Origin of the sequence: Shewanella colwelliana ATCC 39565, from assembly GCF_000518705.1 — a bacterium.
Classification (GTDB): Bacteria; Pseudomonadota; Gammaproteobacteria; order Enterobacterales; family Shewanellaceae; genus Shewanella; species Shewanella colwelliana.
The window spans coordinates 1-45,180 of the sequence record NZ_JAEC01000034.1 but is presented as its reverse complement, the minus strand read 5'-3'; the positions used below and the strand labels follow the sequence as shown (position 1 = coordinate 45,180).

44 protein-coding genes are annotated in these 45,180 nt (G+C 44.8%); 12 read left to right on the top strand and 32 right to left on the bottom strand.

Annotation, left to right across the window (positions count from 1 at the left end):
- From L876_RS0114235 to L876_RS23065, 7 genes are all read right to left on the bottom strand, one after another.
- The coding region (locus L876_RS0114235; protein WP_028764424.1) for a hypothetical protein at nucleotides 1–265 on the bottom strand (265 nt) is incomplete at its 3' end.
- Between the two features lie 283 nt (nucleotides 266–548).
- Entirely contained in the window at nucleotides 549–1,268 is a 720-nt protein-coding gene (locus L876_RS0114225) for an RHS repeat domain-containing protein (protein ID WP_028764423.1), read from the bottom strand.
- Between the two features lie 54 nt (nucleotides 1,269–1,322).
- Nucleotides 1,323–1,730: a hypothetical protein gene (locus L876_RS0114220; RefSeq protein ID WP_028764422.1), complete on the bottom strand. Its 408-nt coding sequence runs from the start codon at nucleotides 1,728–1,730 to the stop codon at nucleotides 1,323–1,325.
- A gap of 2 nt (nucleotides 1,731–1,732) precedes the next feature.
- Entirely contained in the window at nucleotides 1,733–2,383 is a 651-nt protein-coding gene (locus L876_RS0114215; RefSeq protein WP_028764421.1) for a hypothetical protein, read from the bottom strand.
- 238 nt (nucleotides 2,384–2,621) lie between these two features.
- Nucleotides 2,622–4,025, bottom strand: a complete 1,404-nt coding sequence (gene dbpA, locus L876_RS0114210; RefSeq protein ID WP_028764420.1) for an ATP-dependent RNA helicase DbpA — start codon at nucleotides 4,023–4,025, stop codon at nucleotides 2,622–2,624.
- Between the two features lie 238 nt (nucleotides 4,026–4,263).
- Complete coding sequence (locus L876_RS23070; RefSeq protein ID WP_248674624.1) at nucleotides 4,264–4,806, bottom strand: MFS transporter; 543 nt, start codon at nucleotides 4,804–4,806, stop codon at nucleotides 4,264–4,266.
- Nucleotides 4,779–5,684 (bottom strand): MFS transporter, encoded by a 906-nt coding sequence (locus L876_RS23065; RefSeq protein WP_248674622.1) that lies wholly within the window; start codon nucleotides 5,682–5,684, stop codon nucleotides 4,779–4,781. The genes L876_RS23070 and L876_RS23065 overlap by 28 nt, the downstream gene beginning before the upstream one ends.
- A gap of 275 nt (nucleotides 5,685–5,959) precedes the next feature.
- On the opposite strand from L876_RS23065, the gene L876_RS0114200 reads away from it, so the two are divergent.
- Nucleotides 5,960–7,882 carry a methyl-accepting chemotaxis protein gene (locus tag L876_RS0114200; RefSeq protein ID WP_028764419.1) on the top strand — a complete coding sequence of 641 codons (1,923 nt, stop codon included), beginning with the start codon at nucleotides 5,960–5,962 and terminating at the stop codon, nucleotides 7,880–7,882.
- Nucleotides 7,883–8,267: 385 nt separating this feature from the next.
- On the opposite strand, the gene L876_RS0114195 is transcribed toward L876_RS0114200, so the two are convergent.
- Nucleotides 8,268–11,399 (bottom strand): hypothetical protein, encoded by a 3,132-nt coding sequence (locus L876_RS0114195; protein ID WP_028764418.1) that lies wholly within the window; start codon nucleotides 11,397–11,399, stop codon nucleotides 8,268–8,270.
- Between the two features lie 434 nt (nucleotides 11,400–11,833).
- Between L876_RS0114195 and L876_RS0114190 the strand changes: the two genes are divergently transcribed.
- Nucleotides 11,834–12,256 carry an MFS transporter gene (locus L876_RS0114190; protein ID WP_028764417.1) on the top strand — a complete coding sequence of 141 codons (423 nt, stop codon included), beginning with the start codon at nucleotides 11,834–11,836 and terminating at the stop codon, nucleotides 12,254–12,256.
- Nucleotides 12,257–12,260: 4 nt separating this feature from the next.
- A complete protein-coding gene (locus L876_RS0114185; RefSeq protein WP_028764416.1) occupies nucleotides 12,261–12,572 on the top strand; it encodes a hypothetical protein in 312 nt (103 codons plus the stop codon).
- Nucleotides 12,573–12,634: 62 nt separating this feature from the next.
- Here the strand turns inward: L876_RS0114185 and L876_RS0114180 are convergent, their stop codons facing one another.
- Entirely contained in the window at nucleotides 12,635–12,835 is a 201-nt protein-coding gene (locus L876_RS0114180) for a YheV family putative zinc ribbon protein (RefSeq protein WP_028764415.1), read from the bottom strand.
- A gap of 163 nt (nucleotides 12,836–12,998) precedes the next feature.
- Between L876_RS0114180 and L876_RS0114175 the strand changes: the two genes are divergently transcribed.
- Nucleotides 12,999–14,912: an ABC transporter ATP-binding protein gene (locus L876_RS0114175; RefSeq protein ID WP_028764414.1), complete on the top strand. Its 1,914-nt coding sequence runs from the start codon at nucleotides 12,999–13,001 to the stop codon at nucleotides 14,910–14,912.
- Nucleotides 14,913–14,943: 31 nt separating this feature from the next.
- Nucleotides 14,944–15,396, top strand: a complete 453-nt coding sequence (locus L876_RS0114170) for a TIGR02444 family protein (RefSeq protein ID WP_028764413.1) — start codon at nucleotides 14,944–14,946, stop codon at nucleotides 15,394–15,396.
- Here the strand turns inward: L876_RS0114170 and L876_RS0114165 are convergent.
- A complete protein-coding gene (locus L876_RS0114165) occupies nucleotides 15,383–16,978 on the bottom strand; it encodes a GMC family oxidoreductase (protein ID WP_028764412.1) in 1,596 nt (531 codons plus the stop codon). The genes L876_RS0114170 and L876_RS0114165 overlap by 14 nt on opposite strands.
- A gap of 81 nt (nucleotides 16,979–17,059) precedes the next feature.
- Nucleotides 17,060–17,566 carry a hypothetical protein gene (locus tag L876_RS0114160; RefSeq protein WP_028764411.1) on the bottom strand — a complete coding sequence of 169 codons (507 nt, stop codon included), beginning with the start codon at nucleotides 17,564–17,566 and terminating at the stop codon, nucleotides 17,060–17,062.
- Between the two features lie 146 nt (nucleotides 17,567–17,712).
- On the opposite strand from L876_RS0114160, the gene L876_RS0114155 reads away from it, so the two are divergent.
- From L876_RS0114155 to L876_RS0114145, 3 genes are all read left to right on the top strand, one after another.
- Nucleotides 17,713–18,696 (top strand): hydrolase, encoded by a 984-nt coding sequence (locus L876_RS0114155; protein ID WP_028764410.1) that lies wholly within the window; start codon nucleotides 17,713–17,715, stop codon nucleotides 18,694–18,696.
- Complete coding sequence (locus tag L876_RS0114150) at nucleotides 18,690–18,932, top strand: YheU family protein (protein WP_028764409.1); 243 nt, start codon at nucleotides 18,690–18,692, stop codon at nucleotides 18,930–18,932. The genes L876_RS0114155 and L876_RS0114150 overlap by 7 nt, the downstream gene beginning before the upstream one ends.
- Nucleotides 18,933–19,046: 114 nt before the next feature.
- Nucleotides 19,047–19,934, top strand: a complete 888-nt coding sequence (locus L876_RS0114145; protein WP_028764408.1) for a phosphoribulokinase — start codon at nucleotides 19,047–19,049, stop codon at nucleotides 19,932–19,934.
- Between the two features lie 343 nt (nucleotides 19,935–20,277).
- Here L876_RS0114145 and L876_RS0114135 read toward each other — a convergent pair whose 3' ends face one another.
- Complete coding sequence (locus L876_RS0114135; protein ID WP_428829722.1) at nucleotides 20,278–21,057, bottom strand: tetratricopeptide repeat protein; 780 nt, start codon at nucleotides 21,055–21,057, stop codon at nucleotides 20,278–20,280.
- 455 nt (nucleotides 21,058–21,512) lie between these two features.
- Here L876_RS0114135 and crp point away from each other — a divergent pair, with 455 nt between their 5' ends.
- The 4 genes from crp (at nucleotide 21,513) to L876_RS0114115 (ending at nucleotide 24,744) form a co-directional block, all read left to right on the top strand.
- Complete coding sequence (gene crp / locus L876_RS0114130; RefSeq protein WP_011864391.1) at nucleotides 21,513–22,148, top strand: cAMP-activated global transcriptional regulator CRP; 636 nt, start codon at nucleotides 21,513–21,515, stop codon at nucleotides 22,146–22,148.
- An 81-nt stretch (nucleotides 22,149–22,229) separates the two neighbouring features.
- The gene (locus L876_RS0114125) at nucleotides 22,230–22,571 is read left to right on the top strand and encodes a PepSY domain-containing protein (protein WP_373316119.1); all 342 of its coding nucleotides are present in this window, start codon (nucleotides 22,230–22,232) and stop codon (nucleotides 22,569–22,571) included.
- Between the two features lie 167 nt (nucleotides 22,572–22,738).
- Nucleotides 22,739–23,413, top strand: coding sequence for a response regulator transcription factor (locus L876_RS0114120; protein ID WP_028764405.1), 675 nt, complete (start codon nucleotides 22,739–22,741; stop codon nucleotides 23,411–23,413).
- The gene (locus L876_RS0114115; RefSeq protein WP_028764404.1) at nucleotides 23,410–24,744 is read left to right on the top strand and encodes an ATP-binding protein; all 1,335 of its coding nucleotides are present in this window, start codon (nucleotides 23,410–23,412) and stop codon (nucleotides 24,742–24,744) included. Before L876_RS0114120 ends, L876_RS0114115 begins: the two co-directional genes overlap by 4 nt.
- 139 nt (nucleotides 24,745–24,883) lie before the next feature.
- On the opposite strand, the gene L876_RS0114110 is transcribed toward L876_RS0114115, so the two are convergent.
- The 20 genes from L876_RS0114110 to L876_RS0114015 form a co-directional block, all read right to left on the bottom strand.
- Nucleotides 24,884–25,681, bottom strand: coding sequence for a DUF1338 domain-containing protein (locus L876_RS0114110; RefSeq protein WP_028764403.1), 798 nt, complete (start codon nucleotides 25,679–25,681; stop codon nucleotides 24,884–24,886).
- Nucleotides 25,682–25,839: 158 nt separating this feature from the next.
- On the bottom strand, nucleotides 25,840–27,300 hold the full coding sequence (astD, locus tag L876_RS0114105) for a succinylglutamate-semialdehyde dehydrogenase (RefSeq protein ID WP_028764402.1): 1,461 nt from the start codon (nucleotides 27,298–27,300) through the stop codon (nucleotides 25,840–25,842).
- A 9-nt stretch (nucleotides 27,301–27,309) separates the two neighbouring features.
- Complete coding sequence (gene astA, locus L876_RS0114100; RefSeq protein WP_028764401.1) at nucleotides 27,310–28,329, bottom strand: arginine N-succinyltransferase; 1,020 nt, start codon at nucleotides 28,327–28,329, stop codon at nucleotides 27,310–27,312.
- Between the two features lie 131 nt (nucleotides 28,330–28,460).
- A complete protein-coding gene (locus tag L876_RS0114095; RefSeq protein ID WP_028764400.1) occupies nucleotides 28,461–29,678 on the bottom strand; it encodes an aspartate aminotransferase family protein in 1,218 nt (405 codons plus the stop codon).
- A gap of 403 nt (nucleotides 29,679–30,081) precedes the next feature.
- Entirely contained in the window at nucleotides 30,082–31,227 is a 1,146-nt protein-coding gene (locus tag L876_RS0114090) for an HDOD domain-containing protein (protein WP_028764399.1), read from the bottom strand.
- A gap of 150 nt (nucleotides 31,228–31,377) precedes the next feature.
- Nucleotides 31,378–31,782, bottom strand: coding sequence for a hypothetical protein (locus L876_RS0114085; RefSeq protein WP_028764398.1), 405 nt, complete (start codon nucleotides 31,780–31,782; stop codon nucleotides 31,378–31,380).
- A gap of 53 nt (nucleotides 31,783–31,835) precedes the next feature.
- A complete protein-coding gene (locus L876_RS0114080; RefSeq protein ID WP_028764397.1) occupies nucleotides 31,836–34,310 on the bottom strand; it encodes a S9 family peptidase in 2,475 nt (824 codons plus the stop codon).
- Between the two features lie 251 nt (nucleotides 34,311–34,561).
- Nucleotides 34,562–35,137, bottom strand: a complete 576-nt coding sequence (locus L876_RS0114075) for an anthranilate synthase component II (RefSeq protein WP_028764396.1) — start codon at nucleotides 35,135–35,137, stop codon at nucleotides 34,562–34,564.
- 164 nt (nucleotides 35,138–35,301) lie between these two features.
- A complete protein-coding gene (locus L876_RS0114070) occupies nucleotides 35,302–35,748 on the bottom strand; it encodes a ClpXP protease specificity-enhancing factor (protein WP_028764395.1) in 447 nt (148 codons plus the stop codon).
- A complete protein-coding gene (sspA, locus tag L876_RS0114065) occupies nucleotides 35,748–36,377 on the bottom strand; it encodes a stringent starvation protein SspA (RefSeq protein ID WP_028764394.1) in 630 nt (209 codons plus the stop codon). The genes L876_RS0114070 and sspA overlap by 1 nt, the downstream gene beginning before the upstream one ends.
- Before the next feature lie 110 nt (nucleotides 36,378–36,487).
- Nucleotides 36,488–37,189, bottom strand: a complete 702-nt coding sequence (locus L876_RS0114060) for a cytochrome c1 (protein WP_028764393.1) — start codon at nucleotides 37,187–37,189, stop codon at nucleotides 36,488–36,490.
- Nucleotides 37,189–38,403 carry a cytochrome b gene (locus L876_RS0114055; RefSeq protein ID WP_028764392.1) on the bottom strand — a complete coding sequence of 405 codons (1,215 nt, stop codon included), beginning with the start codon at nucleotides 38,401–38,403 and terminating at the stop codon, nucleotides 37,189–37,191. The genes L876_RS0114060 and L876_RS0114055 overlap by 1 nt, the downstream gene beginning before the upstream one ends.
- Nucleotides 38,403–38,993: a ubiquinol-cytochrome c reductase iron-sulfur subunit gene (petA, locus tag L876_RS0114050; RefSeq protein ID WP_028764391.1), complete on the bottom strand. Its 591-nt coding sequence runs from the start codon at nucleotides 38,991–38,993 to the stop codon at nucleotides 38,403–38,405. Before petA ends, L876_RS0114055 begins: the two co-directional genes overlap by 1 nt.
- Before the next feature lie 326 nt (nucleotides 38,994–39,319).
- Nucleotides 39,320–40,198 (bottom strand): protease modulator HflC, encoded by an 879-nt coding sequence (hflC, locus tag L876_RS0114045; RefSeq protein ID WP_028764390.1) that lies wholly within the window; start codon nucleotides 40,196–40,198, stop codon nucleotides 39,320–39,322.
- A 2-nt stretch (nucleotides 40,199–40,200) separates the two neighbouring features.
- The gene (gene hflK / locus L876_RS0114040) at nucleotides 40,201–41,349 is read right to left on the bottom strand and encodes an FtsH protease activity modulator HflK (RefSeq protein ID WP_028764389.1); all 1,149 of its coding nucleotides are present in this window, start codon (nucleotides 41,347–41,349) and stop codon (nucleotides 40,201–40,203) included.
- A gap of 43 nt (nucleotides 41,350–41,392) precedes the next feature.
- Nucleotides 41,393–42,691 (bottom strand): ribosome rescue GTPase HflX, encoded by a 1,299-nt coding sequence (gene hflX / locus L876_RS0114035; protein WP_028764388.1) that lies wholly within the window; start codon nucleotides 42,689–42,691, stop codon nucleotides 41,393–41,395.
- 20 nt (nucleotides 42,692–42,711) lie between these two features.
- Nucleotides 42,712–42,990, bottom strand: coding sequence for an RNA chaperone Hfq (hfq, locus tag L876_RS0114030; RefSeq protein WP_028764387.1), 279 nt, complete (start codon nucleotides 42,988–42,990; stop codon nucleotides 42,712–42,714).
- Nucleotides 42,991–43,082: 92 nt separating this feature from the next.
- Nucleotides 43,083–44,009, bottom strand: a complete 927-nt coding sequence (miaA, locus tag L876_RS0114025; protein ID WP_028764386.1) for a tRNA (adenosine(37)-N6)-dimethylallyltransferase MiaA — start codon at nucleotides 44,007–44,009, stop codon at nucleotides 43,083–43,085.
- 4 nt (nucleotides 44,010–44,013) lie between these two features.
- The gene (locus tag L876_RS22775) at nucleotides 44,014–44,163 is read right to left on the bottom strand and encodes a hypothetical protein (RefSeq protein ID WP_156029434.1); all 150 of its coding nucleotides are present in this window, start codon (nucleotides 44,161–44,163) and stop codon (nucleotides 44,014–44,016) included.
- A gap of 224 nt (nucleotides 44,164–44,387) precedes the next feature.
- On the bottom strand, nucleotides 44,388–45,180 hold a 793-nt coding region (locus L876_RS0114015), incomplete at its 5' end, for an IS5 family transposase (protein ID WP_028764384.1).

Below are 45,180 nucleotides of genomic sequence, written 5' to 3'. Positions count from 1 at the left end.
GGAAGTGAATATCTTGAAAGCACTGCCCAGTAACCTCAATCAGTGCCCCATTTCTGGCTATGGTCACTTTACTCAAGCCGATACCTTGGTCTGCATATGCAGAATACCTTACCCTGTTAATGTCAACTAGGTGAATCTCGTTAAGCTCTACATATAGGTCTGGTATGCCCGTATATAAAAGGTCTGGCTTCTCTTGTGGTGCTGCGTAAGAAGTGCAACTCGTGACAATGATACAGATTGTCACCCAGAAAATATTAAATCTCATTTTCGATTATTCCTTATTTGTGGGTGGTAGATATTCATAGCCATCTGGAGTTGCCAAATACAGCCCTGTTCCACCTTTAACAAAGTCTTTGTCTGTTTGTGAGAAATTATGCACATCAGCAGTCCCTCTCTTTTGGGTTGAGTTCCAGACATTTGGGTACATTTCTCTTAACTTTTTGTTAATCCTGAAGCGCTTTACGTGTGCATGCATTGCTTTACCCAGAGGTTTTTCATTTGATGATGAACAAGATTTTGTAGCAATACCGCATTGCAGTGGCGTGCCATCAGTAGAAATTTCTGCGGAAAACTGGTCGCCCGAAGTACATATATTCGCACAATGCTCTGCGCTCGTTTGGTAATCCCACATAAATCTCACTACTCAGTCGCGCAAGAAAGTCCTCTTCATTTTCACCGTCAGCACTTCTTAGAGTTTTTACTTTTTTACTTTCTGTTTTTGTAGTGATTTTACTGCTGTCTCCGCCAGTCACCTCTAAATTATCGGTTTCAACTCCACTGGTACCACTACTCGCTGAATCATTATTTCCACTCCCACCAAAAGTGGATGCCCTTGACGCTGAAAAGGTACCAACTTTGTTGGCAGAACGGTTATCTCTGACAGCCCTGTTAACATTTTTCTCGCCATTAGTTGTCTTATTATTTTCAACAACGGCTTCACCTTCATTGACCTTAGTCATTTCTTCCTGGTGATTATCCCCTACAGCGCTATACCCCGTCGGATCTATCCCAGACATAGGGTTATTCAAGATGTACGAATACGGGTTAGCACTTTGACTGTTCTCGGGGAACTGCAAGAAGGGATCGACACTCAGGAAACGACCGACGTTGAAATCGTAGATCCGACCGTTCATATGAATAAGTTGTTGCTCGTTTAAATGTTCATGATCTGTATAACCTTTAGTAACTCCTTGCCAGCTAGCTAATAGGTTATTGCCTGCAGCAATATCCCGCGGCCGACCAAACACATCGTAACCTCGATGCTGCAATACTGCGCCATAGCCAGGAATCTTGGGTGTCTTAATTATTGTAAACCCAAAAGTTCAAATTTTGCTAAAGAAAATAACCATAAAAGTCAAAGCACTAATCGCCATATAAACAATAACATTATAGATTCCAAACCTCTTAACTAAAAGGCTAGCTTCCATTTCTTGTTCAAAAGTCATGAAATCGTCATATTTTGTTCGCCTTAACAGAAACCAAACAAATGGAATCAAGTAACAAGCCACTGTGATTAAAACAAAATGGTTTTCATGATAGATCCAATCATTAACCTTTAAAAAAACGCCTGAAAAAAACACCTCAGCCAGTAACAGCGCACTATGTATATTCAACAAAATGAAAAAAGAAAGAGTCGATAATGATGCTCCCAATGAGTACATATTACTACCACCTTTGCTCTTCTCATATTTACAAAGAGCGTAAAGTAAGACTTTAAAAATATACTCCATTATTATTTCTCTTCTTCTCGCCTATAATACTTAATACTTTCTTGAATGTGACTCTTAAAGTCAAAATAGTAGTCTGCGGCTAAGTAGCCAGCAGCTAATCCAATCCCTAAAGGTCCGCCAATAAGTGTACTTGCGCCTATCACAGCTATATCTGTACTTGCATTTACTCCGCTACCGACCTTTTGCTCTTGAGAAAGTAACGGATTACGCATATCAATTAATGCCTCTGTTGCGGCAATTGCAACCCCTCCAACTATTAATACTCTTGATGCTGTCTTGCTTACATCTGTAATATTAATGAGAACATCATCTGCATTTTTAGCCACACCTATCCTTGGTTTATTTAATGTGGGACTTCTGTGCTGAGTAACATTTTGCTTCGGCTTCAGAATATCAGCATTATTCACTGATAGCATCCCTGCAGCGACTCCTCCTACTGCAGTACCTAAATTGATTCGAGTTGCGGGGTTTTCGACACCATCACATGTACCAGTTTGGTTACACCCTTGGGTAATTGTTATTTCAAGTGGCTTTGAAGCACCATTGGCGTTTCTATTTTCACCAGTATTCTTAGCATAAGTCTCTATCGCTTCTTTAGCACTATCTTCTACTTGTTGCTTATTCTTTTGACCACTTGAAACAGCTGGAACCATTAAGAGCCTTGCTTCATAAGCGCTAAATGCTCGCTGAGCGATAACATCTTTATACTGATTGGTATCACAGCGAAGATTCGACCTTCAAAGACTTTCAATAAATAAATAAAAATGCTGCCTGCCGCGACTCATGCCAAACGTAAAAACAGCAAACAACAAAAAAGGAGCTAACGTGAGTTAGCTCCTTTTCGAAATAACGTGATAGCTAATTAAGCCAATCGCTAGCTAAAGCGATAAATTAACGCAGTTCCCATGCACGGTAGCTCTTACCTTTAAGCTTGCCCTTAGTGATCTTGTTAAGTGCCTTATTCAGCACTTTACGATCAACGGCAACATAAGAGCGGAATTCAGTGATCTTAATCTTACCCACTTCGGTGCCTTCGATACCGTTATCACCTGTTAGACAACCTAAGATATCGCCTGGACGTACTTTGTTTTTCTTACCACCGTCAATTTGAATCGTGACCATGCGTGGCTGCGGTGGATACGTATCTAATAGATGTTCACTTGGCAGTGCTTCACCAATGATGTCACGGCCAATTTCATCTTCAAGCAGTGCAATTTTGTAAGCATCTTCATGATTAAAGAAGGTATGCGCTGCGCCTTTGCTGCCGGCGCGGCCAGTACGGCCAATACGGTGAATGTGCACTTCAGTGTCGTAGGCAACATGGTAGTTGACCACCATGTCCAGTGCATCGATATCGAGTCCGCGTGCTGCCACGTCAGTGGCCACCATTACGCTGGCACTCTTGTTAGCAAAACGCAGTAGCATCTGGTCACGATCACGCTGTTCTAAATCACCGTGAAGGGCGACCACGCTAAAACCATCGTTAGTCAGTTTGGCCGCAACATCTTTGGTTTCACGCTTAGTGTTGCAAAATACCACGGCGCTTTCTGGTTTATGTTGCAGCAGCAAAAGACGCAATGCCTTCATACGGTCATTGTTGTTGCCACACTCATAAAAATGTTGGTCAATCGTGTTACCGTCATGCTTACCTTCAACCTTTACCATGACAGGGTTGACTAAAAACTGCTCACTAATGGTTTGAATCTGCTCCGGGAAAGTGGCGCTAAATAGCAAGGTTTGACGCTCACGCGGCACTTCAAGCATGATGGCGTCGAGCTCTTTTTGAAAACCCATCTCTAGCATGCGATCGGCTTCATCAAGCACTAACATGTTAACGTTTTCAAGATCTAAACGACGACGATCTAAATGATCGATAATACGACCAGGAGTGCCCACAATAATATGTGCGCCATGCTCTAACGAGCCGATTTGTGGCCCCATAGGCACACCGCCGCACAGGGTTAAAATCTTGATGTTGTGGATACCACGTGCCAAGGTACGCAGATCCGCCGCAACTTGGTCGGCCAGTTCTCGGGTTGGACACATCACCAACGCCTGAATACGAAAACGCTTCACATCGAGTTTGTTAAGCAAACCTAGGCCAAACGCGGCCGTTTTACCTGACCCTGTTTTCCCCTGACCAATCACGTCTTCGCCATTAAGAATGGCGGGCAAGCTCTGAGCCTGGATCGGTGTCATCGACTCAAAGCCAATGGTGGTTAGCGTATCGAGTAACGCAGACTTTAACGGCAGGCTGTTAAATGCAGTGTCAGTGTTTGGGGTGGCTTGGCTCACGGTATTTTCCTAGTCGGATCATACAGAGCCTTGTTGAATGTTAATCAATCTAGGCTCGGCAAATCGAATGTTAAGCATGTTAGGAGGCACGCCTAACTGCATCGCGTTCGCATGCGTTAAGCCTTGCCCTATATAGGCGGCGATTATAGCAATGTTTTACCTGCGAGGGAAAAGAGCGTGTAAAACAAAAGCCCCTAGAAAGCGTTATTGCTGTGCTAGGGGCTCATTGGTCGGGCGTTTATGCGGTAACTAACTCGCCCTCATCGTTGTCGCTATCACTGTCTTTAGCATCCATGCGTTTAATCACAGCGCCGTAAATGATCAACGACACGGCTGATAAACTGGCGATGGCAGCAAACACATACCAGATGTAATGCGCATTGGATGAGGCCTCAACCCACGCGGCATGGTCGCTAAAAGTACGCGGATCTGGGCAGTAAGCTTGTAATAAGTAACCTGATAAACCAAAGCCCAATAGAGAACTGATAAATGAGTGCAGGTGTGAGAAACCTAAATAAAGTCCCTCTTCACCTTTAGGTGCTTGTAGTGAAAAGTATTCCAAAAAGCGTGGCGAGATAAAGCACTCGGCTAAGCCTTGGAAAACGATACCTATGATCATCATCGCCGCAATAGGGTGCATGCCAAGTATGGTGGCAGCGGGGTCAAACATATTACCCGAGGCCATCAAAAGTGCCGATACTGGCATAATAAACATACCTATGGTCATTGACGACAGCGCACTGCGTTTGGCCATCATTGCCGTGATAAGGCTAACAGACAAAAAGACCACCAAGGGTTTACGTTGGCATACCAAGAGGGAGACGAACCTTCACCCGCCATGCGCAACACATACTTAGGCATGGTCGCGTACAGTTGGTGCTGTACCATCCAAAAGCCTGAAATAATGACGGTTAATGAAATAAGGCGTCCATTCCCAAGTACTTTGACCAAGGCTTGCCAGATTTGGCCTAAGCTCTTACTCGAACGACTTTGCTCGGTGCTCTTGAAGAACAAGAAGATACTGATAAATGCAAGGAAGGTCATGGTGGCGGCGAAATAGTTAAGGTTTATTAAACCTAAGTCACCCATAGATTCACGCAACGGCTTTACCACAGTTTTCCCTGAAAACGCACCGATATTGACCATCATGTAAAAGATAGAAAAACCCTTGGCGCGGGTCTCTGTCGTGGTCGACAAGGCAACGGTTCCGGTGATCACCGCCTTAATAAACGAGCCACCTATCATGATAACAATCAAAATTGGTACAATTGCCCAGCGAATATCTGCCTCACGTAAGCCGTGATACACCGTCTCTTTACCGTATTCCACCAGCCCTTGTGTTTCAATAAGCATAGGGAAGATAGCAAGCGAGGCATAACCTATGGTCAACAAACCAAAGGCCAGCAGTAGCGCGCCCCTAAAACCAATTTTGTCGGCCAATGCCCCACTGAAGGTGGGTAAGAAATAGAGACCTGCCGAGAAGGAACCGGCCAACCATGCGGCTTCTACGTCGGTAAAGCCTAAAATACGCGACAAATAAAGGGTGATAACGATAAACACCCCGTAATACGCTGCGCGCTCCAACAGCTCAACACCATTGGCTATCCAAAAAATACGCGGAAAGCCCGTGCTTGTGTTAGCGGTAACTTTATTATTCATTTTGTGTGTTCCAAGAAAAAAAACACACCAAACTACCGCGAGCGCAGCAATGACGCAACCTCTTCAACATCTATTACACATCAATTTTTCAACTGTTGCGATCGTCACCACAAGTTCACCGAGTTCACCTAAGCTTCACGGCTTAACTTGGCCGCAGCACAAGTTAAGCCGTGCTGACCATAGAATGGCGATTAATCAGCTGTTTCTATTGTAAAAGACACCTACAGAGTTGCTTTTTCTTTTCTATACTTATGTGGCCCTAAGGAGAAAGTACTATGGTAAAACTCAATATCCGCCGTAAAGTTGTACTCGCAACAATTACCTCTGTCGTGTTATCCATTTTTTTAATCAGCGTATACGCCCTCAGCAGTAGCCGTAGCATTATTCTCGACAGTACCCTAAACCGAGAGCTGCCTGCGGTATTAGGTGAAGTGGCTAACGATATTGATGCGCAGTTACTCATGCCAATCACGGTATCAAAAGTGATGGCAAGCGATCTCAACTATCAGCGGCTACTCGCCCAAGGGGAGCCTGACGACACCCATATCGGGATCATCGAATCACTGGTAAATATTAAGCAGAAATTTAACACCATCACCGCTTTTTTAGTCTCAAATACCTCTGGTCGTTATTTTACTCACGAAGGATTATTTAAAACCTTGTCCAAAAATGATGAACGCGATCAATGGTTTTATCGCTTTCTCTCCAGCGGAAAAGATTATGACTTAGCCATTGACGTTGACGATCTTAACCAAACGCCGACTCTATTTATCAATTACTTAGTAAAGAACAATGGCCAAGCTGCTGGTGTGGCGGGGGTGGGTCTATCACTGGATTCGCTGGCCAAAAATATTAAGCAGTACCAGATAGGTGAAAATGGCTTGGTGTACCTCACCGACGGTCAAGGGGTGATCAAAATCCATGCAGACACCAGTAAAGGCGGCAAAAGCCTCAGCGCACAAGGCGAAATGGACACTGTAAAATTGCTGTCAAAGCAACGTTTTGCCACCTCGCAATATGTCAAAGATGGCGTCGACACATTGGTCGCCAGCCGCTATATCGACACTATAGGTTGGTACCTGATTGCTGAAATCCCACAAAGCGAACTTTACGGCGCACTAAATGATGCAACCTGGTCGTTAGTATTCATGGGCATAGTCTTGGCGCTGATTATTATGTTCACCAGTACTTGGCTGATTAACCGTCTCATTGCACCGTTTGGCGAGTTAGCGACGATGCTAAATGCCATAGGTGAAGGAGAAGGTGATCTGTCACTGCGTCTTGATGACAGCCGCCAAGACGAAACCGGCAGCATGGCAAAAGGCTATAACCAGTTTGTGACTTACTTGAGCAAAACCCTGCAAAGCGTCTCAGCAACCGGACATGATCTGTTCGATGCGGTCGAGCGGATAGATAATCAAGCCAAGCACATGGAACATGAAATTAACGAACAGGTCAGTAAGATTGAACAAGTGGCCACCGCTATCCATGAGATGGGCATGACGGCCGAAGAGATAGCTGGCAGTGCAAATAACGCGGCACAAAATGCACACGTGGCTGATGAGTCAGTCAACCACGGTAATCTTTCGGTGCAAAATACCATTAACAGTGTTTCGACCATGAGCGATCAACTGGGCCATACCAGTGAGACCATTAGTCAACTTGCCGAAGACGTCAACTCTATCGATACGGTACTTGAAGTAATACGTGCTGTGTCAGAGCAAACGAATCTATTGGCGCTAAATGCCGCTATTGAAGCCGCTAGAGCGGGTGAGCAAGGCCGGGGATTTGCGGTGGTTGCCGATGAAGTTCGTACGCTCGCTTCTCGCAGTCATGCCTCAACGGAAGATATTCGCAGCATCATTGAAAAACTACAGGCTAAAACCCGTGAAGCCGTTGATGCCATCGCGCAGAGTACCTCTTTGAGCCAAGAAAGCCAGCAAGAAGCCACCACTTCTGGTGAGCATCTGCAAAGCATTGCCGACAATATTAAGGTAATGAATGAGATGAGTGTGCAGATAGCCAATGCCACTGGCGAGCAGTCTAATGTTGTGGGCGAAATTAATCCCCATGTGACCGCGATTGCCGATATTTCACGCGCCAGTAGCGAGGTGGTCAGACAAACCTCTATCGACTGTAGCGACCTAAGGGAGATGGCGGTGCAGCTTAACGAACTGGTGTCGCGCTTCAAGTTTTAGGTTATCAATGTCGCGATGGTTTTGGCGCGATTATTCAGCCAAAGCCATCGCCTTCATCGGCAATAGTGGTTATCCTTAGCGCAGATTATAGTCATAAACTTAAGAAGATGCGACGGCGTAGAGTTATGTCGTAATGATTGATCAAGTTTAATGCTCCTAATATTAATAAGAAAGAGCGCATAAGAAAATCGCGAGACAGTCTAGCTCTCTGTATAGCTATCTGACCTAAGTGGGAATTATTACGTTATTAGGATATTAGGACGAATTAATAAGTGAGGTGCCTCGTTTTGACACACCTCACCGAAATCTAGATATTTATATGTTGAAAAACAGCCGATTATTAACTTGAACGGCCACATTTTATGTCTTTATCTACTCTTTAAGATCAACACTCATCTCTTGTCACCAATTTTGAACCTATTAATGCATTTCGGCGATACATGATAGTGAGTATTAATAAGAGTATTTCAATAAACATAACACCACCTGATGAACTACTACTGTTTGAACTATCAGGTGTCGTAGTATTTTCTTCGTTATTACTTCCGTTACCTTCTGCGCCAGTATTGTCTCCTCCATCTTCAGTTCTTATATTAATGGAAAATGGTTGGCTAGAGATTGTATCTATACCGTCTGAAACACTAACGATGATATTATCAACGCTGGTGTTCCAATCTGATGGGATTTTTCCATGAATTTCCCCATTGTCAGGGTTAAACTTTACCCAATTAGGAACTTGGTTAATGGAGAATGTCAATTTATCCATATCTTCATCCCATGCTCTGATTGGGATGTATAGGTATTGGTTGGCCATTAACGTAGGACTAACAACATCAAGCATGATTGGGGCTCTATTTTCATAAGGATTTTTACAGTTTTCTCCTCTGCCAATTTTGGTGGCTAAGCACTCTTGATTGATAGTAAAAAACTCGTCTCCAAACTGATTTGATTTATATGTGAAATAGTAATGTCCATTCAAGTAAAACCCCTTGTCATTGATGTTAGTTATTTCAAATACATTGGGAATTTTTACCGTATGCCATAGATCGTACTCTGGCATATAAATAGCCATGTTGAATATTCCATTAACAATTCCTATTGGGACGAAGAGCCATTGGTTAGGGTCGTTATAAAATGTGATTGGAGAGGGGGTGAAACTACTATAATAATTATTAAGGGTGCTCAGTTCGGTGCTAGTGTTGTTTGATATTGAATACAGCTTTATTTGGTTTGTGTCTTTTTCGAAATAGTAAGTTTCTCTGTTGCTATATAGCATTGAGTCTCGTCTGAACTTGTCGAAGTCATCATGTAGCAATGTTATGGCTTTCGAAGCTAGGTCAATTGACCTCAGCAAAGCGATTGAACTATTAGACGTGAATTCTTGAGTTGAAAAAATAATTTTACCGTCGGGGTAATGTAGTTCACTGACATGTTCATTTTCATTGGTTTTATATAGTTCTTGGTTTATACCGTTCTTACAATCATAATAGTTGATAGAGTATGTGCTTTGGGATGGGTAATATTTTGAATAGTATGCTCTTCCGTTTTTGCTATCAATATAAGTGTAAAGATTGTAAGCTATAGAAATAGATTCTCTAAGCTTGTATTGATTGCCATCCCATTTGTAAAAGTTTAATTTATCTCCTGAGTCACTTGATAAGTCTATGTTTGCAACTAAATCGTGGCATTTTCCCGTAGTAGTATCTTTTAGACCCACCTCACTGGGTAAATAAATTTTATTTGATTCAGTGTCGATGATTTTTACTTTTCGCTGATTTGTTAGTGAAATTAACCTTCTTTCATCAGCTAAAATCAACTCTAAAAAGCTAAGGTTTGCATAATCGACTAGTTCTGTGGTTGTTTGGCTTGTGTTGTTGTACCTATTTATTTTTCCATTTAGCAAGTAAAACACATCATCATTTTCGTTAGCCAAAGAAAGTGAACTATATTTTGGATACTCAACAGGAAGAGTTTCATCTAAAACTTCTGCTCCCTCCATCAATGATGCTTTAAAAAATACATGGTTTATTTCTGTATCGCCTGGCTTTGTGATTTCTCTCAGTTTTAATTTTTCATCCAATTCACCAAAAGCAAAAACATCTTGACTATTCCTGCTGGAAAGCTTTGTATTGCTTGAAACTGTTCTATTGCCCTTATCTATACTTGATACATAGTCAAAGGTATCAGTATCATTGTTTAATACGTGAAGCCCTTGACCAATCAATTTATCCGACTGAATAGGTTTTGCGAAAAATATTTTGTTGTCATGGATTAAATTTTTGCTGGTCAGTTGACCTTTCCCATAGAAGATGTCTCTGATATCTCCTTTCTCTTGCGAATAGACTATTATGTGAGTATCTTTATTAAATGAACTATCGAAAAATACTTCTTTCTCTGATTTTCCCAAGTAGACAACTTTTGTATCATCAATTGAAAGCGTTAAGCGTTTTATATCACTATCATTATTGCTGTTGAATTTGTATAGGTAATCTTCTGAACTGGTATAGCCTTTTATTAAGATATCTTGACCTATGTGGTATAGAGATAGGTCCCCATAATAATTCTCTATTTTTTCCCTGTGAATGAAACCAGTTAATTTCGTGTTATTGTTATACTTAAATAAGTTGTATGTCAACTCACCTGAACCCATGGAATTTACGGCTAGGGCTATAAAGTAGGAAGCATTTTCTGAGTGAAATACTTTTTTATATGGTGTAAAAAAGTAATCTTTGTTCTCGTATAGAGTGTGTGACTCACCTGTTAAAATATTTATTTTTACAAGCTTTGAAATGTCATCCAATAATGTAATTGTAACGTATTCATCTTTTTTATTGGTATCTGATAGTTTATAATGCTTATCTGATTCAAACTCATAAATTAACTTTGTGCCACTCTCTGTACCATCTGTTGCGTAAATTTTTCCACCTAGTATACAAACAACTCTTTTGCTCCACAATGTACATTTTTGAGCCTCATAGAAGTTCGCTCTTTCATGGAATCTAGTGCTAAAGTTTTGTTTGATATCGAATAGATAGGTTCCATCGTATAGCGAATAAATGTATTTGCTTTCTCCTATTTTTAGTATATTTTCTGCTATATAGTTTGAACCTTTATTAGCTTTGATGTTTTCTTTTATTATATCTAGCTCATCAAACCTCCTTGTTCCTTGTGTGGTGCCATCTGTGATAAATGTGTCGCCTACCAATGAGATTTTAAAGACGACTTCATCTTTACTTAATTGGTATATATCACTGATGTTGGAACAGTTAATGTACTCTGAATTATTCTTCCATAGATTCTGAGGAGTAAACTCACCGTGTTTAATGACCCAGGGGTGTAAACCATTTTCGTTACAGCCGAAAAAAAATGTACCAGCTTTTACAGAGAAGTGATCATAACTCGAAGTGCTTAATGGGTAATAATTTTTGTTAAGATCGTACGTTTTCACATAACCTTTATCTTCAAATGCTAAAGCCTGAAAGGTTATTAGTGTTAGTATTAGATAAAATATTTTCATATCGCTCCCTTTTAGTTTGATTTTTATTCCTTTGTCACATCTGTATAAGTTTAACTCTCTTAAATGAAGATAACTCCTAAGGATGTGTTTCTGCGTATTCTATGTCAGCAGTGTTTTTTCGATTGATAACTTTACATTTATTGGCGTTTTGTTAAAAGCTTTTCTTTTTAATGCTGCGAAGTGTTGCGCATTAGTGAATGCTTGATTTGTAGGAGATTAATTAGGTGGCGCAGCCAGGTGTATTTATCGTATGTATATCTCTTTGTGAATGTTTGTCGAGTCACTATCACAGTCCTTGAACACCATTTCGCGTTGTTTTTCTAGTTAATTTGGAGTGCACTTTAGTCAAAAGTTGATCCCTATCATGACGCTAAGGTTGCGTCCTTGCTCGCCTCAGGGTAGTTTGAGGTGTTTTTTCGCCTGGAAGACTAAAAATGAATAATAAAGCTAGGTCCACTGCGGCGCCGCGCTTTCCTAGAATTTACTGGATCGCCAACGGTGTCGAGCTGCTCGAACGAGCGGTATATTACGGGGTGTTTATCGTTATCACCCTTTATTTGTCACGTATTTTAGGCTTTACCGATGTAGAAGCCGCATGGTTGGCGGGTTCATTCTCCGCGGGTCTCTACTTTTTACCTACCTTTAGTGGTGCGTTAGCCGATATCCGCTGGGCAATTGTACCAATTTTGATTGTTATCATGATTGGTGGCTCGTTTATCAAGGCGGTGATCACTGGTACCGTTGCCTTGTCGACCACGACAGAGACCCGCGCAAAAGGTTTTTCCATCTTTTACATGATGGTCAATATCGGCGCGTTTTCACGGAAAACTGCGGTGAAGCCGTTGCGTGAGTTTTAAAACAATGAGCCAAGCCAATATCAGCAAACAGCAACTTATCGATCAACTCACGGCATGGCAACAAGCCAAGATAGACAATGAACAGTTACAAGACTGGATGGTGACCCATTATGATCCCGATGAAGTGGATATCGGTTTAGGTGAGTGCGAATGGACCATCGAAGCGATGAATATCGTAATGAATGAGTACGAAATTGCCAAGCTTGACAAATTCCGCCAAGAAAACGCACAACTGGCTATCGATTTTATTCAAGCCGAAGAGGCGAGATTTAATCAGACTCGCCATCTATTTCTACAAGATGGGTTTAAAGATTAACTAAACGAGCGAGTGCTAGCCACCAAGCATAGGGCCTAGCACTCTGACTTGCGCAGAGAGAATTAAGGCTTAAACACGCCGATCACATCACCCGTCGCTTTCGCGGCAACCTGCTCTTCCGTTTGTTGATCGCGGTAATCACATTCTACGCACTCGACGGTTTCGACACCTTGCTCTTTGAACAACACAATACTGTCGGTTGCCTTGCATTGAGGACACTTTGCCCCCGCGACGAAACGCTTCTTTACTCTGACTTTGCTCACGTTGTGATTAACCTGTGATGATAAATGGGTTGTCAATTGCCGCCATTTTGCCACAGCTTTGCCAAAAAGACCCCAATAATCCCCCTAAAGAGTGGCCTAAATAGCCGACTTTACGCTATTATCCCCTCCCAATTATGTCCACCCAAGTAGCAAGCCGACCTCAATGATCACCATTACTCAAGCGCAACTGATTCGTGGCACCAAGACTCTCTTGGATGAAACCTCACTGACGATTTATCCCGGCCACAAAGTGGGGTTGGTTGGCGCTAATGGCACAGGCAAATCCTCCTTGTTGGCACTGATTCTCGGTCACTTGAGCCTGGACAAAGGCGAATTCAGCGTGCCAGCGGGTTGGCAGATAGCCACCGTCGCACAGGAAACACCAGCGCTTGAAGTGAGCGCCATCGAATATGTTATCGATGGGGACAGAGAGTATCGTCAACTTGAGCAAGCCCTGCATCAAGCCCAGTTCGATGACAATGGTCATGATATTGCCTTGCTACATGGCAAGATTGACGCCATTGGCGGTTATAGCATTCAATCTCGCGCAGCAAGCTTATTAGCAGGTTTGGGCTTTAGTGACACCGAACAGAAAAATCCCGTGAAGAGTTTCTCGGGGGGGTGGCGTATGCGCCTCAACTTAGCCCAGGCACTACTGTGCCGCTCTGAGTTGTTGCTACTCGATGAGCCAACCAACCATTTAGACTTAGATACCATGTATTGGCTCGAAGGGTGGATTAAGGCCTATCAAGGTACGCTCATTTTGATCAGTCACGACCGCGACTTTATTGATGCGATTGTGGATGAGATTGTGCATGTTGAACACCACAAGCTGAACTACTACAAAGGTAACTACAGTGCCTTTGAACGTATCCGTGCCGAGCGTATGGCCCAGCAACAAGTTGCCTTTGAACGACAACAAAAAGAGCGGGCTCATATGCAGTCTTTTGTTGACCGCTTCCGTTATAAGGCCAGTAAGGCAAAGCAAGCCCAAAGCCGCTTAAAAGCGCTAGAGCGCATGGCGGACCTGCTGCCATCCAAAGCCGACAGCCCTTTTTATATGGCCTTTAGAGCACCCGATGCCCTACCTAATCCACTAGTTAAGATGGAACAGGTGTCAGTGGGTTACAACGACACGCCAATTTTGAACCATGTACACCTCAACCTCGTTCCGGGTGCCCGTATCGGTTTGCTTGGACGCAATGGTGCAGGTAAATCGACACTGATCAAGTTATTGGCCGAACAACTTAAACCCATGAGCGGCGTGTACGAGACAAACCCGGGTTTAAATATCGGTTACTTTGCCCAGCACCAATTAGAGTTTTTGCGCCTCGATGATTCACCACTGCAACATTTAGTTAGACTGGCTCCCACCCATAGAGAGCAGGAGCTAAGAGACTTTTTAGGTGGCTATGGCTTTAATGGTGATATGGCATTAGCGCCCGTGCGCCCCTTCTCTGGCGGTGAAAAAGCTCGCCTAGTACTGGCTCTGCTGGTATGGCAACGCCCTAACCTATTACTGCTCGATGAACCGACTAACCACTTAGATTTAGAGATGCGCCATGCGCTAACTATGGCGCTGCAATCGTTTGAGGGCGCCATGATTATCGTGTCGCATGACAGACACTTGCTACGCCTTAGTTGCAGTGACTACTACCTAGTTGATCAGGGTGAAGTCCGCAGCTTCGACGGCGATCTCGATGATTACCATCAGTGGTTACTCGATGCTGCCAAGGGCGCTAATAAGTCTGAGTCGGTTGTGGATGCCACGCCAGCACAAGATAAAAAACTACAAAAGCGTCTCGAAGCAGAGTTACGCCAAAAATTGTCGCCACTTAAAAAAATACAAACCAAACTCGAAAAAGCACAGCAGCAATGCAGTGAACGCCTCAGCGAATTAGAAAATATGCTCGCCGACACCAGTTTGTACGATGCTGATAATAAGCCTAAATTAACCCAAGTGCTTAGTGAACGCACCACCTTAACCCAATCGCTCGAAGAGAGTGAAATGGAGTGGTTAGAGTTACAAGAGCAGATTGAAGCCATTGAGCAAAGCGTTAAAGCTGAGTTAAGCTAATCTGTATTAGGGGTTCAACAAGGAAGCTGACATGACCTATTTAAATCAATTTGACCTGTCACTATGGCAAGAGTGCGATACCTTATATGCCAACGGACAGCGAGGTTATCTGCAACTGCAAGATGACTATGGTGTGAATGTTAACTTATTGCTGTTAGCGACCTGGCTTGACGGGCAAGCCTATCGATTAAGCACTCAAGCCTGGGAGCAACTCTTTACGCAGATAGATAGCTGGGAAGAGAAAGTGCTTAAGCCTTACCGTAAATTGCGTAAGCTAAGCAAATGCAACCTGGCCGACAGCGAATACCAACAGATGCTCGATGTCGAACTGATGCTAGAACGTAAGGCACAAGCGCTGATTCTGCATAAAGTTAGGCAGCTGCCCGATGAGAGTCGCGAGCAAAACCTGCCTCGCTACCTGTCTCTTTTCGGCGTAGAGTTATCACAACTCAGTGAACTACAAATTGCTGCTACTGAGGTTTAGCGGTTAATCTTTGCGCCAGTAAACTAGCGTTTTTGGCCGTGATACCATAAATGGATAACTGTGGGTTTGCCCCAAGGCTGGTTGGAAACAGCGAGCCGTCCATCACAGATAGATTATCGAAATAGTGGCTACTGCCCTCACTATCGACCATGGCCGTTTTAGTATCTTCCCCCATAGGGCAACCGCCCATCACATGTGCCGAGGCAACCACTGTCTTAAGTGGTGCCAAATCCATCTCGGCAATCGCCTTCTTTGCCTCAGTCCAACTCGACAAGTAGGGCATCCCCTCGCTGATAGGAAGTACTTGCTTTGCACCAGCCGCAAATTGTAACTCTGCCATGCTAGCAAAGGCGCGCCGAGCCGCATGCCAAAAAGCATCCGTGAGCGGATAATCTAAACTAAAACCACTGTCTGTTAGCCTCACCTGACCACCTTGGCTATCAGGGTGATACCCGTCTCTCACTAAGGCAATAGTGACCTGTAACTGATTAAACTTGGCCATGAGCTCTGCATGACTCTGACCATAGCCTAATGTTTTTGAGGCAATTAAAATCGGATGCACCGGAGGAACTTCCAATTTGTAACCCAGTTCACCCTCAGCACCATCTTGCCAAACAAACTGATCAGAATAGATTGATTGAGGGGCTCCTGCATGACCATTAATAGGATCATTAAACATGGCACCACTGAGTAACGTTGGGTGTAAAAAGGTACGTTTACCCAAGATATGGTATGGATCGGGCAGCTTTGAGCGCATCATCAAGGTCGGCGTATGGATAGCGCCAGCACTCAAGATGTAATGCTTAGCTTTAAACAACAGCTCCACGCCTGTGGGTTTTAACGACTCGCTCAACGCCTGAGCTTTAAGGCCATAGACCTTATCGTTAGTGTGCTCAATCTGACTCACCTTAGCGCGACTTACCAATGTCGCCCCGCGATTAAGTGCCGCAGGGATCGTCGTGAGTAGCATAGATTGTTTGGCATTAACTGGGCAGCCCATGCCGCAATAACCGCTGTTCCAGCAGCCTGCCACATTGCGCTTAATCACGGTAAAATCCCAGCCTAAGGCTTCACAACCTTGCCTTAATGCCAAATTATTCCGATTGGGCTCATAAGCCCACTCGCTAATGTTGAGCCGCTGCTCCATCTTTTCAAACCAAGGCTTGAGTGACTCAGCAGACAGACCCGTTATAGATTTCTCTTTTGCCCAGTACTCGAGGGCATTTTGAGGCGTACGAATCGAAGTGGTCCAGTTGACAGTGGTCGAGCCACCTACGGCCCGCCCCTGAAAGATCCCAATCGCCTTATCTTTGGTCTTCATTGACGCGGCCTGCTGATAGAGATTGGGGTAAGCGCGGCGCTCCTCCATATTAAAGCTCTCAGATGACTTTAACGGTCCACCTTCGATGATAATCACCGATAGCCCCGCCTCACTGAGAATCTCTGCGGCGACACCACCACCAGCGCCACTGCCCACAATCACGACATCAGCTTCTAGGGTCTGCGCCTGCGTCACTTGGCTCGCATCAATGTGCTTCCAACCTGAGGCTAAACCTTGTTGTATCGGATCTTGTATGGCCAACAGACTTCCTCCAACCTTTATATTCAACCACTTATCAACAGACCATGGTCTGCTTGTTTTAATGAGCAATACGCAAAAGGTTTAATTTAAAAATGTGGGTTTATTGTAATTCAGTCGAGTCCAGTGTTCGGGGCTAGAGTAATAACTGGCAATCACCAATTCACGCAGCCCCTGATAGGCGGTGATCATCATATCTAGGTAGCTAGCACGCCAGCGCTCTAACATCTCAACCAATTCAGCCGGACGGCGCATTAATAACGGCGTCATACTGCCAGTTAATAACAGTAATCCTACACGAGATTCCAATAACTCAAGTAACTCTTCCAGCTCTGCACGGCTATCATCAGGCAACAACCCCATGGTTGCCACGATTGCTTCTATGGTTTGGTTCTGTGCCACGATACGCTGAGATTCAATTTCAGGCAGTGCACCATCAAGAAATACCGGGATCAATAAACTAAACAGCAGTCGATGCTGCTCATCTAAGGCTTCACTAATCTTAACGTGAGACGGTGAATAGAGATTAACCCCAAGCGCTAATGCACCTGTGCCCACCAGTGCGGTAGTCAGAAATGTTCTTCGTTTCATCATCTCCCCTGTTTGAGGTTTTTATTTAGGAAAGTCGGCTAATCTGTTGTGCTATGTAGATGAAAAAGCCAGTTGATAAATCTATGTTACACTAGCGACTCATTCAACAATTAAACACACGTTTTAATTTTCAGCAATAGCCAATTATGACAAAGCCATACTTTTCGCCACCTTGGTGGGCTAAAAATCCCCATGTCCAAACGATCTTACCCGTACTGACTAAGGTGGACAGACCACCCCTAACCCGCCAACGGCTTGAACTTGAAGATGGTGACTTTATCGATTTAGATTGGCTAAGCCAGCCTAAAACTGGTGCGCCCATTGTGGTGCTAGTGCATGGCCTTGAAGGCAGCAGCGACTCCCATTACGCCAGACGCCTGCTGCAAGATTTAGCCCAACAGCAGATAAGCGCCGTGGTTCATCATCATCGCAGCTGCTCCGGTGAAAGTAATCGATTGGCCAGAAGCTACCACAGTGGTGACACCCAAGATCTGCATGCCTGCTTGGCGATGCTCAAACAGCAGCACCCAAGCTCAGCATTACTGGCCGTTGGTTATAGTTTGGGCGGCAATGTACTGACTAAATATTTAGGCGAACGGGGCGAAACCTCACTAATCGAACGCGCTGTGGTGGTCTCTGCACCATTGCATCTTGCTGCTTGCGCAACACGTCTTAAGAAAGGCTTTTCTAAAGTTTACCAAAGCCATTTAATCAAGCAGTTGCAACAAAAAGTACGCGATAAGCTAAACAATCCACAATTGACTGCACTCATGCCCGTTAGCAATGATGAAGTCGCGCAGCTGAGCACCTTCCATCTATTTGATGATAAGATCACCGCCCCGCTCCACGGCTTTAATGGTGTGGAAGATTATTATCATCGGGCCAGTGGCTTGCCGTTTTTAAGTCAGATCACTCGCCCTTGCTTAGTGCTGCACGCCAAGGATGACCCTTTTATGAATGATGAAGTGATCCCAGCCAATTCACAATTAGCCCCAGCAGTCACTTATGAATTGCACAATAATGGCGGCCATGTGGGTTTTATTGATGGTGGTACTCCTTTTCGTCCCCGCTACTATTTAGAAAAACGTATTGTCAGCTTTTTAATTCACTCGGATAAATCACCATGTTAGTGCCTTACGAATCACTACTACAATTGCCAAGCGAAACCTTAGATCGCTTAATCAAAGAGTTTCTGTTTACTCAGACTGAAGACGGTAGCTTCGCCGCATTGGATGATCAGGCTGTGACGAATGCCATCACCAAATGTCGAGCGGCACTGGCGCGCAATGACCTAGTGGTCGAATACAGCGAAGATGATGAGTCAATTGCGATTAGATCCAAAGAGAACACCCTATTTAAAGGCTAGGCCCCTGAGGGCAAGTCTACGGTAATATTGACCTGTGTAGGGTGTGTGCCGTATAACTATGGGTTCACTGATGCCTTGTGCTGGCATCAATTTCAGCGTTTTTTAGGTAAAAAGATGTCAGCCAAACACCCGATTATTGCCGTAACGGGCTCTTCTGGAGCCGGTACCACCACGACGACAACCGCATTTAGTCATATCTTCCGTCAACTCGGAATTAATGCCGCTGTTATTGAAGGGGATAGCTTTCACAATTTTACGCGTCCTGAAATGGAGCTGAAGATACGCCAAGGCCAAACTGACAATAAAAACATCAGTTACTTTGGCCCAGAAGCCAACGATTTCGCTCGGTTAGAGCAGTGTTTTAGTGATTATAGCGCCACAGGCCAAGGCGATACACGCTCCTATCTGCACACCTTCGATGAAGCCGTGCCCTTTAACCAGATGCCAGGCACTTTTACCCAATGGCGACCACTGCCTGATAATACCGATATGCTGTACTACGAAGGCTTACATGGTGGTGTTGTCACTGATGAGGTTAACGTTGCCCAGCATGTGGATCTGCTTATCGGCATGGTGCCTATCGTCAACCTTGAGTGGATCCAAAAGATCATTCGAGACACCTCCGATAGAGGCCACAGCCGTGAAAAAGTGATGGGATCAATTGTGCGCAGTATGGATGATTACATTAACCATATGACACCACAGTTTTCTCGTACTCATATCAATTTCCAACGTGTTCCCACTGTCGATACTTCTAATCCGTTTAGTGCTAAAACGATACCTAGCTTAGACGAAAGCTTTGTGGTGATCCGCTTTCGTGGCATTAACAATGTCGATTTTCCCTACTACTTAAAAATGATCGATGGCAGCTTTATGTCGCGTATCAATACCCTAGTGGTACCGGGTGGCAAGATGTCACTGGCTATGGAACTGATTTTAACGCCATTGATCCGTGACTTATTAGAAAAAAGACAGCATCTACTGGATTTGGATAACGAATAATTCAAACACTTAAGATTCATTTAAGTCTCTAAGGGTAGACTCACTGCTATCGGGATTTCAGGCGAAAGACTGATAGTTAGTATACTCTTGGGAGTGAATTCCCCCATCTTGATCTGTTTGTTTCCTTGAGTATGCTAACGTCCCGAATTTCCTCAGTTACTCCCTCTTTCAGCACACTCCATCTTGTCGCTCAAACACAAATATACGCATTAAATACACCATAAGGTTTCACGATTATTTTGCGCGTAGCCTTAGCACTTGCCCAGCTGTAGAGCCACCATTGAGCAGACATAAAAAACGCCAGCATCTTGCAATGCTGGCGTATTGTTAATCTCAATGAACATTACTGTCCTAAAGGCACGACTTCACGGTAGGGTTGCTGCTGTTGATAATTTTGTAATCTCAACTCAAACTCACTGGAGCGATTCTGCTCAGCGGCCTGCTTCAATGCCTCAATCGCTCGCTGCTGAGTATCGATGGCAGCAGTATAATCACCGATTTCTGCATAAGCGGCTGCCAAGTTATCTAAATTGGTCGGATCGGCGCTGTTAGCTTCAACTAAGCCTTTGCCAATCTCTAATGCTCTATCACCATTGCGATACTTTGACTCTGGACAGGTTGATAAAATCCACACCACATTGCCAAGAGATATCTCATCACCGACGGCAAGAAAGTGATCCACTGCTTTACCACAATTGCGCGCAACCCCTTCTCCACCAGCGGCATAGATAAAACCTAAACGAAACTGTGCCCATTTGTTCTCTTGGGCTGCTAACTGCAGATACCAACGCTCCGCCAGCGCTAAGTCTCTCGCAATAATTTTGCCGTCAAATGCTAAATCAGCAATAGTCTGTGCGGCTTTTTCATGACCTTGCTCCGCTGCCCGTGATACCCACTGCGCACCCAGTTGCTGGTTCTGTTCAACGAAACGACCCGAAAGATACATCAGGCCCAGTAAAAATTCGGCTTCAGGCTCTCCCTGAGCAGCTTTGAGCTGAATATGCGCCAGTTTACTAGCCATTGCAGCGGATTCAGTCGCAGGAGTTGAGAAAGCCCAAGCGTGACTTGTGATTGCCATAGCAGCAATCAAGCTTGCAACTTTAATCCAAACAGATGTTTTCACGATTTAATGCTCTCCTACATCAAGCTACATAGCCTTTTGGCTAATTGTAATTTGATCACAACCTTGGAAAATGACCCCAGATACGCCGTAAATATGACGCTAGAGAATAACGTTAGCAATAATTAGCGCCTCAAGTCGAGAAAAAAACGTATTAATGTGCATGAAAATCCATTGTGTGTGCGGCAAACTGTGATTTAATAAACAAGTTAGATGTGATTTACGCAGCATTGTCGGTTAAATAACGTGGGCTTTTAACGGTATTAGTTGACATATATTACTAATGTATCAAAATAAACTCCCATAATTGAAAGCAAGTTACATTGAGTTTTATTGAGTTGTTGATTGCATATTTATTGCAAACTTTGATCTCTCGCGAGGTTTTTCCCACTTAATTGACGTAATCTGCTTATTTAGCATATTCTTGTATTTACATTAATCAGTCGAGGAACATAGGCATGGCTCTGATTGGTAAGCCAAAACCTGATCCAACTTTGGAATGGTTTTTATCACACTGTCACATTCATAAGTATCCAGCCAAAAGCACTCTGATCCATGCTGGTGAAGACTCTGATACCTTGTACTACATCGTTAAAGGTTCTGTTGCCGTCTTGATTAAAGATGAAGAAGGCAAAGAGATGATTCTCTCTTACCTAAATCAGGGTGACTTTATCGGTGAATTAGGTCTGTTTGAAGAGCAAGCCGAGCGTACTGCTTGGGTTCGCGCTAAACAAGCCTGTGAAATCGCAGAGATCTCATACAAGAAGTTTAAGCAATTGATTCAGGTAAACCCTGAGATTTTGATGAAACTCTCTTCACAGATGGCTTATCGCTTACAAAGCACTAGCCAAAAGGTGGGTGACTTAGCTTTCCTAGACGTTGCAGGTCGTATTGCACAGACATTGCTACATCTAGCCAAGCAACCTGATGCGATGACACACCCGGATGGCATGCAAATCAAGATCACTCGTCAAGAGATCGGTCAGATTGTTGGTTGTTCACGCGAAACGGTTGGCCGTATTCTTAAGATGCTTGAAGAGCAGAACTTAATTCAAGCTCACGGTAAAACAATCGTGGTATACGGTACTCGCTAAGCGTACATTAAGTTAGATTTAATAGATCTTCGCTAAAGTGGCCTGACATCTAGTCAGGCCATTTTTTTTAGGATAGCGTTAGTGAATTTTATCTCCCTTATTAGCACCACTGTCCTAACATTGATCTTACTGGGCACAAGCTATGCGTCGACCTCTATTGAGCTTGAGCATAACCAAGCTAAAAAACTGGTTAGCCAAGGTAAAATCCTCTCTCTAGATCTAACCTTGGTGCATGTACAGCAATACTGTGCAGGAAAATTAATTGACGCCCATCTATATCAAGCTCAAGGCCGCTGGAGCTACGACCTACGACTTAAAACCCTTGAAGGCGAGCTAGTATCACTCAGTATTGATGCGGCAACCGGTCAACTTCAAAGCTACCAACAGTTGCCATTAACCTGTCATGACACGAACAGTAAGTAATACCAATCACTATAATCCACCACAAAATTAATCTGCTTTACATCAGCCCGTTGAAAAGTAGTATTATCTTTGTCATATAAACTCTCACTCGATGTTCTGGACCCTGGCACCTCCTCGCAGGCCACACCAGTTGATAACGAGAATGAACTTGAAGGTACACTCAGACAATGAAATTGCTGCTGGTTGAAGACAACGCACTATTAGTGGAAGAGCTGGAAAAACAGTTAAAGCAAGCAGGTTATGTCACCGATGTTACCGACAGAGCTGCTGAAGCAGACTATCTGCTTAAAGAAACCAACTATGACTGCGTTATTTTGGATATTGGCCTGCCTGATGGCAATGGCTTAGAATTGCTAGAGCGTTGGCGCAACCAAGGTATCAATACGCCTGTCATCATGTTAACCGCTCGCAGTCAGTGGCATGAAAAGGTTGAGGGATTCAATGCTGGTGCTGATGACTATTTAGGTAAGCCTTTCCATACCCAAGAGTTGTTAGCCCGTATACATGCGTTAATACAGTGCGCGCATGGCAAAGCCAGTACGCCTTCAAAAGAACTGAGCTTTGAAGGGGTCACCTTGGATGAGGGACAGCAGAGCGTGACTGTGGGTGACAATCACTTTGAACTCACCGCGATGGAGTTTCGGCTACTTAAAATATTCCTTATGTCACCGAAAAAATTACTTTCCAAAGCACAGCTTACCGACAAACTTTATCAATTTGATGATGAAAAAGAGAGTAATGTGGTTGAGGTTTACGTGACCCATCTGCGTAAAAAGCTGGGTAAAACTGCGATTGAAACTCGACGAGGCCAAGGTTATATCTTTCACGGCTTGAAACAATGATCTCGATTAAGACTAAACTAAGCCTGTGGTTAACAGGCTTAGTTATTATCTCAACATTTATTGCCATCGCCTTCTTCGAATCTATGCTCAGGCAAGCCTTTCATGACTCAATCATAGACCGACTTGAGGAAGATTTGGAGCAAGTGTTACTCGCCATTAATGTCGAGAATGGCGACATCAGCATAGATCAAAGTCAACTTTCTGGTTTCTACAATCCCGTTTATTCTGGTCGCTACTACCAGCTAAATATGGAAGGTGTTGAGCTGCGCTCGCGCTCACTTTGGGATCAACGGCTCAATATCCAGTCGTTGAATAAAGGAGAAACTCGGGTGTGGCAGACAAAAGGCCCGCAAAATCATGATATCCAACTGCTCTCTTTAGGGCTAAGCAACCAAGCTGCCCACCAAAACGCCACCCTAACGGTAGCCCAAGATCTCAGTATTGGCCGAAAGGTGTTTACCCAAGTATATGGCACAAAATTAAGCGTAAACCTCGCAATGTTATTAGCCATGATAGCAGGGATATTTTTGGTGCTCAGGCAATCTTTTAAACCGATAAACGACATGCAACACGCACTGGTCAAACTGCGTGAGGGCGAGATCACCGCACTGGATGCGACGAAAATTCCGCCAGAACTAACGCCATTAGCCGACACCTATAATGAATTGCTCAAGTATTCCAGCAAACAGATGGAACGCAGTCGCAATAACTTAGGCAACTTAAGCCACGGGCTAAAAACACCGCTGGCAGTGATGCAGCAGCAAGTCGAAGCTCTTGGGCTCAAAGATCCAGACAGCGCAATAGCATTGCAAAAACAGCTCGACCAAGTGCATAAGATGATTGAGCGCAAACTGGCCGCAGCGAGAATTACCGGCGATATGCTACCAGCCGCACAGCTGCAACTGCCTAAAGATCTGCATGATCTATCTCAAACATTGGCTAAGGTGCACAGTGCCAAAACGATTAACTGCCAGTTTGAGCTTTCAACCACAGTGTCTAGGCTGCCAATTCACCGCGAAGATGGCATGGAGCTTATCGGTAACTTAATGGATAACGCTTATAAATGGGCACAAACTGTGGTGCAAGTCAGTGTGGTCAACCATGACGATACCCTAACCCTTGTCATTGAAGATGATGGGCCGGGCGTTGCCAGCGACGAACTCACTCTACTTACCCATAGAGGCAGGCGTTTAGATGAAGAGATCATGGGCCATGGGCTCGGTCTCTCTATTGTTAAAGATATCGCCGAGCAATATGAAATTGGACTGAAGTTTGATCACAGCACTCACTTAAGTGGTTTAAAAGTCGAACTGACCTTTAATAAGCTGTAAGGTTGCCAATGGCACGCGTTAAGCGCCTCACTCACACTCAAGTAATACCAATCAGTTTAAGTTGGCTCTGTGGTAAAAAACACCCATAAAAAAGCCGATGCGACCGCATCGGCTTTCTAACGAAATTCACTCACTCGGATTAACCGTTATTAGTGCTCTCAAAAATCTTGTCAGCAGAGGCTGCCACAAAGCCTGTGTACAACTCACCATCAGCTTGAGGGTAACGCAGTGCAAACTCATAGAAACAGCTTGGAATCGCCTTTTGAGCGTCTTTAAAGTCAACAGTGATTCTATCTGCCATTGTCGACGACTGCTCAAGCAGGACTTCTGCAGAACCTTTGACTTCACCACCGACACTATTTAAGACAAAATCGCCCTGCTTTAGGGTTTCATTGACTTCTAAAATCGTGTTGTAACCAGGTAAATGGTTAATCGATACCGTAAAGTGGTTAGCGCGGTAACCAAATGCAGCAACCCAAGCCGCATACTCACTTTCAGCCAGTAAGGCCTCATAAGTACTGTAGTCGAGTTCCCAATGGCGACCCGAGTAGAGGAAGTTTTCAGCTTGGGTCGCTGCCACGTCAACTTGCTCAACCAAAGCTTTCACAGTCGCTTGCAGTTCAGGGCTAAAGGCTTCAACCATCAGCTCAGAGATAAACACCTTAGGCTGTTTCGGATCTGGGTGCTCAAAATGCTTAGCTTTAAGCTTTTTCGCTTCAAAATTATAATCACCGCAGGCAACATAGCCAAGGGACTCAAAGTGCTTTGCCAGCACGCTTAAGTTCACTTTTTCAATGTTAAAAGTACGCAGCGCAATATGGTCATTGATAATGGTCTCACCCTTAGCCAAAAGCTGGTGTACCTTAGCAGCTGAAGGGGTCATTTCAACATAGTCGTCCCAAAGGGCGGCAAATAACTGGTTTACATCTGTGTGCATCAATTTCTTCCTTAACGGCATCGTGCTCTCAGTCTTTTGCTGTGGCAGCTGAGTTGTGGTTATCACGATATAAGTACAACGAGAGTAAAGAGATCAATCTTTCGTGTACGACTTTTAAAAATGGCGCAGCTCAAACAAGCTGCCCCATGGTGTTTCTCTTAAACAGTTAGGCCTGGGCTTAACGTGGCAGGCAAACTAACCGCATCAGCTTCAACCGAAGCAACTGGGTAAGCACAGTAATCGGCAGCATAAAATGCGCTGGCTCTATGGTTACCTGAAGCGCCTACGCCACCAAAAGGTGCCGCGCCTGATGCGCCCGTGATCTGCTTGTTCCAGTTAACAATACCTGCACGAATACGCGCAAGGAAATAGTCATAATCATCACGGCTGTCGGCCAATATCCCCGCTGAAAGGCCGTAACGGGTATTGTTTGCTAGCTTAATCGCTTCATCAAAGTCAGTATAACGAACCACTTGTAACAGCGGACCAAAGTACTCTTCATCTGGTAGTTCGATCACTTGGGTAACGTCGATAAGGCCCGGAGAAACAAGACCTGTACCCGCTTCAAGATGGGTTAACTCCACCAACGCCGTACCACCTAGGTTAACCAAGTTACGCTGCGCTTCAACCATACCTTTGGCCGCAGTTTCTGAAATCATAGATCCCATGAATGGCTGTGGCTGTGCGTTCCACGGTCCCACTTTGATCTGCTTAACGGCTTCAGCCAGTTGAGCTAATAGCGCATCACCTTCGGCGCCTTTTTCCACATACAAGCGACGTGCACAAGTACAACGTTGACCTGATGAGATATAAGCCGATTGAATGATGTCATGAACCGCAGCCTTGGTATCCTTAACACCTTTGATAATAAGTGGATTATTACCACCCATCTCAAGCGCTAGAATTTTACCAGGGTCACCGGCATATTGTTGATGCAAGATATGACCTGTGCGCGAGCTACCAGTAAAGAACAGACCATCGATTTGCGGATGTGATGCTAGCGCCTTACCAGTTTCAACTTCACCTTGAACTAAGTTAATCACACCAGCAGGAAGTCCCGCCTGTTCCCACAACTTAAGCATTAGCTCAGCGGTTTTAGGGGTAAGCTCTGACGGCTTAAAGACCACAGTGTTACCTGCAAGCAGCGCAGGAACAATATGTCCATTAGGCAGATGCCCTGGGAAGTTGTAAGGACCAAATACCGCCACAACACCGTGCGGCTTGTGACGCAACACAGCGCGGCCAGCTGGTGTGTCATTTTCAGTGGTGCCAGTACGCTTGTTGTACGCGGCAACAGATAAGCCTATCTTGCCGACCATAGCGCCCGCTTCAGTCGCGGTTTCCCACTGAGGTTTGCCAGTTTCTTGAGCAATCGTTTCAGCTATTTCCGCTTTACTCGCTTCAAGTTGATCGCGATAAGCTTCTACGATGGCTAAACGCCCCTCAAAACCCAGCATAAACCAATCAAATTGCACCGCACGCGCAGCATCAACAGCACTATTAACTTGCTCAGGCGTTGCCGTATTGCTCTGCCAGATAACTTCATTGTTTGCAGGGTTCTTCGACGTCACATCGTGACCTAGACCAGCAACCCATTGACCATTTATAAATTGACTCATAATTTTATCCTACAATGCTAAAACGCGGATCTGTTCGCCTTGAGCAACCATTAATCCCGCTGCAAGCTCAGCTGAAATCGTCACTTCATCAGTTTCATCACTGACCAGCAGATCGGCTGATGTCGCGCGATAATCCGCTAATAAAGTATTTGAGATGATATAACCAGTGGTTGATGCAGGCATCTCACCAATGTTTACCGTTAATAGGCGGCTCTCTTTCACCGAGCGAATATCGTTAATATTGCACTCTACCGTTGGACCACCATCGAAAATATCGACATATCCTCGGCATCTAAAGCCTTCGGCTTGTAATAGATTAAGCGCTGGACGTGTATTACGATGAACTTCGCCAATCACTTTCTGTGCTTCTTCCGGCAGCAAACAGACATATACCGCATTCTTTGGCATCATCTCTGCCATAAACGCTTTTTGTCCTAAACCAGATAGATAGTCGGCCTGAACGAAGTCAATGCCAAGAAAGTGTTGTTGCAGCCAACTGTAAAAAGGTGAATTGCCTTCGGCATCACTTTCACCACGCATCTCTGCTATAACAGTTTCGCCGAACCGCGCTGCGTGTTGAGCCAAGAAGAGAAAACGGCTGCGCGATAACATACGGCCATTATTATTTTTACGATATGACTCGCGTAAAAATAGGGTGCACAGCTCAGCAGAGCCAGTATAGTCGTGGCATAAGGTTAAGGTTTCAACCTCGTTACGTACATCAATCTGCTCCGAGTGATAAACTTCGGTGCCTAAGCGATAATGATAGAAAGCATCGACCATGCCCACTGCGGCTTCTAGCCCGCAAGTACCAACGACTTCGCCCGTTTCAGTATCTTCAAGCACCATCAGATAGCCTTCATCGAACGGCTTATCTAACTGCTTTACGAACGACTCTTCAACACGCTTAATCTTGTTGCGAAGTAGCTCTTCATTTACGGGTAAAGACGTGAATCCATGACCTGACTCCACGGCGATCTGATATAGCGCATCATAATCGCTTGAGCGGATGGGACGGATAATTAACATCTTCGATCTCCTCAGTTTTGCTCGAGACCCAAACACGACCCCTTAAAGTAAGACAGGCGTGTAGTGTTTGAGGTTCAAGTATTCCTATCGACAAAAAAGCGCGAATAAATGATCCGCGCTTAATATGTCTCTTAGCCTGCAACCACTTTCGCTACAGCGCGTTCGAAACGAGCAAGACCTTCAGCAATATCAGCCTCAGGGATAACTAGGGAAGGAGTAAAACGGATAACGTTGGCACCCGCGATTAGGGTCATTAACCCCTCAGCAACTGAGGCAACAAGAAACTCTTTTGAACGACCTTGATATTGCTCGTTCAACACAGCACCTAGCAGTAGTCCTTGACCACGTACTTCGGCGAATACCTTATACTTTTCGTTGATCTTGTTAAGGCCATCACGCAACAACTGTTCGCGATGCTTAACGCCATCTAACACTTCAGGCGTATTGACCACATCCAATACAGCGTTACCGATAGCACAAGCCAATGGGTTACCGCCGTAAGTTGAACCATGAGTACCAATTTTTAGATGCGCTGCAATCGCGTCAGTGGTTAACATCGCTGCGATTGGGAAGCCACCGCCTAAGGCTTTCGCCGTTGTCAGGATATCCGGTACCACTTCAGTACGCATATAGGCATATAGCTCACCTAAACGACCAACACCCGTTTGGACTTCATCGAAGATAACCAATGCATTGTGCTTGTCTGCTAGGGCGCGAACCGCTCTTAGAAACTCAACATCAGCATCGATAATACCACCTTCACCTTGAAGTGGCTCAAGCATGATGGCACACGTTTTATCAGAGATAGTCGCTTCAAGCGCAGCGATATCATTAAATGGAATATGGGTGATACTTTGTGGTTTTGGACCAAACCCATCAGAATAAGCGGCTTGACCACCGACACTTACTGTGAAGAAAGTACGGCCATGGAACGCCTTATCAAAAGCGATAATCTGGTCTTTCTCTGCGCTAAACTTATCCAATGCATAGCGACGTGCGAGTTTTAATGCCGCTTCGTTGGCCTCAGCACCTGAGTTGGCGAAATAGACCTTGTCAGCAAATGTTGCATCGACCAGCTTAGTCGCTAGAGCCAATGCAGGTTCGTTAGTCATCACGTTAGAAAGATGCCAAAGTTTTTCACCTTGCTCTTTAAGCGCGCCAACGAGTGCTGGGTGACAGTGACCTAAACAATTAACTGCAATACCACCAGCGAAATCGACAAATTCGGTGCCTTCTTGATCCCATACTCTGCTTCCCTCACCACGAACAGGGATCACTGCAGAAGGTGCATAGTTAGGCACCATTACTTCATCAAATTGGGCTCTAGTTAGCTTGTTGTTCACGCTCATTCCTCTCATCCTTTCATTGTTGCCGATGGCTTAAAAGCCTGTCGTACCCGTCTTTTATCGTATCGATTGCCTATGGCGGCGACGGTTGTTTAGTTATCTTAAGTGACATTAATAGCGAAAATGTGATCAAAATACCAGTTTCTTACACTCAACCCAATTATTCACTGCATGATTAATGCATAAAGATTTGAGCTTTAGAGTTATACAAGCGTTTATTACGGGGGTTTGCGGCATAATTAGTCATAAAAAAAGTTGTTAGCGCCCACTTTTGTTATTCATGCACCAATTTTGAATATATAAACACATTAAATCGCTATAATTAGCTGAGTTGTTTGAATTCTGCTGCTTTTTAACACAAAAAGGCAGTCATAGACTGTCAGGGTGAGAAGCGCCGCAACTGGCACTATATCAGATCCAGCTTACGGTAATTCTGCCCTTTAAGACGAATAACCTCCTGCTCACTTAGCTCATAGTAATCATACATTAAGCGCTTCTCTTTAGCGTCAATCATGCGCATATCTTCTAGCATCATCACCTTGGCAAAGCAGCTGGCTCTGGCAACAATTGCGCCGAACGTCGACAATTCACTATAGCTTAAGTGGTTGCCCAACTCAGTTTGCACTTTGGTCAGCTCGCTTTCACCGAAGTTAAGCAGACTCAATAACTGCCAGTTGAGCTGGTGACTGTGTAGCAGCACTAATTGATACACATCTTCGGCAGGGAACTCAGTCGCAAGCACCGCATCATACAACTCTTTATCTCGACTGGCACTTGCCTCTCTCAGCCAGTTACCCCAAATACTCTCATATACCTTGGCACCGTTTTTAAGCACTACAGAGGCACCGAGTTGGTATAGGAGTGCACAGCTATAGCTGAGTGCGATATCCTGCTCATTCAGCTGAGCTAACGCCTTAGCAGCGATGCCAGTTATCATCGCGTAGCGCCACAGCTTTCTCGTGGTCCACAGCAGATTCGCGTGACCCGTTGGCAGCCAGTTACGTAAACAGTAATACGGAATCAACATCCGTAAGTTCTCAACCCCAATGAAGTTAAGCACTAACTTAATATCGGTCACCTTTATATCTGAGCGTTGTTGGCGTTTATGGCGAAATGTCGGGCTGTTAACCATATTGGTTAAATCGCGGCATAACCAAGGTAAGTCGGTGATCAGAAGGCGTAAGCGGTTTAAATCTATATTCTTTTGATGCAAAGCTTCCAGCATTAACATCTGAGTCTCGTTAATACCCGAATGCTTTAATAACAACTCTGGTGAGGCAAGTTGATTGTCTAAGGTCGTTTTGACTGTGGTGATTAACTGTGCCGATACCGCTTCGAATACTTGTTTAGCTTGTATCTGTTTAGTGAGTCGCTCCAGCACGGCATCACGTTCGATATCCAGTTTATTCGCATCACCTTCGAGTTCGCGATCAAGCTCATCAAACATGGAGGCCGCAACCTTTTGCTTACCCACAATGAGCTGCTTCAATAACCTATGTTCTATATCAATAATCACGCCTGGACGCACACCGCCAGCAACCGATTTACTCACCTAACCATTTCTCCATCGCCTTCATTCGATTAAACATATAGTACACGAAACTACTGATTTAAAAGACTACAATACCAGTATAACTTGAACTAGCACTTATCATGGATAACTGGCCTAGGGGATTAAGTCGACATAAGCTGATCAATTCTGTTACTTACCCCCACGTTGGAATCGTAACGGACCACTGCCTTCACTGGAATAATAATGGCCTTCTAACTTTGTACCATCAGCCGATAGTTGTAATCTGTGTTTACCTTCAACTACCCAGCCTGGGATTGGGCGCGTCACCGTCACATCGACCTCTATCGTATTCCCTATGCGGGTACCGGTACCATATTCAACCATAGCAACACCTTTGTACTCGACGTAATGACTCATCTTAATTTGATCACCATCTTGCGCAAGGATCATCACCCCATTAGTAAATTCACTGCTATTCACATCATGCCACAAACCGTCAACCATCGACGCAATCCCTGTATTAGCATGCACCTTGAGTCCCAGCGTAAAACATGACACTAACGCAATGAATAACAAGCCTATTACTCTTATCATTTCCCCACTCCCAAATATAAAAAAAGGCCTCCAATAGGAGGCCTAAAACCGGCTTACTTCAACTCTTGTTCAAACAACTTATAGATGCGGCGGTACTCATCTAACCAACTCGATGGTTGGCGGAATCCGTGAGGCTCAACCGGGTATATTGCCGTTTCAAACATTGGCTTCTCCAGCTCAATAAGACGCTGCACCAAACGGACACTGTCTTGGAAGAATACATTGTCATCTAACACACCACTCATGATCAGCAACGGCTTTTGTAGGCCTTGTGCATGTTCAATCGGTGAGCTGCGCTCGTACGCAATAGCATCAACATCTGGCGTATTCAATATGTTCGACGTATAGGGTGCATTGTAGTGAGCCCAATCTGTTACTGGACGCAACGCTGCACCTGCTTGGAACAACTCAGGCTCAGTAAATAGCGCCATAAAGGTGAGGAAGCCACCATAAGAACCACCATAGGTGCCAACTTTATTTGCGTCGACATTGGCATTGGCAACCATCCAGCTCACGCCATCCTTAAGATCTTCAACCTCTGGATGCCCCATGTTACGGTACACCGCGGTGCGCCAATCTCGTCCATACCCTTTTGAGCCACGATAATCCATATCCATCACCACGTAACCCTGCTGCGTTAGCAGGTTATGGAACATAAATTCGCGGAAGTAACCAGAGAAACCATAATGGGCATTTTGTAGATAACCCGCACCATGATTAAAGATCACCGCTGGGTACTTATGCGCATTGTTCTTGTCATAGCCTTGCGGCAAGTAAACACGCGCATAAACATCTGCCGCGCCATGGGTCGAAGCGACAGCAACAACTTCAGGTGCTTGCCATGCATATTGCTTAAATGCATCGCTGGTATAATGGGTTAGCTGCTTTAGTTCACCGCCAATAGGCTGGACAAACAGTTCGCTTGGCTCTGTGCGACGAGAAGCATTTAACAATAACTGAGTTCCATCAGGGCTCAGGCTGTAATCTAATTGGCCATTCCACTGTGTCAACTGCTCGCTCTCACCAGTGGCTATCTCTACGCGATACACGTTATCGATACCAGGGTGCTGCTTATTCGCCTTATAATAGATAAATTGTGCTTTGGGGCCCAAAGTGATGTCACTGACGACAAACTTGCCTTGGGTAAGGGCCTGAGGCTTACCAACCAATGATTTCAGGTATAAATGGGAGTAACCCGTTTCTTCAGAAAGGTAATAAAGTTTGTCGCTATTAGGTAGCCAACCAAACTGGTTAAAGTTGTAATTAACCCATGCATCGTCGTGTAATCGGTGCTCTGTCGCTAACTTGCCGCTGTTGAGATCAAGCGATGCGATCCACCTGTCTTTATTGTCAACAGCTTCGAGCATTATAGCCACTTGGTTGTCTTGGTTGTGCCACTGAATTGCACTTTGACTCCAACCCCAATCTTGCATCAATTGGATTTTACGGGGCTGCTTTTCACTCTTATAGCGCTCACCTTTGGCTTGCGCGTTTTCCACTTTGACGCTGGCGAGTACATCCTCATCAAAACCCGTCAAGCCTTCGATAGTGACATCATGTTTTTGACGTTCCGCTAAATCAAGCAATACCAGGCGTTGTCCTGGATTTTCATCTTCGGCAACTCGCGCTCTAACAGGAACCGCATCAACATAACCATCCTTGCCTAAATAGTTAGGCATAATGTCATGCTCACTGCGCCAGCTATAGCTTTTATCCATGAGTGATAAAATAAGGTAACGACCATCTGGGGATAAGCTCTTTTCTAAAATGGTCTCTGCGTCACCTAAATACCATGGCTCTGGCGCCATCGTTGGATCAGCCTTGGCTAACTCCTCTTTATATGCTGCTTTGTGTTTCGCATTGTCTTGCTGCATCGCAACATACTGAATCAATCTGTGCTGTTGTTTAGCAATGTAACTATCTGGTTCTTGGACACCTTTAGGGGCATTCTCCATCTTAATCAACGCTAGCTGTTCTATTAAGCCAGAGTCTTGATGAATACGGACAACCTCATTGCCCTGCCAATAAGCGATGTCGCCATTATTTAAAAATCTTACATCCTCTACTGGCTTATTTAATCTTGTCAGTTGTGAAACCTGCCCCGTGGCCAGCACTTTAACGAAGACGTTACCTTGATAAATATAAGCTTTGCGGCTTTTACTGCCATCCAACACACCATATTGTTGATCGGCTGAATGCAGCTGATTCAGTGCTAGCTGCTCTGCGCTTTGCGCCGTAATGGCTTGTTGATAAAAATCGCGAGTGGGTGCACCGTGAGCCTGACGAGCAAAATAGATCGATTGACTATCATCGCTCCAGTATTCGCCTTTGGCTAAAATCCCCATCCAATCAGGATTAGCCATTATTTGATTAAGCGTTAACGCTTGATCAACTTGTGGGGGTGTCGCCAAAGCCACTTGAATGGGAGCGACTGCCTGAGCAGTATCATTTGAGGGGGTGGTCGCGCAACCACCTAATATTGTGAGGGTCAGTAAACTAAGACCAAAACCACGAAAAGCGCCAGTCATCCTTCTTCCTTATCGTTATCACTGTGCTAAGCCGCAGCCACACAGTCGTTATTTTGATGCCTTTTATATCATAAAATGGCTTATCGACGTGGATGATTAATGATAAATCTTGTAACAGATTGAAAAGGATATCGACAACATAGCAACAAAGTTTGCCAGCAATAGGATGAATAGCCACTCGATGACTATTGGCTAGAAAATGATGCGCGCGGGTTGAGCTAAATTTAATGAATAATCCAGCCAAGCAGACGCTAACCAGGCAAGCTGAAGAAGTTGTTTAACAGCTCTAACCCTTGCTCGGTCAAAATAGACTCCGGATGAAACTGGACACTATAAATGGGGAGGTGTTGGTGACTCATCGCCATAATCTCTCGCCCATGCTGCGGATCGTCGAACCACGCATCTAATACAAATTCAGCGGGTAGGCTTTCCACTAATAAGGAGTGATAACGCGTTACCGTTAACGGGTTATTCAACTGCGAAAAGAGCCGCATACCCGTATGGCAAATCTTGCTCGTTTTACCATGCATAACACGCTTGGCTCTAATGACGTTAGCACCAAACACCTGCCCAATGGCTTGATGACCCAAACATACGCCTAAGATCGGCAATTTTCCGGCAAAATGTTTAATCGCATCAAGCGATACCCCAGCTTCATTTGGGCTACAAGGTCCTGGGGAGATAACTAAATGAGATGGCGCGAGTTGTTCTATCTGCGCTATGGTGATCTCATCATTTCGTTTAACCACGATAGTATGACCTAGCTGCTGAAAATACTGCACTAAGTTAAAGGTAAAAGAGTCGTAGTTATCGATCATTAAGATCATAGCGTTTTTACAAGCCCTAGGTTTTTAGAGGAGGAATTATGGCCGCAGATGCTACCACAGTGACACACGCTTATCATCCAAAAACACCATGCTAACACGCTGGCTTGAGACATAAAAAAACCAGTCTTTCGACTGGTTCTTAGTATGAGTTACAAGTACTCGGCCTATTTGACAACCGTAAGGTGTCCACGGCGCTTTGGCTTACTCTCTTCTTTTTTAGCCACAGGCTCTGCAGAAGGTTCGTCGACAACAGTTAAGCCACTTTCTTCGAGTTCGGGCTCGAGTTGGTAAGCTTCCTCTTGATCAAACACAGTGCCAGCACCATTCTCACGGGCGTAAATAGCCACGATTGCTGCCATAGGCAGTACTACCTGCTGGGGTACACCACCAAAACGAGCATTGAACTCAATAAAATCATGACCGATTTGCAAATTACCCACTGCACTCGCAGTAATATTAAGCACTATCTGTCCATCCTTGACATACTGTTGCGGCACTTGAGTACCTGGAACATAAGCATCAACAACCACATGTGGGGTGAGCTCATTATCCATCAACCAATCATAATATGCTTGCAGCAGATATGGACGATTAGGGGTCATCGACTTCATTAGATACTCATGCGCATTTCGCGCTCGGCCTCAGTTAAAGAAGCTTTAAATGACTCACGGTCAAATAGACGTGTCATGTAAGCTTTAACTTCTTTTGCTGTGCGGCTATCAAGTTCAATGCCTAATACTGGTAGACGCCATAATAGTGGGCCTAAGTAGCAATCAGCCAAGCCAAACTCTTCAGCCATAAAGTAAGGCATTTCAGTGAAGATTGGGGCGATAGCTGTCAAGCTCTCTTGCAACTCTTTACGAGCCGCATCGGCGCGATCACCGCTTCTGATGCGTTCAACTAGCGTATACCAATCATTTTCGATACGGTGCATCATCAAACGAGTTTGACCACGAGACACTGGATAAACCGGCATTAGTGGTGGATGAGGAAAACGCTCATCCAAGTATTCCATTATAATGCGTGAGTTATACAGGACTAATTCACGGTCAACCAAAGTTGGTACAGTGTTGTACGGGTTTAGCTCAATAAGATCTTCAGGCATTTCGCTAGGATCAACCTGCAGAACATCGACAGTAACGCCCTTTTCAGCCAACACAATGCGAACTTGATGGCTATAGAGATCGTCGGCGCCTGAGAACAGGGTCATGATTGAGCGTTTATTGGCAGCAACAGCCATTGATACCCTCCAAGATTTAAAATCAAAAGCTAAGAAAAGCAAAAAATAAACGAGGGGCAAAGCCCCCCGTTTACAATATGCGGATAATACATTCTAACCTTTATTGGGGGTTAGTGTACATCTCTCCAGTACTCTTTCTTTAGGAGATAGGCCACAATAAAGAAAATAAACAGGAAGCCCATAACCCACCAACCTAAGCTTTCACGCTCAAGTTTGACAGGATCACCCGAATAAACGAGGAATCCAGTGATGTCACGAACAACTTGGTCATACTCTTCAGCAGTCAATGAACCGCCTGTAGCTACCGTAGTACCATCTTCTTGCTTAACTGGAAGGCCTTGAAGTTCTTGAAGAACGTGAGGCATACCTACCGCAGGGAATACTGAATTATTAACACCAAACGGGCGACTTTCATCTTTATAGAAGCCTTTTAGGTATGTATAAATCCAATCTTCACCACGGACACGAGCTACTAGCGTGAGATCCGGTGGCGCTGCACCAAACCATTTCGCGGCATCGACTTCTGGAATCGCATTTTCCATCAAGTCACCAACCTTGGCATTTTCATCGAACATATACTTATTACGCATATCGTCGATTGAAATATCTAGGTCTTCCGCGACGCGGTTATAACGTTGGTATTGCGTACTGTGACAACCTGCGCAGTAGTGTTGGAATTTATCCAAGCCGCGTTGCAGTGATTCAGTATCATTCAAATCAACGTTAGCACTTTCTAAGTGTACGTGTGCACCACCTGCTGCGAATACGAGCGATGGTACCAAGGTAACTAATGCAATCAGTAATTTTTTCATTAGTGTGTCAACCTCTCTGGTACAGGCTTGGTCTTCTCATTCTTACTGTAAATCCAAAGTGCTAAGAAGAAACCGAAGTAAGTCAGAGTAAAGATACGCGCAGCTATAGTTAGCGCTGGCGTCGCTGGTACCGCACCTAAGTATCCTAAGATAACAAATGATACAGCGAACTGACTGATGTTCAGCTTGTGGATCATGCTACGGTAGCGGATAGATTTAACGTTGCAGCGATCTAACCAAGGTAGAATGAACAATACTGCAATCGCTAACCCCATACCTACGACACCCAATAACTTGTCAGGAATCGCACGCAAAATCGCGTAGAAAGGTGTGAAGTACCACACTGGCGCAATGTGCTCAGGTGTCTTCATCGGGTTAGCCGCTTCAAAGTTTGGCTTCTCGAGGAAGTATCCACCGCCCTCAGGCATGAAGAACAACACATAACAGAAGACAATCAGGAAGCCTGCGACGCCCATGATATCTTTTACTGTGTAGTAAGGGTGGAATGGAATACCGTCTTTTGGCCAGCCATTCTCATCTTTGTTTTTCTTAATTTCGATACCGTCGGGGTTATTTGAACCCACTTCATGTAACGCGATTAAGTGTAGGAATACCAATACAACCAAGACTAATGGCAATGCAATAACATGCAGCGCAAAGAAACGGTTTAGGGTAGCACCGGAGACAACAAAGTCACCACGGATCCAAAGTGTTAGGTCATCACCTATTACGGGAATCGCACCAAATAGTGAGATAATTACCTGCGCCCCCCAGTAAGACATCTGTCCCCAAGGAAGGAGGTAACCCATGAACGCTTCAGCCATCAACACGAGGAAGATCAACATACCAAATAACCAGAGAAGTTCTCTTGGCTTCTGGTATGAACCGTAGATAAGACCACGGAACATGTGCAGATAGATAACCACGAAGAACGCCGATGCACCGGTAGAGTGCATGTAGCGCAGCAACCAACCATATTCAACATCACGCATGATGTATTCAATAGAGGCAAATGCCCCTTCAGCCGTTGGTACATAGTTCATGGTTAGCCAGATACCGGTTAGTAGCTGGTTAACAAGGACTAGCATGGCTAATGAGCCAAAGAAGTACCAAAAGTTAAAGTTAGTTGGCGTCGCGTATTGACCCACATGACGGTTATAAGTGGCCGTCATTGGAATACGAGCATCAATCCAATCGATAATATTTTTAACCATTACGCAGCTCCCTGGTCGACACCGATGATCACGTTGCCATCATCAATATATTGATGAGGTGGGACAACAAGGTTCAGTGGTGCAGGTACGCCCTGGAATACACGTCCAGCCATATCAAACTTAGAGCCGTGACATGGACAGAAGAAGCCCGAAGCAACACCCTCAACTTGCTCACCGAAGGTATCAGGTAGATACGTTGGCGAACAACCTAGGTGAGTACAAAGACCTACGGCAATGAAGAACTCAGGATTAATTGAACGAACGGCGTTCTGCGCATAGGCAGGCTGCTGCTCTTCAACTGACGCAGGATCACGAAGCTGATTATCATGCTTTGCAAGACCATCTAAGATCTCTTCGGTGCGACGGACAACCCATACAGGTTTCCCACGCCACTCCACACGGATCAGCTGACCCGGCTCGACTTTACTAATATTTACTTCAACCGGTGCACCTGCAGCTTTCGCTTTGGCACTCGGATTCCATGACTTTATAAAAGGAACCGCTACAGCGACGGCACCAGCACCACCTACTACGGCGGTTGCTGCGGTCAGGAATCTGCGACGTCCGGTATCGACTGGCGCATTGCTCATCCACTTATCTCCAGAGAGTGTTGGAATTTTTGTTTTAAAATTTCTTTGAAATTGGGGTTTTACCCCAAAGCACAAAAATCAAATTTGAGGCGGGGCTCATTATAGCCAAAAATTAGAACCAGATCATAGTAAAACAGCGAACAAAGTTAACTATGTTAGGAAAAATACCGTTCTAGCACTTAAAGTAGGAGAAGAAATAGCGTAAACGAGCAGAAATTAACAAAGATAATTGAAGTACCAGCTATAACAACTTTAGCTAAATTAGAACGTTACAAAAATTAAATACAAAAAAGCCCGAACTTGTCGGGCTTTTTTAGTCACATGGCTTATTTGCCGTCAGAACGCTTCATATACTTAAAGAAGTCACTGTCAGGTTCTAAGACCATAACGTTTGCGCCACCGTCGAAACTGGCTTTATACGCTTCTAAGCTACGTAAGAACGCATAGAACTCAGCATCTTTGTTATACGCATCAGCGTATATTTTAGCGGCAATCGCATCACCTTCACCGCGAACAGCAAGAGCTTTACGCTCCGCCTCAGCGATTTGGATTGTTACGCTAGCATCAGTCTTAGCGCGAATGATTTCAGACTGCTCCTTACCTTGAGCACGATGCTCTTTCGCTACAGCGGTACGTTCTGCACGCATACGCTGATAGATACTTGAACTTACGTTTGCAGGCAGGTTAATCTGCTTAACACGCACATCGACCACTTCGATACCAAGATCTTCAGCACTTTCAGATGCGTTCTTCAATGCATCTTGCTGCAACTCATCACGACTACCGGAAACGATGTCTTTAATGGTGCGGCGACCAAACTCTGTACGAAGATCGTTATTAATCTTACGTTGGAGTAAAGACTCCGCCTGAGCTTTATTACCGCCATTAGTAGCAAGGTAATATCTCTCATGGTCAAGGATGCGCCATTTCACATAGGAGTCGACCATAAGGTCTTTCTTCTCAGAAGTAACGAAACGATCCGCTGCGCCATCCATGGTCTGAATCCGTGAATCCAGTAGCTTGATCTTATCGATCATCGGCACCTTGATATGCAAACCTGGTTCATAGACACGAGTAACGCCATCTACTTTCAAGATTTTACCAAAACGAGATACGATAGCTCGCTCACCTTCATTGACTACCATCAGTGATGACAGGCCGAGCGCAATTAAAATTGCGACAATAATTACAGTTAATCTACCCATAATTAATTTCTCCCCTCACGAGTTCTATCGCTGCGAGAAGCGCGACCATCAAGCGGCATGCTTAAACTGTTCACCATGCTATTCGCTGATTCCTGATTAGACGTGTCTGCCTTGGCTGCGGCTTTAGCCTTTTTAGTTGATTGGTTTTGCTCCATCAACTTATCCAAAGGCAGGTACATCATGTTGCCACTGCTCTTAGAATCAACAAGTACCTTGTTCGAACCAGAATAAACCAAAGACATCGCATCGATATAAAGACGATTACGAGTCACTTCTGGTGCAGCTTGGTATTCAGGAAGTAACTGTTCAAAGCGTGCAACTTTACCGCGAGCCTCTAGGATTTCTCGCTCTTTATAAGCGTTAGCCTGTTGCTCCATGCGCTGCACAGTACCACGGGCTTTTGGCTCAATCTCACGAGAATAAGCTTCAGCTTCACGTATAAAGCGCTGCTCATCTTCTTGTGCTGCAATAGCATCATCAAATGCGTCCTTTACCTCTTCAGGCGGACGCGCAGGCAAGAAGTTGACGTCTCGGATCTCTAACCCCAGATTATAAGGCTCGATAATACGATTGACTTCATCCCACGTATCGCGACGAATTTGATCACGTCCCGTGGTCAAAATGTCATCCATCCTGTTGTGACCAATAACATAACGTAACGCACTATCAGTGGCTTCACGCAAACTCGCATTAGCATCGACAGCACTAAACATAAAGCGATACGGATCAACAACGATGTACTGGACATCCAACTCGACTAGCACGACATTTTCGTCAGCAGTAAGCATGCTGCCAGATGCAGGGATCGAGCGAACGTTACTGACATTCACTGGATAAACTTCATCGATGAAAGTCGCTTTCCATTGCAAGCCTGGCCCGACTTCACCAATATATTGGCCAAATCGTAAGGCAACGCCTTTCTCAGCTTCTTTCACCGTATAGAAACCGGACAGTCCCCACACGACAACGGCAATGACTAATACAATGACCAAGCCAAATGCGCTGAAACCAGCACCAGAGCCATTACCTTTTCCCCCAAAGCGCTTAGAGATATTCTTAAACACTTCATCTAGATCTGGTGGCCCTTTGTCATTGCCACTTTTGTTTCCCCAAGGGTCTTTACCCTTGTTACCGGGCTCGTTCCAAGCCATTTAGCACTCCATAGGTGTATGAATTAAACGAGATTACTAAAAACTACTCTACCGCTGTTGTTTCAACAATAAAGGTTTCCAACTCCCCTTGGCTCTGTTTCGTTAATCGTTGCCAATCAGACTCCAATAAACGCACAGATAAGATACAGTTCCCCAGATCGTCATACTCTTTCTGCTGTATCACATCCAGTCGATAAAACTGACCAAGATAATGTCCAGCCGTCGCTGGGATTTGCAAGGTTAACTCAATGGCGACGCGACCAACTATTTTATCGATCGCCTCTTCGAGCAGCTCCAAGCCTTTGCGTTGCTGAGCCGAAACCCACACACGCGTTGGGACACCATCACTATCGTAATCGATCTTAGGCCCCACATCCTCCAACAGGTCGATCTTATTACAAACGACCAATTGTGGAATATCTTCAGCACCAACCTCTTTAAGCACTAATTGCACTTGCTCAAAATTGTCGCCCATATTGTCATCGGCACAATCAACAATATGTAACAACAGATCAGCTTCACGCGTTTCTTGCAGCGTTGCCTTAAAAGCGGCAACAAGGTCATGAGGCAAATGCCTAATAAAACCTACGGTATCGGCCAATATGACCGCACCATCTCGCAACTCAAGCTTTCTTAATGTCGGGTCGAGTGTGGCAAACAATTGATCTGCCGCATACACTTCTGACACGGTAAGTGAATTAAACAAGGTAGACTTGCCCGCGTTGGTATAACCCACTAGCGATACCGTGGCTAATTCACTGCGCTTTCGCGCGCGTCGACTCTGTTCACGTTGTTTATCGACTTTTTCAAGTCGCTTGTTGATCGTTTTTATCCGACCACGCAATAGACGACGGTCAGTTTCGAGTTGAGTTTCACCTGGGCCGCGCAAGCCAATCCCGCCTTTTTGTCTTTCAAGGTGGGTCCAACCACGAATAAGGCGTGTTGACATGTGGCGCAGTTGCGCTAGCTCCACTTGCAATTTACCTTCATACGTACGCGCACGTTGGGCAAAAATATCGAGAATCAGTGTAGTGCGATCTAACACTCGACACTGACAAACTTGCTCAAGATTACGCTCTTGAGCAGGACTTAGGGGATGATTAAAAATCACCACACTCGCTTCTGTAGCAGCCACTAATGCCGCTAACTCTTCCGCTTTGCCTGATCCAACAAAAAACTTTCGATCTGGAGAACGACGACTTCCCGTTATCACACCAACGGTTTCAGCCCCTGCCGATTCAACTAATAAGCGAAGTTCAGTAAGATCTTCCCTACTGTCTTCGTCTGCAAAGTCGATATGAACAAGTACTGCAGCATCTCCCGCTTCATAGCGATCAAACAAAAAGTTGACTCCTCAGAAAATTACTCAGCGCTGTCATCATGTGGTGCGTTATAGCCACCAGTTTGATTTGGCGTAGCGTGGTGGTTGCTCACGTTAAATGGGCGCGCAGGTACCACGGTAGAAATAGCGTGCTTATACACCATTTGGCTAACGGTGTTTTTAAGCAAAATAACGAACTGATCAAATGACTCAACCTGTCCTTGAAGCTTGATACCATTAACAAGGTAGATAGAAACAGGAACGCGTTCACGACGTAATGCGTTCAAAAACGGGTCTTGTAAAGATTGCCCCTTTGCCATTTTATAATTTCCTTTTTATTAAAATAAATTTAAACCTAATACAGCATCAATTTCTGGTTTAGTTTTAGTATTATATAGAGTGAATGAATTAGCTAGCGACAATACTGCATAAGTCGAGCTAGATTTGTTTCGTCACCACTCTCAAGCCAATTTAGCTCAGGCCATCCCCGTAACCATGTTAATTGACGCTTGGCCAATTGCCTAGTCGCAACAATGGATTTTTCGACCATTGTATCATAGTCATAATCACCATTTAGGTACTGCCAAACTTGGCGATACCCCACACAACGCATCGAAGGTAGGTCTAAATGTAGATCGCCGCGCGCTTTTAAGCGCTCTACCTCTTCGATGAATCCTTGATTTAACATCAATTTGAATCTTTCTTCTATAGAAAGATGTAACACTTTACGATCTTTAGGTGAAATACCAAATTGCACCACAGAATAGGGTAAGGCTTCAGACTTAACTTCGGTTAACTGGGTTAAACTTTTACCGCTAATCCGATACACCTCAAGTGCTCGGGATAAACGTTGCGGATCGTTCGGGTGTATCCTCGCCGCAGACACGGGATCTATCTGTTGTAATTGCAGATGCAATACATCCCAGCCGTCTCGCTCGGCTTCTAATGCTATCTGTGCTCGAATCGACTCATTCGCCGCCGGTAAGGGTGATAAGCCTTCCAGCAACGCCTTGAAATAAAGCATAGTGCCGCCAACTAAAAGCGGAGTTTTACCTACGTCGATAATCGACGCAATCTCATTCAGCGCATCTTGTCGGAAATCGGCCGCGGAGTAGCTCTCACTTGGGTCCCGAATATCAATTAATCGGTGCGGTGCCCGTTCAAGCTCTTCACTATTCGGTTTAGCGCTGCCGATATCCATACCACGGTATATCAAGGCCGAGTCAACGGAAATAATCTCGCAGTTATGCTGCTCAACAAGCTCAATAGCTAATGCCGTTTTACCTGAAGCCGTTGGCCCCATTAAGGTGACAATTCTCGGCTTATTTTCGCTATTCACACTTTTACTCACTTAACCACGTTTGCCAAGGTAGGACCTTAGCCTGAGAAACAATATTGGCTCTTTCTGACTCAGCTAACTGACAATAATCAGCCCAAAGCGATACCGCGGAACTAAAATGATGGCAACTCTTTGCAGCTAACCAACTAATCATGGCTTCATCCGCAGGCTCTTCAAAACGAATCCATTGTAATAGATCAGGTATTACAGTGGCCAGCTGGCTATGCCTTAGGGAAACTGCGAACAAGTCCTGCAATTTAGGTATCGAGCGAGGTTTTGAGCGGCCCGCCTGATTTTTGAACGCTAAGTGTTCAATTTTGGCCAACATACTGCCGTTTTACGCCGAATTTCGACCTAATTCCAGGCTGTTCCCGGATTTCAGACAGATCTTGGCTGTCGTCGTAACATCTGGTCTACTTTAAACAGGTTCGCCAAGGTGAATAGCATGGCTAACTGTGAGTCATTTTTCGTCAGCCCTTTATAGCGTGCTTTGATAAAGCCGAACTGACATTTGATGATCCGGAACGGGTGTTCTACCTTCGCCCGAATACTGGCTTTTAAATACTCGATGTTGATAGCGGTTTTATTCTTGCGGGGATGCTTCTTCAGCGCCCGAACTTTGCCGGGACGCTCTGCTATCAGCCATTCCACATTAGTATCTTTCAGCTCTTCGCGTTTTTCCGCGCCTTGATAACCAGCATCACCAGAGATGAATCCCTCGTCGCCATGCAACAGATTTTTCAACTGGTTCAAGTCATGTTCATTGGCGGCGGTTGTCACCAGCGTATGAGTGAGGCCACTCTTTGCATCCACGCCAATGTGAGCTTTCATACCGAAGTGCCATTCATTGCCTTTTTTAGTCTGATGCATGTCCGGGTCACGTTCATTCTTTTTATTTTTAGTGGAGCTGGGTGCTTGAATAATCGTTGCATCTACCAATGTTCCTTGCGTCATCATCACACCGCAATCCGACAGCCATTGATTGACCGTTTGGAATAACTTACGAGTGAGTTTGTGTTTTTCCAGCAAGTGCCTGAAATTCATAATGGTAGTGCGGTCAGGAATGGCTTTATCCAGTGACAGTTGTGCAAACTGACGCATCGAAGCAATCTCGTAAAGCGCATCTTCCATCGCCTCATCACTCAGACTGTACCATTGCTGCATACAGTGA

Excerpts from the sequence above, each read along its gene's own strand:
- L876_RS0114220 (WP_028764422.1), bottom strand. The coding sequence starts at position 1,730 with ATGGAGTATATTTTTAAAGTCTTACTTTACGCTCTTTGTAAATATGAG.
- L876_RS0114215 (WP_028764421.1), bottom strand. The coding sequence starts at position 2,383 with ATGGTTCCAGCTGTTTCAAGTGGTCAAAAGAATAAGCAACAAGTAGAA.
- L876_RS23065 (WP_248674622.1), bottom strand. The coding sequence starts at position 5,684 with ATGAATAATAAAGTTACCGCTAACACAAGCACGGGCTTTCCGCGTATT.
- L876_RS0114200 (WP_028764419.1), top strand. The coding sequence starts at position 5,960 with ATGGTAAAACTCAATATCCGCCGTAAAGTTGTACTCGCAACAATTACC.
- L876_RS0114195 (WP_028764418.1), bottom strand. The coding sequence starts at position 11,399 with ATGAAAATATTTTATCTAATACTAACACTAATAACCTTTCAGGCTTTA.
- L876_RS0114190 (WP_028764417.1), top strand. The coding sequence starts at position 11,834 with ATGAATAATAAAGCTAGGTCCACTGCGGCGCCGCGCTTTCCTAGAATT.
- L876_RS0114185 (WP_028764416.1), top strand. The coding sequence starts at position 12,261 with ATGAGCCAAGCCAATATCAGCAAACAGCAACTTATCGATCAACTCACG.
- L876_RS0114175 (WP_028764414.1), top strand. The coding sequence starts at position 12,999 with ATGATCACCATTACTCAAGCGCAACTGATTCGTGGCACCAAGACTCTC.
- L876_RS0114170 (WP_028764413.1), top strand. The coding sequence starts at position 14,944 with ATGACCTATTTAAATCAATTTGACCTGTCACTATGGCAAGAGTGCGAT.
- L876_RS0114160 (WP_028764411.1), bottom strand. The coding sequence starts at position 17,566 with ATGAAACGAAGAACATTTCTGACTACCGCACTGGTGGGCACAGGTGCA.
- L876_RS0114155 (WP_028764410.1), top strand. The coding sequence starts at position 17,713 with ATGACAAAGCCATACTTTTCGCCACCTTGGTGGGCTAAAAATCCCCAT.
- L876_RS0114150 (WP_028764409.1), top strand. The coding sequence starts at position 18,690 with ATGTTAGTGCCTTACGAATCACTACTACAATTGCCAAGCGAAACCTTA.
- L876_RS0114145 (WP_028764408.1), top strand. The coding sequence starts at position 19,047 with ATGTCAGCCAAACACCCGATTATTGCCGTAACGGGCTCTTCTGGAGCC.
- crp (WP_011864391.1), top strand. The coding sequence starts at position 21,513 with ATGGCTCTGATTGGTAAGCCAAAACCTGATCCAACTTTGGAATGGTTT.
- L876_RS0114120 (WP_028764405.1), top strand. The coding sequence starts at position 22,739 with ATGAAATTGCTGCTGGTTGAAGACAACGCACTATTAGTGGAAGAGCTG.
- L876_RS0114115 (WP_028764404.1), top strand. The coding sequence starts at position 23,410 with ATGATCTCGATTAAGACTAAACTAAGCCTGTGGTTAACAGGCTTAGTT.
- L876_RS0114110 (WP_028764403.1), bottom strand. The coding sequence starts at position 25,681 with ATGCACACAGATGTAAACCAGTTATTTGCCGCCCTTTGGGACGACTAT.
- astD (WP_028764402.1), bottom strand. The coding sequence starts at position 27,300 with ATGAGTCAATTTATAAATGGTCAATGGGTTGCTGGTCTAGGTCACGAT.
- astA (WP_028764401.1), bottom strand. The coding sequence starts at position 28,329 with ATGTTAATTATCCGTCCCATCCGCTCAAGCGATTATGATGCGCTATAT.
- L876_RS0114095 (WP_028764400.1), bottom strand. The coding sequence starts at position 29,678 with ATGAGCGTGAACAACAAGCTAACTAGAGCCCAATTTGATGAAGTAATG.
- L876_RS0114085 (WP_028764398.1), bottom strand. The coding sequence starts at position 31,782 with ATGATAAGAGTAATAGGCTTGTTATTCATTGCGTTAGTGTCATGTTTT.
- L876_RS0114080 (WP_028764397.1), bottom strand. The coding sequence starts at position 34,310 with ATGACTGGCGCTTTTCGTGGTTTTGGTCTTAGTTTACTGACCCTCACA.
- L876_RS0114075 (WP_028764396.1), bottom strand. The coding sequence starts at position 35,137 with ATGATCTTAATGATCGATAACTACGACTCTTTTACCTTTAACTTAGTG.
- L876_RS0114070 (WP_028764395.1), bottom strand. The coding sequence starts at position 35,748 with ATGAAGTCGATGACCCCTAATCGTCCATATCTGCTGCAAGCATATTAT.
- sspA (WP_028764394.1), bottom strand. The coding sequence starts at position 36,377 with ATGGCTGTTGCTGCCAATAAACGCTCAATCATGACCCTGTTCTCAGGC.
- L876_RS0114060 (WP_028764393.1), bottom strand. The coding sequence starts at position 37,189 with ATGAAAAAATTACTGATTGCATTAGTTACCTTGGTACCATCGCTCGTA.
- L876_RS0114055 (WP_028764392.1), bottom strand. The coding sequence starts at position 38,403 with ATGGTTAAAAATATTATCGATTGGATTGATGCTCGTATTCCAATGACG.
- petA (WP_028764391.1), bottom strand. The coding sequence starts at position 38,993 with ATGAGCAATGCGCCAGTCGATACCGGACGTCGCAGATTCCTGACCGCA.
- hflC (WP_028764390.1), bottom strand. The coding sequence starts at position 40,198 with ATGGGTAGATTAACTGTAATTATTGTCGCAATTTTAATTGCGCTCGGC.
- hflK (WP_028764389.1), bottom strand. The coding sequence starts at position 41,349 with ATGGCTTGGAACGAGCCCGGTAACAAGGGTAAAGACCCTTGGGGAAAC.
- hfq (WP_028764387.1), bottom strand. The coding sequence starts at position 42,990 with ATGGCAAAGGGGCAATCTTTACAAGACCCGTTTTTGAACGCATTACGT.
- L876_RS22775 (WP_156029434.1), bottom strand. The coding sequence starts at position 44,163 with ATGATTAGTTGGTTAGCTGCAAAGAGTTGCCATCATTTTAGTTCCGCG.